35 protein-coding genes and 1 other annotated feature (1 of these 36 only partly in view) are annotated in these 40,724 nt (G+C 42.9%); of the genes, 17 read left to right on the top strand and 18 right to left on the bottom strand.

The features are described from left to right. Positions 1 to 341: the end of a MurR/RpiR family transcriptional regulator gene (locus GT589_RS05590; RefSeq protein ID WP_293397251.1), read on the top strand. The gene continues 526 nt to the left of window position 1, outside the view; only the last 341 of its 867 coding nucleotides appear in the window; its start codon lies off the left edge, out of view; the stop codon is at positions 339 to 341. 86 nt (positions 342 to 427) lie between these two features. Here GT589_RS05590 and GT589_RS05595 read toward each other — a convergent pair whose 3' ends face one another. Further along, positions 428 to 1,180, bottom strand: a complete 753-nt coding sequence (locus GT589_RS05595) for an NAD-dependent protein deacylase (RefSeq protein WP_293397254.1) — start codon at positions 1,178 to 1,180, stop codon at positions 428 to 430. A 241-nt stretch (positions 1,181 to 1,421) separates the two neighbouring features. Here GT589_RS05595 and rd point away from each other — a divergent pair, with 241 nt between their 5' ends. Together rd and GT589_RS05605 are read left to right on the top strand one after the other, a co-directional pair. After that, on the top strand, positions 1,422 to 1,580 hold the full coding sequence (rd, locus tag GT589_RS05600) for a rubredoxin (RefSeq protein WP_293397257.1): 159 nt from the start codon (positions 1,422 to 1,424) through the stop codon (positions 1,578 to 1,580). Between the two features lie 20 nt (positions 1,581 to 1,600). Beyond that, a complete protein-coding gene (locus GT589_RS05605) occupies positions 1,601 to 1,978 on the top strand; it encodes a desulfoferrodoxin (protein ID WP_293397260.1) in 378 nt (125 codons plus the stop codon). 47 nt (positions 1,979 to 2,025) lie between these two features. Here GT589_RS05605 and GT589_RS05610 read toward each other — a convergent pair whose 3' ends face one another. Next, positions 2,026 to 2,316, bottom strand: a complete 291-nt coding sequence (locus GT589_RS05610) for a DUF5665 domain-containing protein (RefSeq protein ID WP_293397263.1) — start codon at positions 2,314 to 2,316, stop codon at positions 2,026 to 2,028. A 176-nt stretch (positions 2,317 to 2,492) separates the two neighbouring features. After that, positions 2,493 to 2,757 (top strand) — a binding site (T-box leader). A 74-nt stretch (positions 2,758 to 2,831) separates the two neighbouring features. Between GT589_RS05610 and asnA the strand changes: the two genes are divergently transcribed. From asnA to GT589_RS05640, 6 genes are all read left to right on the top strand, one after another. Next, the gene (gene asnA, locus GT589_RS05615) at positions 2,832 to 3,842 is read left to right on the top strand and encodes an aspartate--ammonia ligase (protein ID WP_293397266.1); all 1,011 of its coding nucleotides are present in this window, start codon (positions 2,832 to 2,834) and stop codon (positions 3,840 to 3,842) included. A 136-nt stretch (positions 3,843 to 3,978) separates the two neighbouring features. Then, positions 3,979 to 5,904, top strand: a complete 1,926-nt coding sequence (locus tag GT589_RS05620; RefSeq protein ID WP_293397269.1) for an aconitate hydratase — start codon at positions 3,979 to 3,981, stop codon at positions 5,902 to 5,904. Between the two features lie 41 nt (positions 5,905 to 5,945). Further along, positions 5,946 to 6,611 (top strand): GntR family transcriptional regulator, encoded by a 666-nt coding sequence (locus GT589_RS05625; RefSeq protein WP_293397272.1) that lies wholly within the window; start codon positions 5,946 to 5,948, stop codon positions 6,609 to 6,611. Between the two features lie 13 nt (positions 6,612 to 6,624). After that, entirely contained in the window at positions 6,625 to 8,013 is a 1,389-nt protein-coding gene (gene asnS / locus GT589_RS05630; protein WP_293397274.1) for an asparagine--tRNA ligase, read from the top strand. 138 nt (positions 8,014 to 8,151) lie between these two features. Further along, a complete protein-coding gene (purB, locus tag GT589_RS05635; protein ID WP_293397275.1) occupies positions 8,152 to 9,588 on the top strand; it encodes an adenylosuccinate lyase in 1,437 nt (478 codons plus the stop codon). Between the two features lie 475 nt (positions 9,589 to 10,063). Further along, the gene (locus tag GT589_RS05640; protein ID WP_293397277.1) at positions 10,064 to 11,548 is read left to right on the top strand and encodes an alanine/glycine:cation symporter family protein; all 1,485 of its coding nucleotides are present in this window, start codon (positions 10,064 to 10,066) and stop codon (positions 11,546 to 11,548) included. Between the two features lie 563 nt (positions 11,549 to 12,111). Here the strand turns inward: GT589_RS05640 and GT589_RS05645 are convergent. The 5 genes from GT589_RS05645 to GT589_RS05665 all read right to left on the bottom strand — a co-directional run bounded on the left by GT589_RS05645 (position 12,112) and on the right by GT589_RS05665 (position 19,865). After that, on the bottom strand, positions 12,112 to 13,770 hold the full coding sequence (locus GT589_RS05645; protein WP_293397280.1) for a putative polysaccharide biosynthesis protein: 1,659 nt from the start codon (positions 13,768 to 13,770) through the stop codon (positions 12,112 to 12,114). Between the two features lie 196 nt (positions 13,771 to 13,966). Beyond that, entirely contained in the window at positions 13,967 to 15,226 is a 1,260-nt protein-coding gene (gene glyA, locus GT589_RS05650) for a serine hydroxymethyltransferase (protein ID WP_293397282.1), read from the bottom strand. A 153-nt stretch (positions 15,227 to 15,379) separates the two neighbouring features. Further along, entirely contained in the window at positions 15,380 to 16,069 is a 690-nt protein-coding gene (locus tag GT589_RS05655) for a response regulator transcription factor (protein WP_293397284.1), read from the bottom strand. A 21-nt stretch (positions 16,070 to 16,090) separates the two neighbouring features. Then, complete coding sequence (locus tag GT589_RS05660; RefSeq protein WP_293397286.1) at positions 16,091 to 17,620, bottom strand: histidine kinase; 1,530 nt, start codon at positions 17,618 to 17,620, stop codon at positions 16,091 to 16,093. A 52-nt stretch (positions 17,621 to 17,672) separates the two neighbouring features. After that, entirely contained in the window at positions 17,673 to 19,865 is a 2,193-nt protein-coding gene (locus GT589_RS05665; protein WP_293397288.1) for a DNA topoisomerase III, read from the bottom strand. 189 nt (positions 19,866 to 20,054) lie between these two features. Here GT589_RS05665 and GT589_RS05670 point away from each other — a divergent pair, with 189 nt between their 5' ends. Together GT589_RS05670 and GT589_RS05675 are read left to right on the top strand one after the other, a co-directional pair. After that, complete coding sequence (locus tag GT589_RS05670; RefSeq protein WP_293397291.1) at positions 20,055 to 21,179, top strand: tyrosine-type recombinase/integrase; 1,125 nt, start codon at positions 20,055 to 20,057, stop codon at positions 21,177 to 21,179. A 66-nt stretch (positions 21,180 to 21,245) separates the two neighbouring features. Continuing rightward, positions 21,246 to 21,818, top strand: a complete 573-nt coding sequence (locus GT589_RS05675; protein ID WP_293397294.1) for a DUF3841 domain-containing protein — start codon at positions 21,246 to 21,248, stop codon at positions 21,816 to 21,818. 98 nt (positions 21,819 to 21,916) lie between these two features. On the opposite strand, the gene GT589_RS05680 is transcribed toward GT589_RS05675, so the two are convergent. Then, positions 21,917 to 22,480 (bottom strand): DUF3841 domain-containing protein, encoded by a 564-nt coding sequence (locus GT589_RS05680; RefSeq protein WP_293397297.1) that lies wholly within the window; start codon positions 22,478 to 22,480, stop codon positions 21,917 to 21,919. A gap of 156 nt (positions 22,481 to 22,636) precedes the next feature. Here GT589_RS05680 and GT589_RS05685 point away from each other — a divergent pair, with 156 nt between their 5' ends. Beyond that, positions 22,637 to 23,548 carry a DUF2156 domain-containing protein gene (locus tag GT589_RS05685; protein WP_293397300.1) on the top strand — a complete coding sequence of 304 codons (912 nt, stop codon included), beginning with the start codon at positions 22,637 to 22,639 and terminating at the stop codon, positions 23,546 to 23,548. 10 nt (positions 23,549 to 23,558) lie between these two features. Beyond that, the gene (locus tag GT589_RS05690; RefSeq protein WP_293397304.1) at positions 23,559 to 24,734 is read left to right on the top strand and encodes a GNAT family N-acetyltransferase; all 1,176 of its coding nucleotides are present in this window, start codon (positions 23,559 to 23,561) and stop codon (positions 24,732 to 24,734) included. Positions 24,735 to 24,823: 89 nt separating this feature from the next. Here the strand turns inward: GT589_RS05690 and GT589_RS05695 are convergent, their stop codons facing one another. Further along, entirely contained in the window at positions 24,824 to 25,003 is a 180-nt protein-coding gene (locus tag GT589_RS05695) for a hypothetical protein (protein WP_293397307.1), read from the bottom strand. Positions 25,004 to 25,271: 268 nt separating this feature from the next. On the opposite strand from GT589_RS05695, the gene GT589_RS05700 reads away from it, so the two are divergent. Beyond that, the gene (locus GT589_RS05700) at positions 25,272 to 25,604 is read left to right on the top strand and encodes a ferritin-like domain-containing protein (protein WP_293397309.1); all 333 of its coding nucleotides are present in this window, start codon (positions 25,272 to 25,274) and stop codon (positions 25,602 to 25,604) included. 28 nt (positions 25,605 to 25,632) lie between these two features. Further along, a complete protein-coding gene (locus GT589_RS05705) occupies positions 25,633 to 26,427 on the top strand; it encodes a family 1 encapsulin nanocompartment shell protein (protein WP_293397312.1) in 795 nt (264 codons plus the stop codon). A 91-nt stretch (positions 26,428 to 26,518) separates the two neighbouring features. Here GT589_RS05705 and GT589_RS05710 read toward each other — a convergent pair whose 3' ends face one another. Continuing rightward, on the bottom strand, positions 26,519 to 27,475 hold the full coding sequence (locus GT589_RS05710) for a tyrosine-type recombinase/integrase (protein WP_293397314.1): 957 nt from the start codon (positions 27,473 to 27,475) through the stop codon (positions 26,519 to 26,521). A 353-nt stretch (positions 27,476 to 27,828) separates the two neighbouring features. Beyond that, positions 27,829 to 28,098 carry a LysM peptidoglycan-binding domain-containing protein gene (locus GT589_RS05715; RefSeq protein ID WP_293397316.1) on the bottom strand — a complete coding sequence of 90 codons (270 nt, stop codon included), beginning with the start codon at positions 28,096 to 28,098 and terminating at the stop codon, positions 27,829 to 27,831. Positions 28,099 to 28,258: 160 nt separating this feature from the next. Here GT589_RS05715 and lexA point away from each other — a divergent pair, with 160 nt between their 5' ends. Continuing rightward, complete coding sequence (gene lexA, locus GT589_RS05720; RefSeq protein ID WP_293397318.1) at positions 28,259 to 28,882, top strand: transcriptional repressor LexA; 624 nt, start codon at positions 28,259 to 28,261, stop codon at positions 28,880 to 28,882. Positions 28,883 to 28,966: 84 nt separating this feature from the next. Here lexA and GT589_RS05725 read toward each other — a convergent pair whose 3' ends face one another. The 7 genes from GT589_RS05725 to miaB form a co-directional block, all read right to left on the bottom strand. Continuing rightward, entirely contained in the window at positions 28,967 to 30,886 is a 1,920-nt protein-coding gene (locus GT589_RS05725; protein ID WP_293397320.1) for a glutamine synthetase, read from the bottom strand. Between the two features lie 185 nt (positions 30,887 to 31,071). Continuing rightward, the gene (locus GT589_RS05730; protein ID WP_293397323.1) at positions 31,072 to 32,343 is read right to left on the bottom strand and encodes a methionine gamma-lyase family protein; all 1,272 of its coding nucleotides are present in this window, start codon (positions 32,341 to 32,343) and stop codon (positions 31,072 to 31,074) included. Between the two features lie 128 nt (positions 32,344 to 32,471). Next, positions 32,472 to 32,717, bottom strand: a complete 246-nt coding sequence (gene hfq, locus GT589_RS05735) for an RNA chaperone Hfq (protein WP_330582864.1) — start codon at positions 32,715 to 32,717, stop codon at positions 32,472 to 32,474. 39 nt (positions 32,718 to 32,756) lie between these two features. Beyond that, a complete protein-coding gene (gene miaA / locus GT589_RS05740) occupies positions 32,757 to 33,698 on the bottom strand; it encodes a tRNA (adenosine(37)-N6)-dimethylallyltransferase MiaA (protein ID WP_442952080.1) in 942 nt (313 codons plus the stop codon). A gap of 40 nt (positions 33,699 to 33,738) precedes the next feature. Beyond that, positions 33,739 to 35,640 carry a DNA mismatch repair endonuclease MutL gene (gene mutL, locus GT589_RS05745; protein WP_293397326.1) on the bottom strand — a complete coding sequence of 634 codons (1,902 nt, stop codon included), beginning with the start codon at positions 35,638 to 35,640 and terminating at the stop codon, positions 33,739 to 33,741. Continuing rightward, on the bottom strand, positions 35,633 to 38,266 hold the full coding sequence (mutS, locus tag GT589_RS05750; protein ID WP_330582865.1) for a DNA mismatch repair protein MutS: 2,634 nt from the start codon (positions 38,264 to 38,266) through the stop codon (positions 35,633 to 35,635). The genes mutL and mutS overlap by 8 nt, the downstream gene beginning before the upstream one ends. A gap of 60 nt (positions 38,267 to 38,326) precedes the next feature. After that, entirely contained in the window at positions 38,327 to 39,754 is a 1,428-nt protein-coding gene (gene miaB, locus GT589_RS05755; protein WP_293397329.1) for a tRNA (N6-isopentenyl adenosine(37)-C2)-methylthiotransferase MiaB, read from the bottom strand. Between the two features lie 156 nt (positions 39,755 to 39,910). On the opposite strand from miaB, the gene GT589_RS05760 reads away from it, so the two are divergent. Next, on the top strand, positions 39,911 to 40,534 hold the full coding sequence (locus GT589_RS05760; RefSeq protein ID WP_293397333.1) for a hypothetical protein: 624 nt from the start codon (positions 39,911 to 39,913) through the stop codon (positions 40,532 to 40,534). Positions 40,535 to 40,724: the final 190 nt, after the last annotated feature.

Consider the following 40,724-nt stretch of genomic DNA (forward strand, 5'->3'; position numbering starts at 1 on the left):
AACAGATTATAAAAGTAAGTGAAGAAGACCTAGTGATAGGAATAAGCTTCCCAAGATATTCTAAAAAGACTTATGAAATACTTGAATTTGCCAAGAAGCAGGGGGCAACTATTGTCTCCCTTACTGACAGCCATATATCACCTATAGCCACGCTTTCAGACAATACGCTGCTGGCCAAGAGCAACATGGCATCCTTTGTTGACTCGCTAGTGGCACCTTTGAGCCTTATAAATGCGCTGATAGTGGCACTCGGTATGAGGGAGAAAGACAAGATAAAGGGATACTTCGACAAGCTTGAGCACGTGTGGAAGGACTTCAACATATATGAGGAGCAGGCGTAGGAATTGCTTTAAAATATAAATGTTTAAAAAATGATAAAAACCGGGGCTCCCCGGTTTTTTGTTTTTTTCATGCTGTCATTTATCGACTATTTATAGTCGCATTGAGCGAAAACGGCTCCATGGAGTACACTTCCTATAGAATCGTGGATAACAAGGTCGGCACGGCTATCATACTGCGTGGAGGATTTATTGATTAATACAAGAGAGGAGCCCCTGAAATAGCGAAGCAATCCCGCAGCAGGATATACAACTAGTGATGTGCCGCCAACTATAAGGGTGTCGGCAGAAGCTATCGCAGCAACGGCGTTTTCTACTACACTATCGTCAAGCGCTTCCTCATACAGCACAACGTCAGGCTTTATGAGACCGCCGCACACGCTGCATCTTGGAACGGTAGAAGAGCTGGATACTATGTATTCCAGGTCGTAGAAGGCCTTGCAGGATGTGCAGTAGTTCCTGAGAACCGAGCCGTGTAGCTCGATGACATTTTTTGAGCCTGCCATCTGATGAAGGCCGTCGATATTTTGGGTGACGACAGCCTTGAGTTTCCCATTGGCCTCCAATTGAGCCAGAGCGCAATGAGCCCGGTTAGGTCTGGCTTGAGGGTAGAGTATCTTTTCTCTGTAGAATTCATAAAACTCGAGTGTATGCGCATCGAAAAAGCTGCGGCTTAGCATAGTCTCGGGAGGATAGGCGCTCCCTGAAGCGGTTCGGTATAAGCCGTTTTCGGAACGAAAGTCGGGAATGTTACTTTCGGTTGAAACACCGGCTCCGCCGAAAAAAACTATTTTATGACTTGACTTGATAATGTCGGAAAGATGGTTGATAGATTCGTTCATAAGAAATACCTCCTATACACATGATTACAATAAGTAATGATAATTTCATTCTAAGTCATTGGTGAAGAAATGCAAGACATAATAAATATCTAAATTAATATTATCGTAAATGATATATGAAATACCATAAAATACATTCAAAAAAATACAAATTTGATATTCCTTTATCTGTTTTAATTAAACCCTCCATGGGTAATCATATAAGGAGCTAATTACACTAACTTATTGGGAGGTTTCAATTATGAAAAAATATGTATGCTTGGCTTGTGGCTATGTTTATGATCCTGAAGTGGGAGATCCGGACAGCGGAGTAGCTCCTGGAACAGCTTTTGAAGATATTCCGGAGGATTGGGTATGCCCACTTTGCGGAGTAGGCAAGGACATGTTCAAAGAAGAATAAATATATCGGGGGTAATCATAGTGAACAAACTTAGAGAGCTTTACAAATGCAGCAAATGTGGCAATGTAGTTGAAGTTGTTGCGGCTGCCGGACCGCCTTTAGTATGCTGCGGAGAAAACATGCAGCTTCTTGAGGCCGGCACTGTTGATGCGAGTCTTGAAAAGCACGTGCCTGTAGTTGAAGAAACAGAAGGCGGAGTGATTGTAAAGGTTGGCAGCGTGCCTCACCCTATGGAAGAAAAGCACTACATAATGTTTGTGGAAGTGCTTACAGAGGGCCAGGTGCTAAGAGCCGAACTTAAGCCTGGACAGGAACCGTCAGCAATGTTCAAGGTTGACAAGAAAGATATAATCGAAGTCAGAGAGTACTGCAATCTCCACGGACTTTGGAAGGCATAAATAACGGCCGCCCTTTTTAAAAGGCGGCTTTTTTGCTGCCTGCAAGACTATCTGTATGTCTCGACTATGTCTATGATCTTTGCTATTATCCTGCCAATAAGCGGCAGGTCAACCCAGCCTTTAAGTATGTATACGGCCACAGCGGCTATAACGGTGAAACCTACGGCCAAGCCGAATCCCCTTGCCATGCCAGCTATGAAATTGACATAAATAAGCCGTTTTGTGCTGCTCATGATGTCTACATATTCTCTTAGCCTGCTCTTGTCTATCAGCACAGCCAGCTCGCTAACTGCTGCTTCAAGCTTCTCCTCTGAGGTTGCTCTTTTATTCTCGTCCAATCAAACTCCTCCATAAATGCATCGTTAGGCTTTATATACCACAATAGCGATTAAATTTAACTGCAATATTAATTCCAGACAGACTAATAAGATAAAATTTATTTAAAAAAATCATTTTAGGTGTTGACATGATTTTGCCGTATATATATAATTAATATCAACATAACATAATATCATTAAAGACTGCGATGGGAAGAGTAGATATAAAACCTCATTCAAAGAGAGCCGATTATGGTGGGATTTCGGCATTGAGTTTATGTTGAAGAACATCCCTGAGTCTCTAACCGAAATGACTAGTTTGTCAAAGTAGACTTAGACGGGGTCAGACCGTTAACATCTGAGCAGTATCGAGTTTAACTCCGTACATGCAGCGAGCGAACTGAATCGTAAGATTTAGTTACTTAGGGTGGCACCGCGAAATCACAGCCTTTCGTCCCTTATTTTGGGATGAAAGGCTTTTTGTTTTTTGTAAATTTTCAGATTCGTACGTGATATGACATAGGGAGGAATTTAGAATGGAAAACACTATAATACCAAAGGACTATTCTCCACAGCTTACACTTAGAGAGACTGAGGTGGCAATAAAAAGAATAAAGGACTATTTTGAAAGAATGCTGGCACAGGAACTAAACCTGACAAGAGTTTCAGCTCCGCTGTTCGTCAAACCTGAATCAGGACTAAACGACAACCTAAACGGAGTGGAAAAGGCGGTTTCATTCGAAATGCACGCTGATCCGGGTTCTAGGATAGAGATAGTTCACTCACTAGCAAAATGGAAAAGAATGGCTCTTTACAGGTACGATTTTCATGTTGAAGAGGGACTTTATACAGACATGAATGCCATTAGAACACACGAAGAGCTTGACAACCTGCACTCGATATATGTCGACCAGTGGGACTGGGAAAAGATAATAGCAAGAAGCGACAGAACCAAGGACAAGCTAAAAGATATAGTAGAAGGCATATACAGCGTGTTCAAGAAAACCGAGGAATACCTCTACAAGCTTTATCCTCAGTTTGGCAAGATACTTCCGGAGGAGATATTCTTCATAACTACACAGGAGCTTGAGGACAGATATCCTGGGTTTACTCCTAAGGAAAGAGAGGATGCCATAACTAGAGAAAAAGGTGCAGTATTCCTTATGGAGATAGGCCACAAGCTCGCTTCGGGCATGAAACACGATGGAAGATCGCCAGACTATGATGACTGGACACTAAACGGCGACATACTATTCTTCTATCCTCTGCTCGACAGAACCATAGAGCTCTCATCAATGGGAATAAGGGTTGACGAGGAAGCCCTTGAAAAACAGCTTACTATTGAAGGCTGCGAGGACAGAAGAGAGCTTGACTATCACAAGCTGCTCCTTGAAGGAAAGCTTCCATGCACCGTAGGAGGAGGTATAGGCCAGTCAAGAATGTGCATGTTCTTCATGAGAAGAGCGCACATAGGCGAGGTTCAGGCATCTGTTTGGCCTGAATATATGAGAGAGGCGCTTAAGGATTCTAACATATTCCTCCTATAAAATAAAATTTTTTTTCAAAAAAAAGATACTATATGCAATTGACTCAAAAACATCAAATTTGTATAATTGTATACAAAAGAGCGATAAAAAACATTTTGTTTTTTATCCGTACTAATAATATAGACGAGGTGAAGATATGGGATTAAGTTTAGCGTATAAGGTACTAAAAGATCACCTTATAGAAGGAGAACTAAAGCAAGGACAGGAAATATGCATCAAAGTTGACCAGACGCTTACTCAGGATTCAACAGGAACAATGGTTTATCTTCAACTTGAAGCCATGGGAGTGGAAGGCGTAAAGACAGATCTTTCTGTAGCCTATATTGACCACAACACTCTTCAGCAGGGCTTTGAAAATGCTGATGACCACGAGTTTATAAAGACGGTTGCTGCAAAATACGGAATAGTTTACTCTAAGCCTGGCAACGGCATATGCCACCAGCTTCAGCTTGAAAACTTCGGCAAGCCTGGAGCAACGCTTCTAGGCTCAGACAGCCATACTCCTACAGGAGGCGGCCTTGGCATGATTTCCATAGGAGCCGGTGGACTGGACGTTGCGGTTGCTATGGCCACAGGCAAATATTTCATGAAGGTGCCAAAGGTTATAAATGTCAAGCTTTCTGGAAAACTAAGCCCATGGGTTTCTGCAAAAGACATAATACTCCACGTGCTAAGAGAGCTTAGCGTTAAGGGCGGAGTAGGTAAGATAGTTGAATATACAGGAGAAGGTGTAAGCTCACTTTCAGTTACTGACAGAGCTACAATAACTAACATGGGTGCCGAGCTTGGAGCCACAACTTCAATATTCCCAAGCGACTTAAATACACTTGAATATCTTAAGCTTCAGGGCAGAGAGGGCGACTGGAAAGAGATGAGCGCCGACGTGGATGCCACATATGACGAAGTGCTTGAGATAGACCTTTCTACACTTGAGCCTCTTGTAGCGCAGCCGCACAGCCCTGACAACGTAAGGCCTGTAAAAGAGATAATAAACCTCAAGGTTGACCAGATTTCAATAGGAAGCTGCACTAACTCTTCTTATTCAGACCTTATGAAGGTTGCAGGAATACTAAAAGGCAAGAAGGTGCATCCTGATGTAAGCCTTTCAATCGCACCGGGCTCAAGCGCAATACTAAAGACTCTTGCTGAAAACGGAGCTCTTGCTGACATGATAGCTGCCGGAGCAAGGATACTAGAGTGCGCATGCGGACCTTGCATAGGAATGGGCCAGGCGCCAAAGACTGATGCAATTTCACTTAGAACGTTCAACAGAAACTTCTTCGGAAGAAGCGGCACTGAAAGCGCACAGGTATATCTTGTAAGCCCTGAGGTCGCAGCCGTATCTGCACTCAAGGGATACCTCGAAGATCCAAGGATACTAGACATCGAGCTCGACATAAATATGCCTGAAAAATTCGAAAGAAACGACAGCCTGTTTGTATATCCTCCTGCAGACAGAAAGAGTGTTGAAGTAGTGATGGGGCCAAACATAAAGCCTTTCCCTATAAACAAGGCTCTTGGTGACAAGCTTGAAGGAAAGGTTGTTCTCAAGGTTGAAGACAACATAACAACAGACCACATAATGCCTTCAAATGCAAGCCTGCTTCCATACAGATCAAACATACCGCATCTTGCAAACTTCTCTTTCAGCACAGTTGACAAAGAGTTTCCTCAAAGATGTAAAGATAACGGCGGAGGTTTCATAATAGGCGGAGACAACTATGGACAGGGTTCAAGCAGGGAGCATGCTGCACTGGCGCCGCTGTATCTTGGAATAAAAGCTGTAATCACCAAGTCGTTTGCAAGAATACACAAAGCCAACCTTATAAACAGTGGAATCATCCCGCTTGAGTTTGCAGATGCTTCAGATTACGACAAGGTAGGCTTTATGGATGATGTTGAAATTGAAAACATACTAGACATGCTGCCATCAGGCAAAGTAACGCTCAAGGATAAAACAACAGGTGAAAGCATCGAGCTTAAGTTCGAAGGTTCTGAAAGGGATATCGAGATACTAAGAAGAGGCGGATACTTGAACTACGCAAAATCTAACCTTATATAACTTCACAGCAAATACAAATAGTCATGGAAGGGAAGAGTGCTATGGTATCTAATATATTTTCAAAGGAAAAAAACAAATCTTCTCTAAGCTCAAAGATATTCAACGTCTTGAGAGACAACATCCTTGAAGGCAAATACGTGCATGACGAAAAGCTTATTGAGGTAAAGCTGGCCCAGGAACTCGGTGTCAGCAGGACTCCTGTGCGAGAAGCCTTAAAGCAGCTCGAATTGGAAGGACTTGTTGAGAATATACCCAATAAAGGCGTAGTAGTTAAGGGCATCTCAAAGCAGGATATCAGCGACATATACACAATAAGGCTGGCAATCGAAGGGATAGCTGTTGAGTGGGCTATGGAGAGAATGTCTGAAGAGGATGTAGAAAAGCTAAAGGAGATATACGAGCTCATGGAATTCTATACTCTCAAAAAAGACTACCTCAAAATATCAGAGCTCAACACCCAGTTCCACGAGGTAATATACAAAGCCACAAAGAGCAGATATCTCGAGCAGGTGCTAAAGGATTTCCAATACTACATCAAGACTACAAGGAACAAGTCCCTCAGAACACCAGGCAGGCTGGAGAGTGCTCTCGAGGAGCACAGAGAAATTCTGGACGCATTTATTACAAAGGATCCTAAAAAGGCAAGAGAGGTTCTTGAAAACCATATAGATATATCGAAGCTCAATGCACTGAAATTGGAGGACTAAAGGAGGAATAATCATGGCTATAACAATCAAGAGCATATACAGAAACCAGGAAGCTCATATTGATCAGGATGTGCAAATATACGGATGGGTTAAGACTACCCGCTCTTCAAACAAAATAGGCTTCATAGAATTAAATGACGGTTCATTCTTCAAGAACATACAGGTAGTGTTCGATGACAGCCTGGATAACTTCAAGGAGATTGCAAAGCTGCCTATAAGCTCTTCTCTTTATGTAGAGGGTAAAGTTGTAAGAACTCCCGATGCCAAGCAGCCATTCGAGATACAGGCTTCGCTTATTAAAATCGAGGGCAATTCCAATTCAGACTATCCTCTTCAGAAGAAAAGACACACGCTTGAATACCTAAGGACTATAGCTCACCTTAGGCCAAGAAGCAACACGTTCTCAGCCGTATTCAGGCTCAGATCGGTGGCTGCGTATGCAATCCATAGATTCTTCCAGGACAGAGGCTTTGTCTATGTTCACACTCCAATAATAACGAGCAGCGACGCAGAAGGCGCCGGCGAGATGTTTAGAGTTACAACGCTCGACATGAACAACCCTCCGCGCAAGGAAGACGGACTTATAGACTACTCTCAGGATTTCTTCGGAAAAGAAGCAAGCCTTACAGTAAGCGGCCAGCTTGAGGGAGAGATGTTCGCGCTTGCATTCAAGGACATTTATACTTTCGGGCCTACATTCAGAGCTGAAAACTCGAACACAGCAAGACACGCATCGGAATTCTGGATGATAGAACCTGAAATTGCGTTTGCAGACATAAATGACAATATGAATCTTGCAGAAGACATGATAAAATACGTCATAAGCTATGTGCTTGAAAACGCTCCTGAGGAGATGGAGTTCTTCAATACGTTCATAGACAAGGGAGTACTTGACCGCCTTGAAAATATAGTGACTTCTGATTTTGAGAAAATAACTTACACTGATGCAATAGATATACTTCTAAAATCAGGCCACAAATTTGAATATCCTGTAGAGTGGGGAATGGACCTGCAGACAGAGCACGAAAGATATATCACTGAGCAAGTGTTCAAAAAGCCTGTATTCGTAATCAACTATCCTGCTGCAATTAAGGCGTTCTACATGAGACTAAACGAGGACGGCAAGACTGTTGCCGCCATGGACCTGCTTGTTCCTGGCGTAGGAGAAATAATAGGCGGAAGCCAGAGAGAAGAAAGGCTTGATGTGCTTGAAAAGAAAATCGAGAACATGGGCCTTAGCAAAGAAGACTACTGGTGGTATCTTGAGCTTAGAAAGTACGGCGAGACAAAGCACTCAGGCTTTGGACTCGGATTTGAAAGACTCATAATGTATATGACAGGTATGTCAAACATAAGAGACGTTATTCCTTGCCCAAGGACACCAGGTTCAGCTGAGTTCTAATATTTAAAACCCACAAAACAGCCGCTTTCATATAGCGGCTGTTTGTTTTGAACAGCCAAAAAAAGCGAACGTAATTCGGCTTTTTTATGATATAATATTATACATGTTCAAACTATATTTGATAAAGGAGCGTATAATATGAGCAATTACGAATATTACAAGAATCCTTTGATTGAAAGATACTCAAGCAGAGAGATGAGCAGCATATTTTCAGATATGTCAAAATTCACTACCTGGAGAAAGCTATGGATAGCCCTTGCAAAATGCGAAAAGGAACTGGGGCTGAATATAACTGACGAACAAATAAAAGAACTTGAAGAAAATGCTGAAAATATAAATTTTGAAGACGCAATCAAATTTGAGAAAGAAACCAGACACGATGTAATGTCACATGTCAAGGCGTACGGCCTTCAGTGCCCGAATGCAAAGGGAATAATACACCTGGGCGCTACAAGCGCTTATGTAGGCGACAACACAGACGTACTGCTTATGAAGCAGGCACTGGAGCTTACCAAGGTAAAGCTTGCAAACCTCATGAACAATCTGGCTCAGTTTGCCCTTCAATACAAGGACATGCCGGCTCTTGGCTATACGCATTTCCAGCCTGCTCAGCTAACCACAGTGGGCAAGAGAGCTTGTCTTTGGCTTCAGGATCTCCTGCTGGACTTTGAAGAGATAGAATACAGAATCGAAAACCTAAAGATGAGGGGAGTTAAGGGCACTACTGGGACACAAGCCAGCTTCCTTAAACTCTTCAACGGCGACCACGACAAGGTCAAAAAGCTAGACGAAATGGTCTGCAAAAGCATGGGAATTGAAAGCAAATTCACCATAACAGGCCAGACATATACAAGAAAGCAGGATTACCTGGTGCTTTCATCGCTTTCTTCGCTTGCCCAGTCAATGCACAAGATGACTAATGACCTGAGGCTGCTTCAAAACCTTAAGGAAGTGGAGGAACCTTTTGAGAAAAACCAGATAGGTTCTTCTGCAATGGCATACAAAAGAAATCCTATGAGAAGCGAAAGAATATCCTCTCTTAGCAAATATGTAATGTCTCAGAGCCTTAATCCGGCGCTTATATTCTCAACTCAATGGTTCGAAAGAACACTAGACGATTCTGCCAACAGAAGACTTTCCATACCAGAGGCTTTCCTTGGAATAGACGCCATATTGGAGATCGGAATAAACGTCACAAGCGGCCTTGTAGTATATGAGAATGTCATCAAGAAGCACGTTAACGAAGAGCTTCCTTTCATGGCTACTGAGAACATACTTATGGAGGCTGTTACTCGCGGCGGCGACAGACAGGAGCTCCACGAGAAGATAAGGGAATATTCTATGGAAGTAGGCGAGAGAATCAAAATGCAGGGTCTCGACAACAACCTTATAGACAAAATTATTGCTGATCCTGCCTTCAATATGTCCAAGGAAGAGATACTAGACATAATTGACCCGACCAAATTCACAGGAAGAGCTCCTGAGCAGGTTGTGGATTTCATCACTGAAGAGATTATGCCAGCAGTAAACAGATGCAAGGAAAAGCTGGGCATGAGCGTAGACTTGAAAGTATAAATATTTAGACAATTAAAACAATTATAAATATTTTTGAATAAAAGCTCCCGATTTGGATATATATATTGTATCTGTTTTGGGAGCTTTTATTAAATTGTTGAATTTTTAATATTTTAGCAAAAATGAATAATCGCTGCATAAATAATTCTGTTTTTTTGATTTCGTCATCAAGCTACAAAAAACCTCAAAAAAACTTTTTCTTTGTGCAAACGGTTTCATCGGCTGAATCCAAGTGGTTTCAAATATTTCAAGGTTTGCACTGTACATATTGTATACAATGTTGTGAATATTTAGACGGAAATGCTTGCATGTTGCGTTAATGTTTGATAATATAAACATACGCAATTATCAATAAATTTATCTTATAGAAGGGACGGTGGTGTGTGGAAAAAAAGTGGCGAAAGTAGCAATTATAATTAAGGGGTTAGTGGTTTTGGCTTTACAAAATTAAAAAAAGAAAGGATGTTGGCATTATATGGAGGCATTTGTAAGTACCGCGAATAACATCATATGGAGTAAAGCACTTATTTATCTTTGTCTAGGAACAGGTATATATTTCTCACTTAGAACTCGTTTCCTTCAAGTCCGTCACCTTAAAGACATGGTTAAGTACCTTCTTGGCGGAGGAGATTCAAGCCAAGGCGTTTCTTCTTTCCAGGCATTCGCAATGTCAGTTGCAGGCCGTGTTGGTACTGGTAACATCGCCGGTGTTGCTACAGCTATAACAATGGGTGGACCGGGAGCTCTTTTCTGGATGTGGGCAATCGCATTCCTAGGAGCAGGCTCATCATTCGTAGAGTGTGCCCTTGGTCAGGTTTACAAGGAAGAGATAAACGGAGAGTACCGTGGAGGTCCTGCATACTATATAGAAAAAGGTATGGGAGTTAAATGGTACGCAATACTTTTCGCAGTAGCTACAGTTCTTGGTATGGGCTTCTTCCTTCCAGGAGTACAGGCTAACAGTATAGGCGCAGGAGTTTTCAACGCTTTCGGCGTTAGCCCAGCAATAACTGGTGGAGTAGTAATAGCACTTCTTGGATTCATAATATTCGGCGGAACAAAGAGTATAGGTAAAGCTGCAGAGATAATAGTTCCTTTCATGGCTGGAGCATACATCCTTGTAGCACTTATAGTTCTTGCTTTCAACATAACTGCAGTTCCAGGAATGATAGCTCTTGTATTCAAGAGTGCATTCGGAGCAGAGCAGGCTTTCGCAGGTATACTAGGTATGGCAGTAACTTGGGGTGTTAAGAGGGGTATCTACTCAAACGAGGCTGGACAGGGTACAGGACCTCAATCAGCTGCAGCTGCAGAAGTTTCTCACCCAGCTATACAAGGTCTTGTTCAGGCATTCGCAGTTTACGTTGACACACTTTTCGTTTGTTCAGCAACAGGCTTCATGATACTTGCAACAGGCAAATTCAACGTTCAAAACACAGACGGAACTTTCATAGTTGAGAACCTTCCTGGCGTAGGCATAGGACCTGAGTATACTCAGCTTGCAGTTGGAACAGTATTTGGCAAGGGACTAGGAGCAGGATTCGTTTCTATAGCACTTTTCTTCTTTGCATTTACAACTCTAATGGCTTACTACTATATAGCTGAGACAAACCTTACTTACCTAGTAGGTAGAAAAAAAGAAGCTGGCCTAAAACCTATACTTACAGTAGCTAAGGTTGTATTCCTTGGATCTACTTACTACGGAGCAGTTAAGACAGCAGAACTTGCTTGGGGTCTTGGTGACATCGGTGTTGGTCTTATGGCATGGATAAACGTTATAGCTATACTTATACTAGGCAACGTTGGTCTTAAAGTTCTTAAGGACTACGAAGCTCAAAAGGCAATGGGAAGAGACGCTTCTACATTCGTATTCGACCCTGACGCTCTTGGCATAAAAGGTGCTGAAGTATGGCATGAAGTAAACAAGAGAAGATTTGCTAAGCAAAAGTCTGCTAACTAATCAGGCATTTGATAACTAAAGGATGATTAAAAGGAACCTGAATCCAGGTTCCTTTTTTTATATTTTTTATTCAACTGCAGATTGCCAGTTCCAAGAGGGTTCTTGTTGAGAGTCAATTCTACTATTCTTTAAATGTATATTTAGGGATTATTAGCATGTCGGAAACAGTCGATCCTTGATATCACTTTTAGATTCCCTGCGGCTCGCGCTCGCCTAAATCTCTTGAATTTTGAGAACTCGCTTCGCTCAGACACTCAAAATTCTGCGGCTTAGGCTTCTCTGCTTGCCGGGGAATCTGCAAAAGTAATATCCAATACGGATCTTCCTGTATCCTTACATGCCGGTCGCAAAACACGTAAATTTCCAAAGCGCTTCTTAACCAGGGCAAGTTTGTCACCGATCTTCATCAGGAACACAACACATAACACCTGTTTCTATTACCACCTGAATATATGCAAAAAATTAGCAAGGCTGCATATAAGCAACCTTTTACATTTTGCCTGTATGCAGCCCATCAACCTATAATAATCAATAATTTGGTACGGTTTTAGCCTTTATAGAGCTTATCTTCTAGCTCCAAGCTTGTCCTTTATTTTCTTGATTTTGCTGCCCCCCGGCATAAGCTCCAGGTCGTCATCTGTTATTGTTCTTGTCGCAAACAGCATCCCCAAATATACTATGCCTGCCAATATTATAGTCGCTGCTGTAGCCGCTGAACCTGGCATGACATTCATTAGTATCGTATGAAATATCTTAACGGTAACTCCCATTACAGAGACTGCAACAATCGGCTTTATAAATATATGGGTATAATCAATTTTAATCTCTGAAAGTTTAATAAGGCTAACATAGTTAAGTATTGCAGATACTGCAAGCGCCGCTACAGTTGCCCATGCTGCTCCTTTTATGTTGAGCGAAGGCATTCCGACTAGTAGATATGTCAAGACTATTTTAACTACTGCCCCTACCATCAGGTTGTAAGCCGGCACTATTTGCCTGTTAAGACCCTGTAGTATTCCCGTTGTCACCTGATATACGGCTAGGAATACTATTCCGAAGCCGAATATGAAGAGCAATTCTCCTGTGCTTTGCGCAATTCCTGTTTGCATTGGATAAAGCAGCTTCATTATGTCCACCGACAAGAGCGAAAGTCCAAGAGCTGCCGGAAGGCCTATTATCAGTCCGAGTCTTAGCCCCGTCTCTATTGTATGGTCAAGGCTTATCTTGTCCCTTAGTGCATGGAAATGGGCTATTGCCGGGACTATGCTTATTTGTATCGCCGCTGTCATTACCTGAGGAAGGTTTACAAGTGTCAGTGCAAATCCGGTTAGCTGTCCATACAGCTCATTAGCCTGCTGCGGAGATATTCCGATATCCGCAAGTCTTCTGAATACAATTGCCAGATCCATCATCGACATGACAGGCAGTATTGATGCCCCAAGAGTTATCGGCACTGCTATTATAAGCAGAGTCCTTATTATATTTTTTGAAGTCTCCTCTTTGTGGTCGCCATATGACTCGAGCGTATTTTTTTTCCTGAATCGTGAAAAAAGGACAATTATGACGCCGTAACCTGCCAAGCATCCCAGCGAAGCTCCGAATGTAGCTCCTGCTGCGGCGTACTCTTTGCCCATGCCCAGGAATGCTATGGCAAGCGCAAGTCCGAGAAGCACCCTTACAAACTGCTCTGTAATCTGAGATGCCGCGAATGCCTCCATCTGCTGGCATCCTTGGAAGTAACCTCTGTAGCATTCAGTCATCGAAATGAAGAATATCGCGGGGGCGATTGCCGCCACTGAAAGAAACGCCTTGTCGTTGTTGAGAAAATGGACAAGTGGTTTGGCACCCAAAAGAACAAGCGCCGCTACTATGAAACCTACGGCGGCCATCAGCTTGAATGTTACGTTGAATACCTTGTCTGCACCTCTAACGTCACCAACAGCCAGCTTTCCCGCCACAATCTTGGCTATTGCTGTAGGTATGCCTGCAGTAGACACGACCAATATGAGATTATATAGCGGGTATGCCGTCTGGTAATATCCCATGCCGTCATCCCCTATAATATTTCCTAAAGGGATCCTGAAAATTGCTCCTAGAATCTTTATTATTACCGCAGATATTCCAAGTATTGCAGTTCCTTTCAAAAAGGCACTGGCTCCTTTTCTTACCGTTTCATTCTTAACTGTCTTTTCAAATGAACCAGTCTCACAACTATCTCGCATCAATGATCCTCCATATGTAACTACATGTACAATTATCTTTTTATCCACCAATGGTATTTTACCATATAGGATAATGAAATGATATAGTTGCAGAGTATAGGAGGCATTTATTATGAAAATTTGATACTCCAATCAAGCAGGCAATAGAAATGGCTGCCATATATACATTCTGGCAGCCATTTTTTGCAATATAAGCCTATTCAGCTTCGAGATATTCCGGGTAGATAAGGGGGAACTGAGAGCCAAGCTCTGATACTTTGGCTCTTATTGAATCCAATACTGCTTGCTTGTCTATGTTGTCTGCCACGTCGCCTATCAGATTGCCTATTATATGCATTTCACTTTCCTTCATGCCCTTTGTTGTCATAGCTGTAGCGCCTATCCTTACTCCGCTGGTCACCATAGGCTTTTCCGGATCGAATGGAATCTGATTCTTGTTAACTGTTATGCCAACATAATCAAGAGCCGTGTCGAGCATTAGCCCTGTGAGATTCTTAGGACGAACGTCTACTAGCAGAAGATGATTGTCTGTACCGCCTGTCACAAGCCTGAAGCCTCTCTCCTGAAGAACCTCGCCAAGAGCCTTTGCATTTTTAGTTACCTGGAGCATTGTGTTTTTGAAATCTTCACTCATTGCTCGCTTGAATGTGAACGCCTTGGCAGCCATTACGTGCAGATGAGCTGAACCCATAGCTCCCGGGAATACTCCCTTGTCCAGTACTTTGGCGTGCTCGGCCTTGCATAGTATGAACCCTCCTCTGGCTCCGCACAGAGTCTTAGTCGTTGTAGATGTAACAAAATCAGCGTGCGGTACAGGGGTTGGATGGAGCCCTGCTGCAACAAGGCCTGCCACGTGAGCCATATCCACCATGAAATATGCGCCTACAGACTTGGCTATTGATGCAATCCTTTCGTAGTCTATGAATCGAGGATATGCGCTGGCGCCAGTAACAATAAGCTTTGGACTATGCTCTTTAGCCAGTTTTTCAATTTCGTCATAGTCTATTTGCTCCGTTTCAACGTTTACTCCATATGAAATGAAATTATAAATCTGTCCCGAAAAATTCACCTTGTGACCATGAGTTAAGTGTCCACCCTGGTCCAGCCTCATACCTAAAACAGTATCGCCGGGCTTTATTATGGACATATATACACTCTGATTTGCATTAGAGCCGCCAAGGGGCTGAAGATTTGCATGCCCCGCGCCAAAGAGCTCCTTCGCCCTTTCAATTCCAAGGGTTTCCATCTTGTCTATGAATTTGTATCCACCGTGATATCTGTTTCCTGGGAATCCTTCCATTGTCTTGTTTGTGAGTATGCTTCCCTGGAGTTCCAGAATCTCTACAGGAACAAAGCTTTCCGAGGCTATCATCTCAACTCCAGTCCTCTGGCGTCCAAACTCTTCCATTACTATGTCGTATAGTTCCTTGTCGCTGTGTCTAACAGTTTTCATCATGTTAACCCCTCCATTTTATGTGGTATCGTAGAAGCCGCTATCAAATTCTATACTATGATTATCACATGAAATGAATATGACTTAAATAAACTGGATTGACCTTATATTGCACAGGATTTACTATTTTGTATAAAAAAAAGACAGCACTAGCTGTCATTTTTTGTACATATTGGGCGTAACACCTGTATTTTTCTTGAATACCCTGTAGAAATAGTTTAGGTTGTTGTAGCCTACTTTATAGGCCACTTCCTTTATAGACAAATTCGTATCCTTTAATAGCTCCTGAGCCTTCTTTATGCGCAGATTGTTGACGTAGGTTATAAAGCTAACGGAATAGTACTTCTTGAACATTCTTGCCACATAGCTCGCACTCGTATGGAACTTTTCAGCACATTCCTTAAGCTCGAGATCCTCTTTATAGCTGTTGTTCACATATTCCAGTATGCTGTTGAAAAGCTGATTGTCCGAGTACCTATAGCCCAGAACCCTCTGCATCGTCTCTAGGAACTGTTCGGGTTCTATAGGCTTGAGCAGTATGTCCTTTGCCCCAAGCCTCAAGGCTGTCTGAGCATACTCGAAATAGCTGTATGCCGTAATAATTATATAGTCAACTGCGCTGTCCTGGAGCGGAACTGCCTTTTCCATGACCTCGAGTCCGTTTAGTACAGGCATTCTTATGTCCATAAAAACAATATCTGGCTTTAGCCTCTCAATTAGTTTCAAAGCCTCGTCTCCAGCTGAGGCCTGTCCTACAACCTCTATGGGCATCTCGAAGCGCTCAATCAAGTATTTGACTATATCAATGGCCATATCCTCATCATCTGCAATAATTGCCCTTCTCATTATATCCTCCATTTGAAAATGCTACGCTATATGATCCGGCAAAACTATTCTAACAGCAGTGCCGTGCCCTTGCGTGCTTTCTATGGCAAAATCGAAATCATACTCATATATGAGCTTAAGCTTTGAATAAACCATAGTAAGGCCCCTTAGTTCATATTGCTCGAATTCGGCTATTCTTTGTCTTAAACTGGACAAAACCTCTTCACTCATGCCTTCGCCGTTATCGTTTATTTCAATTATTATATTGCCTTCCTTTATTACCCCTGATATTTTTATCTTCATATTATCTTTTGTGTTCTTGAAGCCGTGTATAAAGCAGTTTTCAACTATAGGCTGCAGACAGTTGTAAGGCATATTTTTGCTCTTGATTTCCTCTGAGATATCAAAGTCAACTTCAAGCCTGTCTCCATATCTAAGCATCTGGAGATTCGTGTAGTTATGCAGATACTGCATTTCATCCTTAATATGCACAAAGTAATTCTGGCTGCTGGCCGTATACCTTAGCATCTTTGACAAATCTATTATGGATTGATACGTTTTAAGCGAATGCTCCTTTATGGCCATTCCTGCAATTGCATTGAGGGTGTTAAACAGGAAATGGTTGTTGATTTGTATGTTCAGCACCTGCTCCCTCGTTAATTTGAGTGATTCCTCGAGAGCCACTTCATGTTTTGCTATGTCTTGTATGATTTCCTCTTTTTTGTTCAGCTCAACTTCTGTTTTCTTGAATACATAATAGTTTTCTATGGACTTGCTCAGTTTCTTCAGCTGCTGCATTACAGCCTTAAGTGTCCCCTTGGGGACAAGAGGCATGAGTTCGTTTGGGTGGTATATACCCGATGAGGGCGTCCTTATGTGTCCTGCTTTAATTATCCCAATCGACTTGCCGCCAAGCATTATGGGGACTAAAAAAACTGTCAGTCCATAGGGGCATATATACGCCGACAAATCATTGTAGTGCGGCGGGCCATACTCGCCTTTAATTTCATATACGGGGCAGTTGACCTCATTTCCCCGCCCTATGCATCTCGTTTTGCAATAATCAGGATAGTCCTTTCCCTTTATCACAACGCTGCCATTATTGTCGAATATGGCAACCGGTATTCTCATAGGAGTTACTATGGCTTCGTATATATACATTATTTCATTTGTGATGCTGACATTTTCATTGTCAGCGTCGCTTCCCCAATAAGCTTCATGTCCGCCTTTTGGCATAAGCAGGGTTTGCTCGTGAAGCACAGGCATTGATATGATGAGCTCCCTTATGGGCTCATCGCTTTCGTTTATGGTCTCATGGGCAGAACCGGCATCAATATGGTAAACAGAGCCGGGTTCTATGTCGCTCAATCCTTCCCCTATGAGCTGTATTCCTTTTCCCGAGAGCACATAAATCACCTGCTCGTTTCCATAGTGTATATGCCTCTCCTGGCGCCTGTGCGGCAGAATCGTAGTCAGAGCTATGTTCATGCTGCTAAGTGAGTTGCCCGGCTCGGGCTCGTAGATCCATTCTATATGTCCCCAGTCAAAATATTGCACACTGCTTTTTTCCAAGTAGATCACCTCGATATAAGCGATATCTCACAAGCGTATAAAATCGTACTATCTATTTCAGGTTCAATTTGGCAAGAGCCTCGGCTAGAGCGTCGTTCATCGGCTCTTCACTTGATTTTTTCTGCTTCTGGAGATATTTAGACACCTCGTTCTTTGAAAGGCCGCTTTTCTCCTTCTTTTTACGTTCGTTGAACTTTGAGAGCCTCTCCCTGTGGCCGCAGCCGCAGGCGAATATCTGCCCGTCCCCCTCGCCTCTAAGTTCTAGCTTTTTGTGGCAGACGGGGCATCTGGCATTTGTAGCCCTTGAAACGCTCTTTCTGCATCCGCAGTCCCTGTCTTGGCATATTAGCATCTTGCCCTTCTTGCCGTTTACCTCCAGCATGTACTTGCCGCACTCTGGGCACTTGTTTTTTGTAAGATTGTCGTGCTTGAACTGGTCCTGGCTGTTTTTAATGTCGCTAACGACCTCTTTTGCATAGCTTTTCATCTCATTTATGAATGCATCCTTAGTTAGCTGGCTCTTTGATATAAGTCCGAGCTTTTGCTCCCACTGGGCGGTTAGCGTAGGAGATCTGAGTTCCTCTGGCACAAGGGAAAGCAGCTGTCTTCCCTTAGAGGTTGTGAAAATATCCTTGCCTCTCTTTTCAATGAGAAAACTGTTGAAAAGCTTTTCTATTATGTCGGCTCTTGTGGCCACGGTGCCTATGCCGCCTGTTTCGCCTATTGTTCTAATTAAGTCCTTGTTTTCACCTGACATGTATTTTGACGGATTCTCCATGGCTGAGAGCAGGCTTCCTTCGTTGAATGGCGCCGGCGACCTTGTCTCTCCCGAAGTGAGCTCAAGCCTTGATATTTTGAGCTTGTCTCCCTTGCTCACGGCAGGCAGCAGCTGCTCCCTTATGTCATCGCCTGGATCCTCTTCATCATCGAAATTGTTTTCATAAACCTCTTTCCAGCCGTATGATAAGACTGTCTTTCCCTTGGCTATGAACACATCATTCCCTATCTTGGCTTTGATTGTAGTCTGCTCATATTCGAATGCGGGCGATAGTACTGCCAGGAATCTTTTTATGACAAGGTCGTATATCTTCCTCTCCTTGTCGCTAAGAGTCGCAAAGCCCGCAGATTGCTCTGTCGGAATTATTGCGTGGTGGTCAGAAACCTTGGAGTCATCCACAAACGACTTGCTCTGCTTTATAGGAGACCTCAGCAGGGTGGCTGCCGCCTTTGAATATCGCCCTACTCCGCAGCCTCTGATCCTGTCTTTTAGAGTATCCACTATATCGCTTGATATATATCTCGAGTCAGTCCTTGGATATGTCAAAAGCTTGTGGCTCTCATACAGCTTTTGCATTATGGAGAGCGTCTCCTTGGCTGAAAAGCCAAACAGCTTGTTGGCGTCCCTTTGAAGCTCTGTGAGATCATATAGCAGCGGAGCGTATGTCTTTTTGTATGCCTTTTCGACAGATGCAACCTCAGCAGCTTTATTTCTAGCCGAGGCCAGTATATTCTCGCAGACTTCCTTGCTGAAAGTCCTTGTGCTTTTACTCTTTTCATCCTGCCATATAAGCTTCATCCCGTCGGAAATGGCGGTTATGCCGTAGTACTGCTTTGGATTGAAGTTTCTTATCTCCTCTTCCTTTTGGGCAATAATAGCCAGCGTAGGTGTCTGAACTCTCCCGCATGAAAGCTGCGCATTGTATTTGCAGGTTAGCGCCCTTGTGGCGTTCATTCCGACAATCCAGTCAGCCTCTGATCTTGCTACCGCGCTCGCATAGAGGTTTTCGTACTCCTTGCCGGGCCTTAGCTTTTCAAAGCCCTCTTTTATGGCCTTGTCTGTGACAGATGAAATCCAAAGACGCTTAAGCGGTTTGCTGGCATGGGCCTTTTCGATTATCCACCTTGCAACAAGCTCGCCCTCTCTTCCTGCATCTGTGGCAATTACTACCTCGCTTACATCCTTTCTATTTAGCAGCGATTTTACGGTGTTGAACTGTTTGCTGCTTTCCCTTATTACAGCTAGCTTCATATTACTTGGAAGCATAGGCAGATCGTCTATCCTCCATGTCTTGTACCTCTCATCATAAACTTCTGGATCAGCCAGAGATACAAGATGTCCAAGTGCCCATGTCACTATATATTTGTCACCTTCCATATATCCGTTGTTTTTTCTGCCGCAATTCAATACTCTTGCGATGTCCCTTCCGACTGAAGGTTTTTCAGCAAGCACAAGTATTTTTCCCATGTTAACAGTCCTTTCAGATTAATATACATAATGTATGGTATCACATATCCAGGAAACAAACCACATAATATTTAAGGAAGAGTTGAACTGAAATCCCGCATGGTATATTATTATAATATGACTGGCAGCTGCCATCACCTGCTTATGGTTTGCATTGCGGCGCGGTCATATACAGGGGGTGTTAATTTAATGAAGAAAGATATAATCATACACAACAAATCTGACAGACCTGATAACATTGTTCTTCAGGAGAACCAGACGATAGAGAGCTGCATTGGAATAGAAAACAGCCTGCCTCACTTTTTCAAGGAATACTTCTTGTTTCTCAAGAATTCCATCGGTATAAATACAAGGCTGGCATATCTTACAGACATTCACTTCTTTTGCCGATATCTAATAGAAAATACAGATCTGACGGAGGCGTCCGACACTAGGGATATAACGGCTGAAGATTTTGAAAGGATAAAGGCACGTGATGTGAATTTTTTCCTGGGTGACTACTGCTCCAGGTATTATAAAGAGACTCAGCATACGACTCAGATATTTGAAAACCACAACCGGGCTCTTGCCAGGAAGCGATCCTCTCTCTCGTCGCTTTTCAAGTTTCTCTACAGAAACGAGCAAAAGACGGAAAACATATCGCCTGGCTTCAACCCGATAAAGCTTCCAAGGCCCCAGCCTGACGCCATAAAAAAGCTTGAGATTGACGAGGTCGCCAGAATGCTCGATTTGGCGGAAACAGGCAGCGGATTTACTGAAACTCAGAAGAAATACTGGGAAAAGACAAAGCTAAGGGACAAGGCTATACTTCTTATGTTTGTAACCTATGGACTGAGGCTAAACGAGCTCCAGCAGCTCAACATTTCCTCGTTCAATTTTTCCCGTGGGGAGTTCAGGATATACAGAAAAAGGGCTAAGGAGTCACTGATGCCACTCAACCAGACTGTCGAGGATGCCGTATCCGACTACATAAAAAACGAACGTCCGCCACAGGATAAGCTGCCCGAAGGCGAGCGCGACGCACTTTTTCTTTCTCTCCAGAACAAACGCATGACATCCAAAGCCATAAGGGAGCTTGTAAAGAAATATACCTCTATAGTTCTGGGAACAAGCGCAAAAAGCGGCTACAGCCCCCACAAGCTCAGGGCAACAGCTGCAAGCACGCTCATAGAATACGGGTTTTCAATATATGACGTTCAGAATCTGCTGGACCATGACAATGTAACGACAACTCAGATATATGCGGCCCACAAGAAGAATGTCAAACGTGAGATTATAAAGAACTTTGAATGGTCCGAGGATTTGGGAGAGTAATTTATTCACCGTAATATTATTATGTCAACTTTTGGTTTGGATAAAAATAATAAGGGGTGAGCTTAAATGAATACTGATGGTAAAGTAAAGCTTTGGACAGCCCAGGCTAAGATTGTTGTGGACACTCTCGGAAACAATGGTGTTTATCACGTAAAGCGTGAATTCATACTAAACAAATATCGCGAGATATCGAAGCTTTTCCTGGAACCTTATGACTGGTTCGTAAGACGCGCAGCTCAAATAGTTCCTCCGCCCCCTGGCGCGGAATACTCAATTTGGATGTATTGCAATCCGAAGATGATATCCAACTATGGTCCAGGGGACTATATAATAGAAGCCGAGGTTCCATTAGATAATGTTATACTCTTCGACGAAGGCAAATGGCTGCGCATACTCAACTTGTCATATATTCCTTCAGACACTGAAGACGAGGAAAGATTCAAACGGAGCATCAGAGAATTAGGGCTCACGCACGACTCGCAGGCCTATACAAGCAATTTCTATCCTGCACTAAAGCGTGAGATAACCAAAAGCTGGGACAGGCTTTTTGATGACTCCATTAGGCTCTCTGAATTCCGGATGGGCGCGCTCTGGGAGCTCCGAAATGAATGGATAAAAGAAATAAGTGAACCTAAATAGACATAGAGCCTCTGTAACTAGACTGCACAGTCTTTCCAGAGGCTCTTCCTTGTTTTATGATATCCAATTTTAAGTCGGTATATCTTATACTACAGTGCTTATTCGGCCCTGGTGATATTAGTTATCCACTCTGGTCTTATTTCCCAGAGCGTCGCCTGGTTTATATCGGATAGCCTGATGTCATGGTCAAACAACCTTTCCCAGCTTTTTTCAACTTCTCTTTTCAACAGCGGATAGAAATTATTCATATACATAAGCGTCTTGTTTCTGATGCCGTAGGTTTCAAGCTTTTCGTCATAGCTTCTGGCATCTTCGCTGTCCTTTGGTATATACCAATAGTTGAGGATATAGTCCCATTTGGCGGAGTCCATTATTATCACATCCGCACTGTCCACTTCAAGTTCAAGCACAACCTGGCCTTCTATAACTCCAAGCGAAAATTCCTTGTCTACAGACGCCCACACCGGAAACTCCACTCCCTCGGGCTTTGGCACTACTGCGCTGGCAGCCCTTGCATACCATCTGTAAACATGCAGATATACATCAGAACAGCTATCGAATTTTTCTATTATATGTTCTTGCTTAACCCTGTAAAAACCTCTTGTTTCAATATCTTTTAGAACTCTCTCATCCTGCCTGGTCCAAAGTTTCAGCTTGCTCATGATATCACCTCGCGGTTATATTGTAATCACGCTCTATAATATTATGATATCACAAGAACGCCTTGTATTGAATTAGAATCAAGTTTTGATTGAGGTATTTTCGATTTATGTTAAAATTATAGGGGTATTTATTATAAAGCAGCAAATCGGAAGGAGATGATTACAATATTCAACGATATAGACATAGCTTCAAGGGATCTGCTCAAAAAATACTTGTCTAAGGTAAGCTATGAAGCATGCGAATACAACTTCACTACGCTGTTTATGTGGCAACATTACTACAATACAAGATATGTTCATAAAGACGATTTTGTGGTTATTATTGGCGGAGAGCCGGGCGACGAATTCTTCATAATGCCCCTTGCTGACAGGGATAACTCCTTGAAGGCAATTGAATTTATTTCCGACTACTTCAAGGATAAAGGTCTCAAATTCATGCTCAGAGCGGCAACAAACGAGTGCGTTAAATTTCTGGAGGAAAACTATCCAGGAAGGTTTGAATTCACTCCTGTGAGGGATTCTTTCGACTACGTGTATGACGCTGAAATGCTAAGAACACTTACATGCAAGAAATGCACAAAAAAAAGGAATCACTACAATTACTTCATGCGCACCTACGGGGACTCCTATTCTTTCCGAAGCCTAGGAAAGGACGATTTCGGCAAATGCATGGATATTCTCAATTCCTGGAACAAATCGAAGCTGGAGAGCTCATCAGCCGACGAGATAGAATCAATTGAGAATGAGACCATAGCTATAAAAAAGCTGTTTGACAATTACGAAAAACTGGACATAAAAGTATTCGGAGTCTTCCTAAACGGTATACTTGAAGCTTTCACAATCGGCGACTACATCAACAGCGACATGGCACTTATACACATCGAAAAGGCTGACCCTACAATTCGTGGTCTTTACAACGTAATCAACAAACTGTTTCTGGAGCAGGAGTTCCCGGAGGTTTCCCTGGTAAACAGAGAGGAAGACCTGGGAATAGAAGGACTAAGGAAAGCTAAGCTTTCATATTCACCGGAGAGGTTTGTCGAGAAATTCATCGTTACTGAAAAGTGAGGTGCATTATATGACAATCTGTTTTGCAGAGCCTTCAGACAAGAATGAGGTCATGGCCATCTGGAGCTACTGCTTTAGCGACCCAAAGGAGTACACAGACTACTACTTCAAATCCAGATATAAAACAGAAAACACTGTAATTGCAAAGGATTCTGACAGTATTGCATCGGCACTCCAGCTCAATCCATACAGGATATCTCTTGGCGGAAAACCGTATGATACTTCATATATAGTCGGAGTTTCTACGCTACCCCAGTACAGAGGCCTTGGAATAGTAAGAAAGCTGTTCACCTTTGCGTTTAATGAGCTTTTCAAGAGAGGCGAGCTTGTAAGTGTACTCATGCCAATTGACTACAGCATATACCGCAAATTTGGATATGAGGCGGTATGCGAACAGCACTTGTATGAACTCGATATAGATATGCTCTCAGGCTTTAAGCCTGTAAGGCGATTCAGAATGGCCGGCAGAACAAAAGAGGAATTAATTGAGCTTTCGGACATATATGCAAGCTTCACAAGCGGAAAAAACCTTTTCACATTAAGAGACGCCTCATACTATGAGATGCTGCTTGATGAAGTTTCGCTTGATAAGGGCGGTATTGTGCTTTCAGACGGCGGCTCAGGCCCTGACGGCTACATGGTCTATGCAATAGAAGGCGATTCGATGATGATTCGCGAAATAGCCTACAACACTATAGATGCCCTGAAATCTATGCTGGGCTATGCATATTCGCACAAGACGCAAGTCAGTAAAGTGATTGTGCAGACATTCAAAGACGACTACATCTATCGGCTGCTTCCAAACATAAGAAACATAAAGCTCAACCTGAAACCGTTCCTGATGGGGAGAGTAATAAATCTGAAGGGATATCTCGAGTCCATTCACTCTGACAAGCCGTTTGTCACTTTTGTTTTAGAGGTTCGAGACGAAATGCTCCCTGTCAACAGCGGACGCTTTAAAGTAAGCCGTGAGCCGGACGGATATATCAGGATTGAAGAGGCATATCCCGAGGAAGCTGCTGATGCAAGCATGGATATAACGGCCCTCTCTCAACTTGCCTTTGGATACATTAGCCCGCAAGAGCTTTGTTTCATGAATAAAATCAAATGCTCTGATATAAGCACTCTTGATTCACTGAGCTGCATATTCAGCGTTGGAGTAAACTATTTTAACGAGTACGTATAGACTACATAAACAATTATATAGCTAACCCTTACATACAAAAAATCCAGCGTCTATATGCTGGATTTTTTGTATGCCGTTATAAATTATTATTAGTCCTCTTCAAAAAGTGAAAGCATTTTTGCGTTTTTCTTGGCATTCATTGCAATTTCATCGACTATGTTCCTATAGCTCTCGTTCTGGTTCGCGAATTTCTTGAGCTGTTCTATGCTTTTTTCAAGCTCGTGGATGTTGTCGCGAAATATCCTCTTTTTCTCTTCCCTGTAGTTCATGAATATCCCTCCCAAAATCACCCTTTTGTCTTTATTTTTCTACCCTGTATATTCATTATTATTCACAGTATAAATAAGTCTTTATTTTAAAAAGATTCGCAATTTTCTGCTGGTTTTTTTTGTTCATCGAACTCCTACTGTAAAGCCAAAAATGTAATATCTGGCTTTTGTATCCCCTTGTTGTTTTTAGATTTGTTATATGGGTATTACCTAAATAGAATTATTTTTGATGAAAAGAGACAAAATTGACTGGGGGAGGGAATAGCCTATGGATTACCATGAATCTTTAGATGTACTCGATGAAAAAACCATGAATATTTCAAGGGCAATAAACAGTCTCAAGGAAGAACTTGAAGCTGTCAACTGGTACAATCAGAGGGTCGCAGCAACAAATGACGAAACCCTAAAAGCAATATTGGCCCACAACAGGGACGAAGAGATAGAACATGCCTGCATGGCTCTTGAATGGCTGAGAAGAAACATGCCTAAGTGGGATGAGGAGCTTAGGACATATCTTTTTACCACTGAAGACGTCACTTCTGTTGAGGGAAACGCATCAGCATCAGGCGACAGCTCACTCAAAATTGGAAGCCTTAAGTAGGCATTTAGGATAAGGGAGGGATAACTGTATGGATATATTAAAAAGAGAGCTTGCACCTATAATAAATGAGGTTTGGGAAGAGATAGACAAGAGAGCCGCAGATGTTATGAAAAGCTATCTTTCTGCGAGGAAAGTAGTCAACATTCAAGGCCCTATGGGTTGGAACTACTCTGCCGTACCTGAGGGAAGACTTGAAGTCAAGGATGACAAAAGTGAAGTGAAAATGGGAGTATACAAGGTCAAGCCTCTTGTTGAGGCGAGGATAGATTTCGAGCTTGACAGGTGGGAGCTCGATAACTTCATAAGAGGCGCCAAGGATATTGATTTTACGGCCCTTGAAGAGGCAGCCAAGAAAATGGCGCTATTCGAAGAAAACGCCATTTTCCAAGGACTCGAAGCTGCCGGCATTGAAGGCATATTGAACGGGGCAAACACTCCTACCGTGGCTCTAACAGATGACGAGGATGAAATACTCGAAGCCATATCAAAAGCAGCCGTAATGCTTCAGGACGCCTACGTTCAAAAGCCTTACACACTTGTTGTAGGAGAAAAGGCCTGGAACATGATAAACTCTAAATCAGAAGGCTATCCCCTTGTCAAAAGAGTGGAAAACCTTATAGGCGGAAAAATAGTATTCAGCCATGTTATAGAAGATGCACTGCTGCTTCCGTATGACAGTGAAAATCTTGAAATGACAATAGGCCGCGACCTATCCATAGGCTACTGCGAGCATGATACAAAGAAGGTTAAGCTGTTCATAGGCGAATCTTTCACCTTCAGGGTGCTTGACCCTAGGGTGATAGTGAGATTTAAGCTGGTTTAGCCTTAAAGCTATACAAAAGAAGTATGAGCATATAAGATAAAGTGCGTATTCTTTCAACAAGATACGCACTTTTTTTAAGTAGCTCTACTATTTATATGCCAAAGTCAAGCTTGCTCATCTGCTTTTCTCGCTCTTCCTTGCTAATCTCGTGGGCATATATCTTCATAGTTATATCGGGAGAAGCGTGGCCTAGTATTCCTGAGAGCGTAGGTATGCTCATGCCGCTTTTTACAGCGTAGCTGGCGAAATTGTGCCTTAGGTTGTGCGGAGTTATTTTCTTTGATATGCCAGCTTTTTTTACGAGTGATGCAATTATTATCTCAATTGTCTTGGGGTTGATGTGGCCGTCCTTTTCTTTTGTGCGTTTATTCCTGTGCTCTGAGCCGAATATGTAACTGGTGTTCATGCTGTAGCCCCTGCCCTCGAATTCGCTTATAAGCTCACGAAAGTCCATGAGCTCATATCGGATTTCCTTCCTCAGCGGAACTACCCGCGTCTTATTCCCCTTGCCCGTCACGGTTATCTCATTGGTCCTTGTGTTTACATCGCTCCACCTGAGGCATGCGAGCTCCGAACGCCTCATTCCCGTAAAAATCAGCATTACCAGGAGCAGTCTGTTCCTCACCTTGTGGTAAATATTATATCCTGCTGCCTCTGATATATCGCAGTTTGCAGCCTCGAGGAGCCCTTCTATCTCGAAGGGTTCGAGCACCTCCTTTGTCTTGCTGTTGTCCCTTCTGAGAAGCTTTATGTTTCTTGAAAAGCTCTCTTCTATGTATCCCCTGTCTGAAAGGTAGTTTACAAAGCTTTTAATGATGTTCCTTCTTGTGTTTATTGTGTTTGTAGAATAGCCCGGATTTACAGAGTCTATGTACTCAAAGACGGTCTCCTTGAAATTAAAATCACTGCTTCCCTTGTGGATGCGCACGTGCTTTATAAAGCTTCCAAGAGAGGACGAGTAGTTTGTGATTGTATGCTTTGATTTCTTTTCCGAGGCTAGCATTTTTATGAACTTTTCAGCGGTACTTTCCAGAATTGCCAGATTCATTTTTTCACCTCTTTGCGCATGACGTATCCCATGTGCCGAATATTGTATCTACATAATTATATTATGGTTGACTTATTCGATTTTCCTCCAAAAATTGTGTACATCTGATGAATCATGCTAAAATATGGCATAAATACGAAATTCCTATAATTAAATATTATAGGAATTTCGCTTGTTTTGCAATATAAGCCTTGTTTTATTGTCACCCCATAGCAGTGTTTGCATGAAGCTTATCCCTTCCATGTGCCGAGCCAATGCTTTACGCTATTGTTTTCTTATAATTTCCGACTGTTTTGCCATGTTGGTTATATTTTTATCTTTTTTTGCCACCAGATTAGCTCTGCTTAAAGCATCTATTGCAGTAATGGCACCATTATTGTTTCTCCGGGAATTAGGTTTGCTCCATCCATGTCATTTAGCTCCTGTATCTGGCATATGTAATCTCTTATATCGGTGTCCTCACTCATGTTTTTCTGAGCTATATCCCACAATGTGTCACCTTCCATAACTACTATTTGTCTTATTTCGATATCTCCAATGTCCTGCTTGCCCTGCGCAAATATATTGAACACATTCACAGTAAGTGACAGTAATAGTATTATGTACACCAGCATCCTTTTCATCTAATCGACCTCCCTTTATAGAACCTATGTTCTATAAACATAATAACAGAACATCTGTTCCCGGTCAAGCATAAAAGAACATTAGTTTGTATTTGCCCCCAAAAGGTGGTATACTCAATATGAACAGATGTTTCATTCCAATCAGAAAGGGGCTAAAAGCATGTATTCCGATCTGTCAAAAAAGCAAATTGACATAATGAATTTTATAAAAGCGCAAGTAGCAAAGCACGGATATCCTCCTTCAGTAAGGGAGATATGCGCTGCTGTAAATCTTAAATCCACATCTACAGTGCACAGCCATCTTAGCAAGCTTGAGGAGAAAGGCTACATAAAAAAAGACCCAAGCAAGCCAAGGGCCATTGGTGTAATGCCCGACGAGCTTGAAACAATAATCGAAAAGGATGTAGTCGGCGTTCCTGTAATCGGAAAGGTTACTGCAGGAGAGCCCATACTCGCAATAGAAAATATTGAAGACTATGTTACGCTCCCTCAAAGCTTCATACACGGTAACGACAATTTTATACTTAAGGTAAAGGGTAGCTCAATGGTAGAGGCCGGCATCATGGACGGCGATTATATCATAGTGAAGAAACAAGCTACTGCTCAAAATGGTGAAATTGTGGTTGCTCTTCTCGACGACAACACTGCAACCGTCAAAAGGTTCTACAAGGAAACAAACAGAATAAGGCTCCAGCCTGAGAACTCCTCAATGGAACCGATATACGCACAAAACGTTGCTATTGTAGGCATAGTAAAGGGACTTTTCAGAAAATATTTCAAATAAACACAAAAAGGCTGTTTCTCGGAGCATGTAGTTCACTACTCGAGAAACAGCCTTTAGCTTTCCTATCTTCAATTGTGTATGTTTTTAAAACTGGTTCTTTTTATATGCATAGTAGAGCTCTTTGAGCTCTGAAATCTTTTCGCTCATCTCAACCTGAAGTTCGGACGCCTGATCGTAATTTTTTTCCTCAAGCTCTTTTCTTATCCTTGTGAAAAGCGAATCAGTATCCATGCTGCCCTTCATAAGATACCATCTCATCGTGTTAATCTTGTTCCACATTACAACATCCAGGTCAGATATGTCTCCCTCAGTGTGAACCTTCTTACACTCTCTTACTATGTCCATGTTGTTAGGTATTATCCTGCCAAGAAGCTCGTTCGCCCATCTTTGGATGGCAGTGTATCTAAACGAGATGACTGTTTTTTCGCTAAACACTCCGTTATGGTAGAGAGCTTTTCTCTTTTCTCCGCCGCTCTTGCATGAAACTATGTTCTCCCATACCGTCCTTGGTGGGACACCAAAAAGCCTGTTTCGCTCTTCCTGGGAGAGCTCATAAACATCTTCCTCGCTTCTGTACTGTCTGTTCTTTTCGAGGTAGAAGCCCTCATCACCGTAATTCTTTGAAAGCTCTGCCTCAAGTTCGGCTAATGTCGCTTTTTTATCGAAAACTGCCCTTATCCCGTCTATCATGCCCTGAAGGCATGCTGATATTACAAGGTGCGTGTTGGAATGAGGATTCGGCGCCCTTAGCTCAAATCTTGTAGCCATAGGATTGTCAAAATCCTTTATAAGGCCTATAAGTATTGATCTGTTCCTCGACGGTTCTTCTTTGCTTCTTCCAAGCGATGTGACTATGCATACAGGAGCCTCAAAGCCCGGCTTAAGCCTGTTGAGCGCATCATTCGTTGAAGATACGAAGGGATTTATAACCTCATAGTTTTTAAGGATTCCCATGAGAGCTCCATATCCTAAGCTTGTCATATACTCGCTTTTCATATCCTTCGGCGAGAAAAGATTTACAAATTTGCCTGTCTTAAGCTTTGCTGCTATACCCAAATGGGTATGCTTTCCGCTGCCTGCTACTCCTTCGTTTGGCTTGGCGTCAAATGTCACCTCGAGACCGCAGAAGTTGAAAATATCCTCAATCAGATCTCTTACAAAGATATCGTTGTCAGCAGCCTGCATAGCCTCGCTGTATTTCCAGTCTATCTCCAATTGCTCCATGAAATGGCCTTCTTTTCCAAGGCCTATTCTTCGCCTTACTCCTCCGACTTCTTTGTGGCCCATTTCCGGCTCAAAACCATACTTGCCCATGAACCAAATTGTTCTTTCCAGGGCAGTTCTAACCTCACCCTTTGTCCTCTTCCAGTACTGCTCCTTGAGACTTTGAGAAATTGACAGCTGCTCCTCGTCTACTATGTCTGCAGGTGTGTTAACCCAGAATTCCATTTCGGTAGCTGAAGTTATTATTACATCGTCTATATCTTCAAATGATGCTATTCCAACCTCCTCAAGAAAATGAGGATTTTCCTTTATAATTTCAACAACTTCACCCTTGAAGTTGTCTATCGCTCTTCTGAGTATGTCCCTGGAGCCGACCTTCTCTTTTCCGTGCTTAAGAAAAGAAGGTATCCTAAGCGTGCCAACAGGCTTGTAATTTGCAGTGTTGATGTTGTCAAAATTGTAGTCAACATACCAATTTACATTCTTGTCCGGCAGTATCATTACTTTTGCATCATTAAGGCTGGCAATCTCCGGCAGATATACGCTTGAGCCGTCTGTTTGTATTCCGGCATTCAGAAATTCTGAAATATCCTCAAGAAAAAGCTCCATTGGAATCTTTTCATCGGTTTCCTGACCGCCAAGATCTACGCCGGCCAGAGATATAAATTCCACTTCAGGATGTGAAAGCAGTGCATTTCTAATGCTTTCCTCGTCATGCTGGTCCTTTGGAATGCAGTATAATAGGCTTGAATAGATATCTTCATTTACATGTCTCAACATAATGTCCCCCCACGAGAATCTTTTATTTTGTGAAATTTTAATTTATCGTTCGCGGCTTATAGTTCGTATTTTGTCGAATTATATTCATTTTAATTGGAGTATAGTTGGTATTTCATGATGGAATAATTATATCGCAACATGCTTTTTTTGTAAAGGTTCGCCTGCAAAAAATAAGCGAATGCTTCTTATTTTTGTGAATTCTCAGAACTCTTTAGCATGCTCGAGCAAGCCATCATGGCTCCAAGCTTTGAGTGTTCGTATGTTAAACCGCCCTGAAAGTATACTGCATATGGCGGCTTTATTGGAGCGTCTGCGCTAAGCTCTATCGATGATCCCTGTACGAATGCTCCTGCAGCCATTATTACCTTTGAATCATAGCCCGGCATATCCCACGGCTCTGGAGATACGAACGAATCTACAGGTGCTGCCTCTTGAATTCCCTTGCAGAAGGATACGACTTCACTTTCGTCTTTAAGCCTTATCGATTGTATGATGTCACTTCTTTGCTCCCCTGATTTTGGCAGGACCTCATAGCCCATATTTTCGAACAGCTTTGCGCAAAATATCGCTCCCTTGATGGCCTGTGAAACGACATGGGGGGCCAGGAAGAGTCCCTGCAGCACTGTCCTTGTAGTCCCGAAGGTAAGGCCGCATTCCTTGCCTATTCCCGGACATGTAAGTCTGTAGGATATGTCTTCTACCAGGTCCTTTCTCCCTACTATGTACCCTCCTGTAAGTGCCAGTCCTCCTCCCGGATTTTTTATCAGAGAACCCGCCATAATGTCCGCCCCAACATCCGTTGGCTCGAGCTCTTCAAGAAATTCTCCATAGCAGTTGTCCACCATGATTACAATGTCCTGCTTGACGCTCCTTACAGCTTCGCATATTTCCCTTATGTCCTCTATGCTAAGCGATCTCCTCCAGCTGTAGCCCTTGGACCTTTGTATGTATGCCATTCTTGTTTTTTCATTTATTGCAGCCTTTATAGCTTCAATATCGCTACATCCGTCTTGGAGCAGGTCTATCTGCCTGTAAGTAATTCCAAGCTCGCTTAAAGAACCCCTTGTCTTCTTGATTCCTATTACGCCTTCAAGCGTATCATATGGCTTTCCAGTGCATGAAAGCATCTCATCACCAGGCCTTAATGTGCCAAAGAGACAAAGCGACAGCGCATGAGTGCCGTTTACGATGTTGGGCCTTACTATAGCGTCTTCAGTGTTGAAGACATACGAATAAATTTCCTCAGTCTTGCTTCTTCCCACATCTCCGTAGCCGTACCCTGTAGCCCATGAAAAGTGGGTGTCGCTCAGTTTCGCCCTTTGCATGGCTGAAAGCACCTTGTACTGATTAAACTCGCATATTTCCTCTATCCTGGCGAATTCTTCCTTTATGCTCGCCTCAGCTTCTCTTGCCATTTCAAGTATGTTTTCTTCTATGCCGTAAGCTTTGCTTAGCATTTCTTTTATATGTGTATTCAATACTTATCACCTTTCCGTTTCAATTTGCCTTGAATAAGCATAACAATTGAAATTTTATCACAAAAAAAATAAAAAAACCACGATTTGAATCGCGGTTTCTAAAATTCCTATTCTGCCTGAGCGTTTGAATTACTTACCAGGTTGATTGCCTGAGAAGGTATTATAGTTGATATGGCGTGCTTGTATATCATTTGCTGCTTGCCGTCAGTTTCCAAAATGACTATGTAGCTGTCAAAACCCTTTACCATTCCCTTTAGCTGCACTCCATTCACAAGGAAAATTGTGATTATGATTTTTTCCTTTCTGGCCTGGTTTAAAAAATAGTCCTGCAGATTAATTGCGCTGTTTTTCAATATAATCCCTCCTAATGATTGAGCTGGGCGTCGGGCCCCTTATTTTTCCAATATATCTTCAATGTAGTCAATTGCAAAATTCAAAAGTGAGCTGTGGTCTTCAAATTCACCAACATCAATCCACTTGGCAAAATCATATCTCCTAAACCATGTCAGCTGTCTCTTGGCATATCTTCTGCTGCCCATTTTTATCTGTTCTACAGCCTCATCCAGCGTGCACAGTCCTTCCAGATAATTTATAATTTCTTTATACCCTATTCCCTTCATTGAAACCATATTTTTATCGCAGCCGCTTGCCATGAGCCTGTTTACTTCTTCAAGCAGTCCCGCATCCATCATCATATCTACCCTCATATTTATCAGCTCATATAGCTTTTTCCTGTCCCTGCTGAGCACTATAAGGATTGGCAAATATTCATCTCTGAGCTTGGGAGCCGAGGCAAAGTCCTTCTTGCCTTCACCTGTTTCATAGAATATCTCGAGCGCTCTTATGACCCTCTTGACATTGTTTGGATGTATGCCGGCAGCACCTTCCGGTGAAAGCTCAATTAGCCTTGAATAAAGGCTCTCTGCGCCGTGCTCCTGTGCATAGTCAGCCAATTCCTTTCTCAAATCCTCGTTCGAGCTTGAACCGGAAAAATCCATGTCATACATTATGGAATTAATGTAGAGGCCTGTTCCGCCTACTATGACAGGAATTTTGCCCTCGTTGCTTATCTTTTCAATGTAGCCGCATGCAAGCCTGCTGTATTCAGCCACAGAGAAATCTTCCCAGGGCTCTATCTCGTCTATCAGGTAGTGCCTTATGTTCTGCATCTCCTCTTGTGTGGGCTTGGCCGTCCCTATGTCCATTTGCTTGTAAACCTGCATGGAATCCGCAGATATTATGCTTGTGCCAAAATGTTTTGCAATCTCTATCGAAAGCCTTGTTTTACCGACTGCTGTAGGGCCTGCTATTATAATAACAGGTATCTTTTGCATTTTTTCCTCCTTAATTATACCACTATTCTCATCATTATGGCTAAATTATGCGCTTGAACATTTTTTCGATTTCATTCTGGCTTATTTCAACTATAACAGGCCTTCCGTGAGGGCATGTGTAAGGATTCTCGCATTGCGAAAGCTCGTCGAGCAGCTTTGCCACAGCAATCTCACTTAACCTGTCATTGGCCTTAACTGCCGCCTTGCATGCAGCTTGCGCTATTTCGGCTTTTCTTAGCTCATATGAGCTGCCTATATCTCCTAGTGCTTCAATAAGCTCAATTGCGAATTTTTCCGATTCCGGCTTGCCGAACATGTTGGGCACTGCTCGAATTATCACGGCGTTGCTTCCGAATGCCTCTGCTTCAAAACCAAATCCTTCAAGGCACTCCATATTCTCTTCGAGCAGCAGCATGTCGGAATTTGAAAACTCCATTATTATTGGCTCCATCAGAATCTGGCTTGATATGGCATGTGCTTCAAACTGCTCCATGTATTTTTCGTAAAGTATCCTCTCATGGGCAGCATGCTGGTCTATTAGAAAAAGTGATGTGCCTCGCTGTGCTACAATGTATGTTTTCAGGAAAACTCCTATTGGCATCAGGTCCGCTATAGCCTTGGAGCTTTTGCGTCCGTCTTCTGCATCTTTACATGACGGGGCAATTTTGCATGCAGCGTCATTTGCCTTCACGGCTTCTGCCGTTAAAGGAGGGAGTTCTCTAACAATCGCGACTTCGCATGGATTCAAATAGTTCTCTGTCTCATTTACAATCGGCATATCCCCTATATTTTCAGTAGCCGGCCTATCAGCTGCGTTGCTCAAAAATATATCTGTAGTGTTCATGCTCTCAACATAGCTTGCTATATCAATTGGTTCCTCTGTCGCAACATGCAGTGAACCATCGCATCCGCCCAAAGCGCTTTTGCTGATTTTGTACTCGGGTATGAGCTCCTCGCCCCTGAGCGCTCCTATTATGCCCTCCCTGATGCATTCTGACAGCTCGGCATCGTTTGTAAACTTCACCTCTAGCTTGGTTGGGTGTATGTTGACATCCACCATGTCTGGCCGTATATCTATGTTTATAAAACACATAGCATGCTTTCCTATGGGCAGCAGCTCTTTGTATGCGCTTTGTATGCACTCGCCGAGCAGACTCGAGCGTACTGACCTGCCGTTTACATAGAAGTACTGACAGCTTCTGCTGCTCCTGTAAGCCGAGTTGTTTGAGACATATCCGCTAACCCTGCAGCCTTCACACTCCCTATCCAGCTCGATAAGGCTCGCCATGACATCTTTGCCGTGGACAGCCCTTATGGCGCTTAGGATGTTTCCATCTCCCGGCGTAATGAGCATCCTTTTGCCGTTGCTTGTATATTCAAATCTTACAGCCGGATGTCCTACTGCTATCCTGTCGATTATTTCGGTTATCGAAACGAGCTCCGCCCTGTCGGATTTCAGGAATTTCTTTCTGGCGGGCACGTTCTGGAATATATCCTTGACTATTATGGTGGTCCCTTCAGATGTTGCCACCTCTTCCCTGCTTATTAACCTGCCGAACTCATATGAGAGTTTTAGTCCGGTCTGGCAGTATGCTGTCTTGGTTATTATGTCAAGTCTGGAAACTGCCACTATGCTTGCTAGCGCCTCTCCTCGAAAGCCAAGCGAGTGGATATTTTCAAGGTCCTCCACCTGTGATATCTTGCTTGTCGCGTGCCTTAGAAAAGCAGACTCCGCATCCTGCGGATCTATGCCGTGTCCGTCGTCTGTTATCCTGATATAATCCTTGCCCGAATTGACAATTTCAACGATTACCCTCTTGGCGCCCGCATCGAGTGAGTTTTCGACAAGCTCTTTTACAACCGCTGCCGGCCTTTCCACGACCTCGCCCGCGGCTATCTTGTTTATTGTGCTGCAATCCAGCAGCTTTATCTTGTTATTCAAGTTTATCATCCCCAAGCATTCTGGCCTCGTTTTGAATTCTGTAGAGGCAGTTCATGGCATCAATAGGTGTCATTTTCATAATGTCTATAGCTGTGATTTCCCTCAGCAGCGCCTCTTTTTTGTAGCTGAAAAGATCCAGCTGTGCATCATGCACTTTTTCAGGTTTCTTTGCAGGCTTCTGTTGTCCAGCTGTTATGCTGCTCTTGTTGTGGGATATTTTGCTCTCCTCCAGGCTGGCCAGTATGCTGCTTGACTTTTCAATGACTTCTGCAGGCAGCTTTGCAAGCTTAGCAACGTGTATTCCGTAGCTCTTGTCAGTGCCTCCAGGAACAATCTTCCTCATGAAGATAACGTCTTCGCCGTCTTCCTTTACAGCTACCGAGAAATTCTGTACCCTTTCAAGCTCTGATTCAAGCTCTGTGAGCTCGTGGTAGTGTGTGGCAAATAGTGTCTTGCAGCGTACGTTGCTGTGGATGTAGTCGACTATTGCCCATGCCAGGCTCAGCCCGTCGTACGTGCTTGTACCGCGGCCAATCTCATCAAGCACCACCAGACTGTCCTTAGTGGCGTTGCTGAGTATATGGGCCACCTCGGACATTTCTACCATGAATGTGCTCTGGCCCTGCGAGAGGTCGTCACTTGCACCGACCCTTGTATATATCCTGTCAAGCAATGGTATTTTCGCCTTTTGTGCAGGAACAAACGAGCCCATATGAGCCATAAGGCAAATTAGCGCCGTCTGTCTCATGTATGTCGATTTTCCTGCCATATTAGGGCCTGTTATTATGTTTATGTCCTTATCATTAGACTGTCTTATGTCGTTTGGAATAAAGTTTTCATTTCCTATCATCTTTTCTATGACAGGGTGTCTTCCGTTTTCAATCTCCAGAAGGCCTTCCTTGTTGAATTCGGGTCTTGCATAGCCGTTGTCATGCGCTACGATGGCAAGCGAATTGAGCGCATCGAGCTGCGCGAGTAGCCTGGCTGTAGCCTGAAGCCTTCCAATGCTTTCGTAAATCTTGTTTCGCACTTCTACAAAAATTTCATATTCGATGCTCTTAATCTTGTCCTGGGCTGTGAGTATTTTTTCCTCTGCGAGCTTGAGCTCCTGTGTTATGAATCTTTCGGAGTTGCTGAGAGTCTGCTTTCTCATGTAGCCTTCCGGCACTTCAAGCTGGCGAAGGTTAGTCTTTGTTATGTCGATGTAGTATCCGAATACCTTGTTGTAGCCAATCTTGAGGGACTTTATTCCAGTAGCCTCTCTCTCCTTTTCCTCGATAGAGCGTATGAGCCTTGCGCCGTTTTGGGTTAGCTCGCGCAACTCGGCTACCCTTGGGTCGTATGAGCTTTTGATTATGTTGCCTTCCTTTAAAGAGTATGACGGCTCGTCAAGTATGGCAGCTTCTATTGCATCATGTATGTCACCAAGCTCGTCTATTCCTCCTGAAAGCTCCTTTAGCCTTTCACAGCTTGACTTGGCAAGCAGCCTCTTGATTGCGGGTATTTTTGAAAGTGAGAGCTTCAGGTTTATAAGTTCCTTGGGATTTACCTTTTCGAAGGCAATCTTGCCGCAGAGCCTTTCTATGTCATATATTCCCCTGAGCTCAGCAGCTATATCCTCACGCAGCGAAAAATCACCATAGAGCTCTCCGACAAGCTCGAGCCTGCTGTCTATCTTCTCAACAGAAAGAAGCGGCTCATCCACCCATTTTTTCAGGAGTCTTCCGCCCATGCTAGTCCTTGTCTTGTCGAGTATGTGAAGCAAAGAGCCTTTTTTTGAATTGCCCATTATTGTCTGCGTGAGCTCCAGATTTCTTCTTGTGAAACTGTCAAGCTTCATGTAGTCGCTGCTGCTGTAGGTGTTTATGTTGCTTATGTTGGCGGCTATATGGTTCTGAGTCGACCCTATATACGAAAGCAGCCCGATAAGGCTTTTGCTCATAGGCTCGCTCAGCCCCCTGCTCTCGATATACACTCGGCTGAAGTATTTTAAAAGCAGCTCCTCCTCGTTCAGGAAATGCTCTCTTGAGTTATCGTTTATATAAGCACCGCAAAGCTGTGGGTGCTTCTTGAAAAATGAAGTGCATGTCTCGCAGCTGTATATTATTTCGCTTGGCTGCACTTTAATAATCTCGTCCTGCAGCTCGCCGGCGCCTATATGTGTGCAGCTGAGCTCACCTACAGTGATATCCACATATGAGATTCCAAAATCTCCGCTGTGCTCGTCTCTGTATATGGCCATAAGGTAGTTGCTTTTCTTTGTATCAAGATAGCTCTCGTCAAGCACAGTCCCCGGCGAAACTATCCTTGCTACTTCCCTTCTTACAATGCCCTTTGTTGCGGAGGGGTCCTCCATCTGTTCGCATATGGCAACCTTAAGTCCGCTTTGTATTAATTTTGCTATATAGGCGTCGGCAGCATGGTAAGGGACCCCGCACATTGGTGCCCGCTCTTCAAGGCCGCAGCTTTTCCCCGTCAGCGCTATTTCGAGAATAGCCGCAGCTATTTCGGCATCCTCAAAAAACATTTCATAAAAGTCGCCGAGCCTGAAAAACAGTATGCAGTCCTTGTGCTGTTCCTTTATCTCCATGTACTGTCTCATCATGGGTGTGAGCTTGTCTATCACGCAGTTCCCTCCCTAAATATGGTGCATGCGAAAGAAGGCACTCTGTAAGAGTGCCGGCATCTATAATACTATTCCGTTAAGAGAAAATGTCTTCGGATCGTCAATCCTAACATTTACAAGCTTTCCTACAAGCTCTTCAGAGCCCTCGAAATTGACTAGCTTGCTTTGAGGTGTCCTGCCCATTAGTCTGGTCTTGTCAGTCTTGCTCGGCCCCTCAACTAGAACCTCTACAGTCTCTCCTCTGTATGTTTCGTTTATCTGGGCGCTTATATCGTTGACTAGTGACATGAGACGCTCAAGCCTCTCATGCTTAATGCCCTCGTCTATCTGGTCCGGCATTTCCGCTGCTGGAGTTCCGCTTCTTTTTGAATATATGAACGTAAACGCAGAATCGTATCTGACCTGCCTTAAAACGTCGAGCGTATCCTGGAAATCTTCCTCAGTCTCACCCGGGAATCCGACTATTATATCTGTTGTGAACGCAATGTCGGGTATCTCTTTTCTTATTTTAGCAACAAGCTCCAGATACTGCTCTTTTGTATAGTGCCTGTTCATCTTACTCAGCACCCTGCTGCTGCCTGACTGCACGGGAAGATGCAGATAATTGCACACCTTGTCGCAGTCTCTGATAGCATATATTAGTTCGTCGCTAAGATCCTTAGGATGCGAAGTCATGAATCTTATGCGCTCTATACCATCTATTTCATTTACATCTCTTATAAGCTGAGCAAATGAGTACTCCATCTCAAGAGTCTTGCCGTATGAGTTTACATTCTGCCCAAGAAGGGTTACCTCCTTGACGCCATCCTTTGCCAGCATTTCTATTTCAGAGATTATGTCCTGGGGCTTTCTGCTTCTTTCCCTTCCTCTTGTATACGGAACAATGCAGTAGGTGCAGAAATTGTTGCAACCGTATGTTATGTTTACATACGCCTTTGTGTCAAACTTCCTTATGCTTCTTAGACCTTCTACAACCTGCCCGTCTATGTTCCATACGTCTACGATTGTTTTTTCACTTCCGTATGATTCGTATATGAACTCAGGCAGCTTGTGATAATTGTGCGTTCCAAACACCGCATCCACATGCCTGTGGCTTTTTTTTATTTCATCTATTACGTGCTGCTGCTGCATCATACAGCCGCAGACCATTATCTTCACGTCCGGTTTTATCCTCTTTATGCTCTTCATGTGACCAAGCTTTCCGTAAACCTTGAGCTCTGCGTTTTCACGCACTGCGCATGTGTTGAATATTACTATGTCGGCTTCCTTTATATTGTCCGACGGAGCATACCCCATCTGTGAAAGCATGAAATTCATTTTTTCCGAATCATGCTCATTCATCTGACATCCGTAGGTTATAGTGAGATGTTTTTTATGTCTACCAGTATTCCCATACTGTTCGTCGTTTATTTTTCTTACTTCTCTTATATAATATTCCTGCTTTTCAAGCTCTTCCACAGATATCTCAACTTGCTTTCTTTCTCCCAAAACAAATGCCTCCTCGTTCAATTTCGATAGATAAGATTATACCATATCAGAGTATTTTTATGGAATGTTTTCGGCATTTTAAGGTCGCAATCATCATTCACACAACCCCTTGTTTTGGTATAATGGAGTTGTTCGTCACTATCAAAGGAGGTTTATATGAAGAGCACAACATTTCACATTTCACGCACAGATGGCAAGGTAGATAATGGCCAGCTAAAATTTCAAATTGATTTGCTTCCTGCATATGCAATTGAATATAGTATGCTATATATCGAAGGAATACTCTACTCAGATAATTATCACAAGATATCAAGAAGTTATATTACTGTTGACATCGATATAGATAGTATTTTTCCGAAAAATCATGAGTATAAGCTTATGCTTATTATTTATTATTTTGGTATTCGAGACTATTCTTTTTTATTCCCACATATAAAGAAAAAGAATCCAGAGCTAGCCAAGCGAATAGGCTACTTTTATGAAGAAGCTGAGAAAAGCTTTGATTCAGGAGCATGGCTTTCATACTCGTTGATGTGTGCTGCTATTTTTGAAGGGATACTATTTTCAAAACACAACATAAAAAGTGGCTTTAATGACCTTATCGAAGATGCTTTCAAAAATGGCTCTATAGACCTTTCCACTCGAGAAACAATGCATATTGCTAGAAACAACAGGAATTTGGTTCACTCCAATAAATACAATGATAAATTAGTCCAAAGAATAGACGCCATGGATATGAGAACTACTATGGACAGGCTCATTAAAGATTTCCCATACTAATACTTTACATTCAAAAACCCAAGCATTCTTATTATCTGATTGCTACTTTTATGAAATGTTATTTCGGGTATGTTTCAGATTTTGTGTAAACGCTAAAAACTGATGCAGTTTTATTGTATAAGTTAAGGGATAGGTGCTTAAAACAAGCATCTGTCCCTTAAATGCATTATACACCCAATTTTGGGCGAGT

Origin of the sequence: Peptoclostridium sp. (assembly GCF_009881055.1) — a bacterium.
Classification (GTDB): domain Bacteria; phylum Bacillota; class Clostridia; order Peptostreptococcales; family Peptostreptococcaceae; genus Peptoclostridium_A.

Bases quoted from the DNA above. Each gene is read 5' to 3' on its own strand.
- GT589_RS05760 (WP_293397333.1), top strand. From the start codon at position 39,911: ATGAAGAGCACAACATTTCACATTTCACGCACAGATGGCAAGGTAGAT.
- GT589_RS05695 (WP_293397307.1), bottom strand. From the start codon at position 25,003: ATGAACTACAGGGAAGAGAAAAAGAGGATATTTCGCGACAACATCCAC.
- GT589_RS05725 (WP_293397320.1), bottom strand. From the start codon at position 30,886: ATGTTGAGACATGTAAATGAAGATATCTATTCAAGCCTATTATACTGC.
- asnS (WP_293397274.1), top strand. From the start codon at position 6,625: ATGGCTATAACAATCAAGAGCATATACAGAAACCAGGAAGCTCATATT.
- GT589_RS05710 (WP_293397314.1), bottom strand. From the start codon at position 27,475: ATGAATCTGGCAATTCTGGAAAGTACCGCTGAAAAGTTCATAAAAATG.
- rd (WP_293397257.1), top strand. From the start codon at position 1,422: ATGAAAAAATATGTATGCTTGGCTTGTGGCTATGTTTATGATCCTGAA.
- GT589_RS05700 (WP_293397309.1), top strand. From the start codon at position 25,272: ATGGATTACCATGAATCTTTAGATGTACTCGATGAAAAAACCATGAAT.
- GT589_RS05640 (WP_293397277.1), top strand. From the start codon at position 10,064: ATGGAGGCATTTGTAAGTACCGCGAATAACATCATATGGAGTAAAGCA.
- GT589_RS05715 (WP_293397316.1), bottom strand. From the start codon at position 28,098: ATGAAAAGGATGCTGGTGTACATAATACTATTACTGTCACTTACTGTG.
- GT589_RS05665 (WP_293397288.1), bottom strand. From the start codon at position 19,865: ATGGGAAAAATACTTGTGCTTGCTGAAAAACCTTCAGTCGGAAGGGAC.
- GT589_RS05675 (WP_293397294.1), top strand. From the start codon at position 21,246: ATGAATACTGATGGTAAAGTAAAGCTTTGGACAGCCCAGGCTAAGATT.
- GT589_RS05705 (WP_293397312.1), top strand. From the start codon at position 25,633: ATGGATATATTAAAAAGAGAGCTTGCACCTATAATAAATGAGGTTTGG.
- GT589_RS05595 (WP_293397254.1), bottom strand. From the start codon at position 1,180: ATGAACGAATCTATCAACCATCTTTCCGACATTATCAAGTCAAGTCAT.
- GT589_RS05625 (WP_293397272.1), top strand. From the start codon at position 5,946: ATGGTATCTAATATATTTTCAAAGGAAAAAAACAAATCTTCTCTAAGC.
- GT589_RS05730 (WP_293397323.1), bottom strand. From the start codon at position 32,343: ATGCTAAGCAAAGCTTACGGCATAGAAGAAAACATACTTGAAATGGCA.
- asnA (WP_293397266.1), top strand. From the start codon at position 2,832: ATGGAAAACACTATAATACCAAAGGACTATTCTCCACAGCTTACACTT.
- GT589_RS05620 (WP_293397269.1), top strand. From the start codon at position 3,979: ATGGGATTAAGTTTAGCGTATAAGGTACTAAAAGATCACCTTATAGAA.
- GT589_RS05685 (WP_293397300.1), top strand. From the start codon at position 22,637: ATGATTACAATATTCAACGATATAGACATAGCTTCAAGGGATCTGCTC.
- GT589_RS05645 (WP_293397280.1), bottom strand. From the start codon at position 13,770: ATGCGAGATAGTTGTGAGACTGGTTCATTTGAAAAGACAGTTAAGAAT.
- glyA (WP_293397282.1), bottom strand. From the start codon at position 15,226: ATGATGAAAACTGTTAGACACAGCGACAAGGAACTATACGACATAGTA.
- lexA (WP_293397318.1), top strand. From the start codon at position 28,259: ATGTATTCCGATCTGTCAAAAAAGCAAATTGACATAATGAATTTTATA.
- GT589_RS05655 (WP_293397284.1), bottom strand. From the start codon at position 16,069: ATGAGAAGGGCAATTATTGCAGATGATGAGGATATGGCCATTGATATA.
- miaA (WP_442952080.1), bottom strand. From the start codon at position 33,698: ATGCAAAAGATACCTGTTATTATAATAGCAGGCCCTACAGCAGTCGGT.
- GT589_RS05680 (WP_293397297.1), bottom strand. From the start codon at position 22,480: ATGAGCAAGCTGAAACTTTGGACCAGGCAGGATGAGAGAGTTCTAAAA.
- GT589_RS05690 (WP_293397304.1), top strand. From the start codon at position 23,559: ATGACAATCTGTTTTGCAGAGCCTTCAGACAAGAATGAGGTCATGGCC.
- GT589_RS05670 (WP_293397291.1), top strand. From the start codon at position 20,055: ATGAAGAAAGATATAATCATACACAACAAATCTGACAGACCTGATAAC.
- purB (WP_293397275.1), top strand. From the start codon at position 8,152: ATGAGCAATTACGAATATTACAAGAATCCTTTGATTGAAAGATACTCA.